This is a genomic window from Bremerella sp. TYQ1 (assembly GCF_020150455.1).
GTDB classification, from domain to species: domain Bacteria; phylum Planctomycetota; class Planctomycetia; order Pirellulales; family Pirellulaceae; genus Bremerella; species Bremerella volcania_A.
This window is the reverse complement of record NZ_CP083740.1, coordinates 2,306,864-2,364,534: the sequence shown is the minus strand read 5'-3', so window position 1 is coordinate 2,364,534 and position 57,671 is coordinate 2,306,864. Positions and strand designations below refer to the sequence as shown.

The following is a 57,671-nucleotide window of genomic DNA, read 5'->3' as shown; positions in this document are numbered from 1 at the left end:
CGCGTAATGGGGTTCGTTTGGGCGGTAAGCGACGCTCGAGGAAGATTAGAAGCATCACGAATCTTCCGGTAACCCCAAGCTTCATGGTGCGTTACCGCGATTCGAGATGCGCCGTCAGATTCTTTCAGAATTCATGCGGTTTTCGCGATAAATGCCATGTCTCGCCCCCCTGCTCTTCTCTTTAGGCAGGTTCGGGAGTCGGTTCTGGGGCAAGTCGTTGGCGGAGACTAGCTTCAATTTCTCTAATGATCCAGGGACTGACGAATGCCAGGTTTCCGATCAACATTGCCAAGCCGAATGTGATCATCCCCATACAAATGGCAATACCGAGATGAAGTGGGATCGCCATCAAGATAACAAGCGGTCGCGTCAGGCGAGGCCAAACCAACACGCAGTAGCTCATTTCCCAGGCCAGAGAAACTTGAGTCATCAGGGCAATTAGCAAGGGATAGCTGGCCAGCCAGGTCATGTCCATCGATTGGTACTCACTGTTGGCGACCGCTCCCCAAATTGCCGTTCCCTCCCACCAGGTTTCGCCGAGCAACTTGCCGGTCCCCGCAAACAGATAGATCACACACATATGAAGTTGAATCAAGCGAATCGAAACATTGGCGGCGGTGCTTATTTCGGGAAGTACTCGTTTCGGGTAACGCCACTTCGTCAGCAGGCGATCAAGACTGAAGGCCTCCCCTGCTCCACCGAGCATCAAGTACATCGCCAGCATGACATTGATTTGATCGAGCCCAAACAATGCTCCCGGCGCTCGATGGGCATAGCTTACGGCGATAATGAACGTCAGGATGCTTGTGATCCGGGTATAAAAACCGAGCGTGAACATCAGCAAAACGAACAACGCCGCGATGTGCACGAACCAAAGCATGGCTGGGTTGCCGTCGAATAGCCAGAGATAACTGAACGCAAACGTACTACCCTGGTGCATCCGCTGGACAAGATCGGTCGAAAACCTCCCCTGCTCTCCCATGAACCCTGTCAGGTCAATCGACCAAACCAAGTGAGTATAGAACAGCATGCTGCCGGCAAAGATACGCACCAAGCCCAGCGTTGCGGGATCTGTCGGCGTAAACCAGAACCGATTCCAACCGTCGCGGATGCCGGAGTACAGTTCGTGAAGGTATGTTTTGATCACGATCGGTCCTCCGGTTGAACGGTGTACACACCGAGGACGACTTCTTCGTACAGACTCGGATCATTTAATGGCCGTCCATTGGCGACGTCTTGCGGCATCGGGATCGCATGCTGCACCATGACGATGCGAATCTTATCTGCCTCTGGATTTTGTCGGGCCAAGTATCGTGAAATTGAATCGAGGTAAGCATCTCGTAAGCTGGTAGCCGCTTCAAACTCGGCACGCGCACTCGCGGGCGCTTCCGGTGGCGGAGGTTCGCTAGGAACGTTTGCCGTATTGAACATGGATTCGCTAATCATGAAGTGACGGTGGTAAAACAACCGCGGCCAATGCTCTTCGAGATTTGGGAATGTGCCCTCCCCTATTTCTTCATCCGCTTCGTTCAAAAGCTCGTAGCGCACCAAATGGCTTGGCCCAGGATTGGGAGCAAAGAAGCGATATCCATGGCCTCGCAGAAATGTTGCGTGAAGATAAGGAGCTAGAAATTGCTCGGTTCCCTGGGCCCAATAACTGGACGGCGGTGGCGAAGCACACGGCCCTACGAAAACAGCCGTCAAGTGAATTAGCAACAAGACGCTGATGAAGCCCCGGAAAGCTGGACTCCAAGCGATTTTTGCAGGCGCGACGGCCTTCTTTTCGGCGGGTGAAGTGGTTCGAGCGTTCATGGTATTGAACGTATCGACCAAAACTGCCGGCAGGCTGCTTCAAAAAGAAGAGGTAACGATCAGTCGATCTGCAAAGAAAAAACCCTCGCTCGGAGATTATCCAAGGCGAGGGCTTTTCGGTTTAGTCAAACTATTCGGGCGAAATCCGCTTTAGAGCGAAGCGACCGAGTCGGAATTGAAATCGAAGTTGATTTCGCGTTCGTCACCACCGGTCAGATCGATGGTTTTACGCTGAGTGATCGGCGTACCGTTGCGAAGGACCGTCACGACGATGTCGTAATCCTTCCAGGTTTCACCAGCGGCCAGAGCCACGGTGCTGAAGATACGCTGCGGACCAAGGGTTCGCATTTCGTTGCCGGCCAGGGTAACCGATGCGTTCGAAGGAACGTTCAGGGTGACCTTGGTTTCGACAGGAGCACCGACGACCTGGGTGTCAGGCTGAGCAGTTGGATCGAGTTGGAACTCGATTTCCTTGCTGTCGCCGCTGGTCATTTCGATCGTTTTCACTTCACGAACGAGACGGCCATCGATTCGCATTTCAGCGCGAACTTCGTACTCGAACTTGTAACCTGGTTCGAGGTCTCGCGAGACGAAACGTCGAACGGTACCAGTGCTCGAGGTGACTTTGTCGTTGACGTAGATCTTAGCACCTGCAGGAACACTGACGTTGATGACAGCGTCGTTGCCGCGGTAAGAAGCTGCTTCGGCAGGAATTGCTGGTGGGACGTCGGCAGGAGCTGCATCCGTTGCCGGAGCCGACTCCATCGGAGTGTAGTACTGATAAGTACCGCCACTGGAACCACCGCTCGATCCGCCGCTGCTACCGTAGCTGGAACTGCTGCTTCCGCCGCTCGAACCACCGCTGGATCCCCAGCTTCGCTTCACACGGTGATGACCGAACAGGCCACCGCCGCTCGAGCCACCGCTGGAACCCCAGCTGCTGCTGCTCGAACCGCCACTGCTGGCATAGCTGGAGCTGCTGCTTCCGCCGCTGCTACCGTAGACTTTGGCAGCGCGATGATTGTCCCACCATCGTTGGAACAAACCGCCACGCCAGTAGCCACTGCTGGAACCGCTCGAACCACTGGAGCCGCTGCTTCCGCTCCAGTACGAGCTGCTCGAGCCGCCGCTGGATCCACCACTGGAACCGCCGCTCGAACCACCACTTGATCCCCAAGAACCCCAGCCGGCCTCGACCTGGCTCGTGCCCACTACCATGGCGGCACATGCCAGCGCGCCGGCCATTGCGAATTTTCGGCCAATGCTGCTTTTCATACCCGGATTCACTCCAACTACCGTTTTTCCAAACACGTGATCTGCATTCATTGCGAGGCTAGCAACAACGCTGCCCTCTTTGAACTTAGCAAGTGTAGGTTTCAATTCAAGCAGAATGGGCAAAATTTGCTGAATAGATAGAATTTGGAGGGATCGCCGGAAATGGCATCTAAGTCCCTGTACAGAAAAGAGTTACGAGCCAAAAAGGAGCTTTGCAGTGCAAGATTGGCCCGTACCCCCTTTTTTAACGGGCTGCTTCGACTGCCAGATTATCGACGTACATAGTGCCGACCGCGCCAAAGGTACTGACCCGAAAAAGTGCTTCACGTGTCGCCGGCGGTACATTGACCACCTTTTCGACTTCATGCCAGTCAAGCGTTCCGATGAACGGACCGATGGCGGCTTTTCCCAGGTCTCGTCGCTGTTCGTCATAAAAAGAAATCATGATCATCGGGGCTAGCGTTCGGTCTGGCCCCAAGCCCATGCCTTCGGTTTTGACCCAGCCGGAAAGCTTGAGGCGGGGAACCTTTCGTCCGTCGAGTGCCAACCCTTGCAGCGCCAGGGCAACGCGGCCAGGTTCTTCGTTCGAGAGCTTCAAGCTTTTGGTACCGCCGGGGGAACTGCTGTCTTCTACTAGTTCCAGCTGACGCTGGTAGTACCATCCTGGAACGCTGCCGTTCTTTTCCAGTTCAAGCTCGAAGTCGCCATTTTCCAAGCGAGGATTGGCTGGATCTGGTTTCACTTGGCGGCGAGACTCCGCCTCACCGGTCATAGGAACAAAGAGGGTTGGCCGTAGTGGCTCTGCTTCCAGCTTGCCATCTTTCTTCGTGAAAAGAACCAGTGTTTGCTGATAACGTTCACCGACAGGAATGACCATCCGGCCCCCTTCCTTCAACTGATCGACGAGCGGTTTGGGAACGTTCTCTGGCGAACAGGTCACAATGATCTTGTCGAACGGCGCGTATTGAGGCCAGCCGAGGTAGCCATCGCCTACTTTGGTATAAACATTGTCGTAGTTGAGACGCTGCAGTGTGCGAGCCGCTTTTCGTCCCAGTGGTTCTTTGATTTCGATGCTGAAGACTTGCTTGACCAAAGGGCTTAAAACAGCAGCTTGATAGCCACTCCCTGTACCAATTTCCAGCACTTTATCAGACGGCTTAGGCTCGAGTGATTCGGTCATATAAGCCACGATAAACGGCGAAGAAATGGTCTGATCTTCCCCAATGGGCAGAGCCATGTCGTAGTAAGCCTGATTCCGTTGATTGGAAGCAACAAACTCGTGGCGTGGTGTATTACGAATCGCCGCAATGACACGCGGATCTTTCACGCCGTTAGCGATCACGGCAGTTTCTACCAAGTGATTGCGCGCAGCCTCGTACGGATCACGGGCATCAGCGGAGGAGGCATTTACGCCCCCCAGAATAGAAGCGAGAACCAGCCAAGCGGTGAAGTGGGATCGTCCGATCATGGAATATCCAGCACGGAAGAGATGACAGAAATCGAGCAAACTAACAATCTGCCATTATAGGTTCTTCCGCCTGAAAAGCCCTCATTTTCCCGATTTTTCATCTCGCGCAAGAAGCGATAGATCGAACGGAACGCGTCGTTTAACCGACATTATCGTTGTGACGGGACTTGGGGCTATAAGAAGAAGACGTGCAGTTCGTCAATCCGCGTTACGTAGCCGGTTCTGTCGAAACCTGTTGACCCATGCCTTTGGTTAATGCCATGAACGCCGACTCGAGGTTGATCTCTTCTTCCCGGAAAAGTGTTATCTTGTGCCCTGCTTGGACGAGCATCGTGGGAAGATCACTATAGTCTTCAGCCTCTTTCTTGAGGGTTACCAGTAAGTGATCGACGCGGGACTCTATGTTCTCGACAATGTCTGACTGCTCGAGGACTTTGCCGGCCGCGTCATTGTCACCCTGAACGGCAACGAGCAACGTCGTCTTTTGCTTCACTTGCTTCATTACTTCAGCAACGGAAGCATTCACTTCCAAAACACCACGATCGATGATCCCGATCTTATTACAAACGTCGGCTAGTTCTGGAAGAATGTGACTTGAAACGATAATGGTTTTGCCCATGTCGCGAAGTCGCTTGAGCAAGTTACGCATTTGAATACGTGCGCGAGGGTCTAGACCACTAGCAGGTTCGTCCAGCAGCAGAACCTGAGGGTTGTGCAGCATCACACGAGCCAAGCCGAGTCGTTGTGTTTGACCACGGGAAAGTGTATTCGCGAATGCATTACGCTTGAATTCGAGGTCCACCAGTTCAAGCATTTCGTTGCACACTTTTGTGCGTTCCTTGCCGTTGATGCGGTACGCCGCTGCAAAGAACTCGAGGTACTCGATGACCTTCATGTCGTCGTAGACGCCAAAGAAGTCTGGCATGTAGCCGACCAGTCGGCGAATCTCTTTCGGCTTGGTATAGATCGAGTTGCCACAAACGTAGGCTTCGCCCCAGGAAGGATTCAGGAGCGTTGCAATGATTCGCATCGTGGTCGTTTTGCCGGCACCATTAGGGCCGATAAAACCAAACACGTCGCCTTGATCCAGGTCGAGTTCGATTCCCTTGATTGCGAAGAAATCGCCATACTTTTTCGTCAGGTCAACGGTCTTGATCATCGTTGGGCTATCTCATTCTGGCTGCGTTTCTGGACCGGATAGACGATTCGCACGTACGACCATGTCTGGGCCTCAGACGGATCGATCGGCTGGCCATCGACTTGCACACTGGTGAGAGGGTTCTCAACTTTTCCAACCAAGACGGCTCGATCCCCTTCGATATGAGACGAAAGGTCGACATAGCCTTGGAATCGATTGGAAAGATTGGTGTAGCTGCGACCACCCGCAGCACTATGGAACATCGTGACTTCCATGATGCGTTGGATATCACTGCTTTGGCGATCCCAGAGTTCACCTCCATCGGTTGACTCTTGAACACGTCGGCGTTTGAGAACTTTCTCTGTGTTCTGAGCGGACTGCCCTGGAACGATACGAGCCGTTCCACCGGCTGGCAGTTTCGCGACAAAGTATGCCCAGCGGCCATGGAAGATATAACAGTCGGTCAGTTCAACATTGGTCGGATTGGTCAGTAGACCTTCGATCAGCTGACTGTCTCGTTCGACCAATGGCTCGTATTCGGTCTCGTCGAGCTGTCCCCACCCGCGAGACATGAGTGTCTTGGATGACCAAATCTGGATTGGGAGTTCTTCAAGAGAAACTTGCGTCGTTTCGTCCGCTAGTTGGAAATCGATGTCATACGGAGTAGGAACCGTCGAAATCGATTGGCGGGCACTCATACCTCCAAGCCCAGACCCGGCAAGGCCCTGCCAGCTGAGAAGCTGATTCCACGCACCTGAAGGAATCGTGCTTGGTTTCATTTTCACATCGTATCGCTTCGAGTCAGGACTGAAGAGATGAAACCAACTCGTGGAGCGGACCAGTTGGTTCGATAGATCAATGTCGACCACTTCGACATGATTCATCTTCAACTGCGTTCCCTTCCACCACGTAGCAAGCGACCAGATGCCGGCACTCGCCAGCAAAATGATTGCTGGAAAAGTGAGCCAGGTCCATTCCATGCGTAGCCCTAGCTTGCGGAGGAAGAAGTAATCGCCAGGGCCTATCAGGGCCAGGTATATAACGATGATCGCACCGATCAGAAAGAACGAAACGTTTCGGACACCTGGAAACTGATCGAGTGCCCGTCGTAGTTGGCCGGCAATATCCGTATATCCATAGTGCGCCACGCTGCTGCCGGACTGCATGGATACTTGGGACTCATCAAGTCGATCGCTAATGTCGTCGAGAAGTAGCTTCAGGAGAGGCTCTCTGCCGGGCCACTTGGCAATCGGATCCACAGAAAGATCGAACGCAAAGAACTCAATCGTACCAAAGCCTACCGCGCTGCGAATCCAAAGCGGGGTCATTGCCTGACGTGATCCTTCCTGGACTCTTACAACACCACTAGGGCTTTGGATAACCGCAATGGGAAGTGGCTTTTCAACGGGACGATCAACCCGCGCGACCGAGTTGACCATCGCTTCCAACTCGGTCGTACTCCGGAGGTTCTGGACGTCTCGGAAAGTTCCCGGCACGAAGCGAGCGACCGGTTTATTCTCGCCAATAATTTCGGCAACTTCACCACCTACCGATAATGTCATCTGGCCGCCAAGTTTGAGCCACTCCAACAAAGCGGCCATCTGCTTATCGCTAATCGAGTTTACCGAAGCGACGTCGTTGGCCATCCACACGATGTGGTCGACCCCTTCGAGAAGATACCAATCAAACGGTAGTTGCGTTACGTCATCTAGCGTCGCGACTGTGGTGGAATTACTAAGATCGGAGTCGTATCGCTGTAAAGCATCGTTGAGACCGATACTGGGGCCTAGCTGCAGGAAAAGCCGATTGGTGGCCAGGATCGGTTGTGCAAGTTGCGAGACAGGAAACTCACGTATCGACGTTTTCTCAAGACCACCTTCGGTTGTCAGGAATTGAACTTTCAGATTAGAAGAACGCCGTCCAATTTTTAAAGGGATTCGGAAAACGAGATTGCCGTTCCGACTTTGCGGCTCTGGGGCAAGGATCTCGGTTGGTACCCCATCGCTGTCGAGGGCAATGATCGAAAGTTGAGGATCAGATGGGAACGCGGAAGAGGCAACTTCGACTCTGGCTTCCGTCCAACTACCGAGCTTGAAGTAACCACCAACCCCAAGGGCGATATCGAGATTCGCTATTTCGTGTTCGTTGGCTACCCAGTAGCCGGCCATGTTGGCCGTGATCGTTTCGCGCTCATCTGGTGCTGCGCACGCAGTTCGGGAATCGAATGCTATGGCCGATAGGCTGAAAGCTGCCATCAGCCAGGTAAGAATGAAATTTGGAGTGAAACTCCGCATGGTGGTACCAAACAAGCTCAGGGCTGTTTCTTAACGCGTTGCGAATTGAATGAAAGGAGGCTTGCCAGGCCCAAAGTCGTCAGGTTGCCAACTAATCGATTAACTTCATTAGGGCAAACCTTTTAGGATAGTCACCGAAGGCTTCCAGAGCGAGTCACTTGGGAAATCGGATCACCGAAATTTGCTGGAAGTTAACACCCTAAATTACGGTTTTTCCGCATCGTCACACGTGCAGACAAACTTTCCACAGCCAGGACAGCCGCTGCCATATTTTTCGTTAAGAGCCTCAGCCAGATCGATTCCCGCGACATTGGCAATGGTTGACAGCCAGGCAATCACGTCGGCAAACTCCTCCTTGCGTTCCTGGTGAGTACCCCCTCGAAGTGCGGAAGAAAGTTCGCCCACTTCTTCCATTAACCACATAAACGTTCCTTCGATCCCTCGAGCTTCATCTTTCTCGTAGTACATCTCGTGGATCAGCTTTTGCATCTGCCGGAAACCGACGTCGCCATCTAGTGGCTGGGCTCGCTGAGGGGTATCTTCCGACGAGGTCATAGGGGCTCTCGATTTACTGATTAAGGATTGCTTTCGCGGCCGCGTTATCAGGGTTTAGTTCCAAGATACGATTGGCAATGGCTTGGGCCTTTGCGTGGTCGCCAGCTTTATCGTAAAGCTGGGCGGCTTCGACCGACCACGATACCGTTTTTGGCTTCAGCTGACCAGCAACCTCGTACTCTCGGGCAGCCAGTTTCCATTTCTGCTGACCGCGATAGGCTTGGGCAAGTAACGCATGGGCGTCGGCATCGGTAACGCGAATTCCGATCGCTTCGTACGCCCACCGGGCAGCTTCTTCCCATGCCTCTTCTTGAAGAAGGATTTCGGCCATCTTCTTACGAAGTAAAACATCGTGGTGCTTCTGCACGGCGATTTTGGGAATCAGCTCTTGGAGGGCCGTATTGTCTTTCTGAAGAAGGTGAATTCGTAAAATCGACTCTTGCCAATCTAACTCGCCTGGCTCTTCCGCAGCGCCACGCTGATAGAGTGCGAGAGCGTCGTCGAAGCGTTGTTGCTTAACCCGCAAACCGGCCAACAGGGCGACCGCATTGCGTTCGAAGCGAGGGCTATTCGCTGCCGTTTCAAATTCAGAAATCGCTTCTTTCGTATCCCCAATCGTCAGATAGAGTCGCCCCTGAATGTAATGGGCCAATGGATTGTCTTTATCTGCGTGCAAAGCATTTTTGGCATACTTGCGTGCATCAGGAAGAGCTTTTCGCTTCAGGTAAATGTGTCCGAGCTCTGCTTGAACGTCAGCATCGTTGGGGTTGTCTTGAGCGGCCTGATAAAGTTCCGAGAACGATTGTCGATTGGATACCGAAAGTTGGACGTCTTTGACTTCCTCGCGAAGAAAGTCGAGATACTCTGATTCGAAGTTAGTTTTGTCGACGTTGAACTCGGATGCCAAAATTTCATCGGTCGTTTGGTAGTTGCGATACGCGGATAGCATCCGTGCGAGGGCATCCTCGCCGAACTTTTTCTTAATGAACTGTGAGTAGTAAAAAGATTGGCAGTAGGCCATCGTCCAGTCATCTTGATCGCTGGGGCGAATAAAGCCGTAGTTGATCGTGTCGAGGTTGAAGACACGATCTTCCGCCAAGCGTCTTGCCAATAGCGTTTTCCATTCCGGAGGACGCTGCTCGCTTTCGTAACTGACGGCTAATGCTTCGGTAAACCAGTGCGGAATGTTGAAGTCCGTTTGTTGTAAGTTCACGACGTGGACGAACTCATGGCGGATGACATGAGCCCAGTTGTAAGGTTCGGGAATCGAATCGGGCGACGCCATCGCAATCATTTTCCCAGCACACGCTCCCACGGTACCAATGTACGGCAGTCCAACCATTCGGGCACTGAACCAGCCATGCCCAGAGGTATTCTTGGCTTGGTTAAAGATCTCGATGAGCGATTTATCTTTGGGCGTATAACCTAAGCCTTCGCACACCAGCGGATAGACGTTCTCTTCGAGAAACCGCGACATGTAAACCGCTAGAAGCCGATCCTTGGCAGGGTCGAAACGAATCACGAAGTGTTCTGTCTCTAATGTTTCGTAAGTCGCAAGAACGTCGAGCACTTCCAGCGAGTTTTTAACGCGAACATTAAACGGATCGGCTTCAAATGCGTCATCCAGTACTTCTTTGGCGGTGGCTTCTTCACCCATTCGCATTAACACCATGCCTAGGTCGCCATGAACGCCAATTAGCTGAGGCATCTGATCTCGTGCCTCTTGCAGGTATTTCACCGCGTCTGGATATTTGCGTACGATGTCGCAGCCGTCCCCCAATGCAGCGTAAAATTCGCCGGGGTTGTTGTGGTCGGTTTCCGCCTCTTGAAGTAGTCTGCCGAACCGCGTGGGTTCACCTGTTTTCTCCGAGAGCAGTTGTTTGCCATCGGCAGCCAACATCGCAGAGGCCAAGTAGCCTTTCGATGTCTGACTTGTCGGATTTAATTCCACAGCCTCCGTCAGAATTTCAATTGCCTGTTCTGGGCGGAAGTCGGTTAGTTTTGCTTTGCCACGCAACTGTACTGCTTGGATATTTTGCGGATTGATTTTGAGTGCGAGTTCCACGGTCTTTAACGCGGCGTCGACCTGATACCCACGCAACTCAATTTCAGCTTTCTGAGCATAGACGTCAGCGCTATTGGAATTAATCGCCAGTGCTTTGTTGAGGTGGTTCGCCGCTTCCGCCATGTTGTATTTCTCGGCGAAAAGCTGGGCCATAGCGAGTTCGGCTTGCCAATAGTTTGGATCGACCCGCAAGACATTCGGATAAAGATCGTTGACGAGAAACTGGAACTGACCACTGTTATGTGTCCAGCGAGCATATTGAGCAGCCGCTTTGCCAACGTAATAGAGGTCTTCAGCGGAATCGAACTTGTCGTTCTGGTTGTAGAAATCGATGAACCACTCGTATCCTTTCTCCGCTTTGGAGAGATCGCCCCGCATGCGTGCAAGTTCCGCGTGAAGCCATCTGGCAAGTGTTTGATTTTTATTCAGAGCAAGAGAACGCTCAACATTCTCAGCCGCCTTATCAAGTGCTCCACGAGCGAGCTGAAGACGAGCAATTTCTGCTAGAAGTAGTGCATTGGGTTTTGCATCCTTGACATAGGTCTGCAGCGATTCAACAGCTTCATCCCGCTTTCCCACCGACTCGTAGGTGCGCGCAAGAATAATGGCCGTCTCCGAATCGTTTGGTTTTTCGCCGATACGTTCGAGGACTTCAGCGTAGCGGCCCCGCTGGAAGTCGATGCGGAGCTTATCGAGGTCGGCCGCACGAATATTGCCGATTGAAATCCACGAAATGCTCAACAGCAACAGAGGCAACGGAATAGCAAAACGAATCGTCAAACTAGCGGACTCCTCCCCTGCTCTGCCCTGTCCGGTTGAGCGGGAAAAATTTAGAATGCAATGCAGTCTTTTATTTTAGCCATACGTGGCTTCGATAGCGAAAGTTTTCGACCGACCTGCGAGATTGATCGAATGTCCGATTTTCATACTGTCGCCAAAGTGGGAGATATTCCCGAGGGGCAAGGCCAAGCCTTCAATGTCGGAGGGCGAACGGTTGCTGTATTCAATACCCAAGAAGGCTATCAGGCGATCGACGATTTTTGCCCACACATGGGGGCATCGTTGGCTTCCGGCCCTCTCGAGGATGGCGTCGTGGTATGTCCCTGGCATGCATGGGGATTTCAGCTTTGCGACGGTGCCTGGCTGGATAATCCGAAGATCAAAGTCGATTGTTTCGAAGTCCGTGTCGTAGACGACGAGATCCAAGTTCGAATCGATGAAAAGACGAACTAACTAGTCTTCAATTTCGGCCATGACTTCTTCCGAGATATTGAAGTTTGCCGAGACACCTTGAACGTCTTCGTGATCATCAAGGGCAGCCATAAGTTTCATGAGACGTTTAGCATCGTCTCCATCGACGTCGACGTGATCCTTCGGAATTCTAGTCACGCTCGAACTGTCGACTTCGATTTCAGCTTTCTCCAGAGCCTCTTGGACGTCGGAGTAAACTTCGGGCTCACATAACACCGAGAAAGTTTCCTCGTCTCGCTGGATATCGTCGGCACCAGCATCCAGTGCTATTTCCATGAGTCGATCCTCGGAAACATTGACCATCGGAATGCTGAACACTCCTTTGCGATCAAAGTTCCAAGCCACACATCCTGAAGCTCCCAGGTTGCCGCCATGGGTGTCAAAAAGCTTACGAAGTTCAGGGGCAGTACGATTACGGTTGTCTGTCAACGCATCGACCATCACCGCGACACCATTGGGGCCGTAGCCTTCGTACAAGATTTCCTCGAAGGCATCGCCCTTCGATTCTCCGGTGCCTTTTTTGATGGCGCGATCGATGGTGTCGTTAGGCATTCGGGCGCTTTTGGCATCAGAAATCGCTAAACGCAGTCGCGGGTTCGCAGCAGGATCTCCGCCACCTAATTGTGCGGCAACCGAAATGGCCTTAGAGCATTTCGTCCAGATTTTGCCTCGCTTATTGTCGACCGCTTCTTTCTTGCGTTTGATATTCGCCCAATGGGAATGCCCTGCCATCTGATGATCTTTCGTCTATCGTCGTTTGCCTGTCCGAGGTTTCTGAATTGAATAACTACGCGGAACGAATCCGTTGCAGCTTTCTGCTTACGAGTTTGTTTTAAGCTTGGCTTGAACCTCTGAAAGAATCGCTGCATCTTCCTCTTCGCTAAGGATGTCGCTTGCTTTCTTCCAGCTTGCGATCGCCTTTTCCTTTTGGCCGGCTGCTAGATAAGCATCGCCCAGGTGGTCGAGAACCGTTCCGTCTTCGTTTTCGGCCAGCTTCGCCGCTTTCTCTAGCGTTGTGATGGCTTCGTCGTTTCGCCCGAGACGGTGGTATGCCCAACCTAAACTATCCAGAAATGCGTAGTTGTCTGGTTCCGCATGGACCGCTTTCTGAATCATGTCGAAGCCGCGACCGATATTCATTTGATTGTCGACCCACAAGTAGCCGAGATCGTTCATGGCTCCAACATCATCAGGAAACTCATCGAGCACTTGTTCCAGCCATTCCGTTGCCGTGGGATAGTCCTTCTTCTCGCTGGCGATTGCAGAAAGCAGTCGCTTGGCATCTCGGATGACTTGTCGCGTTTGCGAGTTGTCGTAGTCGTCAGAGAATTTCTCCAGAAGGGTGCGGTATTCCTTGACGGCATCGTCGGTTTGTCCGGCATGGTAAAGCGTCCACGGTATTCGACTACGAAGAAGTGCCGATTCTTCGTCCAAAAGCGCGGCCCGTTTGGCTGTTCTTAGTGCATCACGCGTCTTGTCTTGCATCTCGAGGGTTGTGGCGAGATAGAAGTAGAACAACGATGTTTGAGACTTTGGCAATCCGAGCCGAATGGCCGCGCGGAATGCTTTCTCTGCGACCGCTTCTTGATCATCGCGAAAGGCCTGCAATCCGAATTGCATCAGCAGCCGTGCTTTCTCTTGACTGTCGAGATCAGGAAGAGCTGCTTCGGTCCATTGCCACGCAGTTTCGCCTTGTAAAGCCAACTGGTAGAGCCGCGCAATTCCGATTCGCTGATTCAAAGAAAGCTCGGCAGGTTGAAGCTCTTTCAGATGCTTGTTGAGTTCCTCCCATTGCTTTTCATTATCGATGACTGTCTTAAGCGGCTTTTCAATCGAATCAAGCTCGTATCGACCGTCAAGAGATTCCGCAAGAAGCTTGACGAGACCTGGCCAATCATTCCGGTTTACGTACGACGTAGCAAGATTCTCAAGAGCTTGTGCGTCAGGTTCATCTTGAATGAGCGGCGAAGCAACTTCGATGGCTTTACCCCAATTTTTGTCGTTGACGTAGAGTTGGGTCAGGTAAAAAGCTAACGGAGCGAAATCAGGGGCTTGCTCGTGCTTCTCTTGTAGTCGCTCAATGACGCTCGTTTGTGCTGCTTCATCGGTGTCAGCACTCTTTTGGGCGACCTCCAACAGAAGAGCGTACGGACGTTGGCCAGCTTTTTGATGATTGGCTTCAAGATACTCGTCGAGTTTGGCTTTCGCCGTGTCCCAGTCTTCGCGGACAATGGCAACCGCAGCCTGGTTCACCAAGTGCTGGGCCGGATTGGATTCGGTCTCCTCCGCTTTGGCAAACATCTTTTCCGCTTTGTCAGGTTGCCCTGCCGAAAGGTAGGTGTCGCCAAGTTTCTCGTAGGTTGAGCGGAGACCACCATTGGTAAACTGCTTCACAACAGCATCCAACTCAAACTTGTCTGGGGCGCCAATCATCTTGGCGACTTCGTTCGCGTGGCGCGCCGCCATCTTGGGTTCGTCGTGCGATTCATAGATACTCATCAACCGGAAATGAATTCCGAGGGCCTGAGCATGGGCGTTTTCTTTTTTAAGTAACGCCAAAGCACGTTCATACAAATCGATCGCACGTTCGGTTTGATCATCTTCCAGGCAATACTGAGCCACACGCTGCAAGGCATCCGCGGTCATGGTCGTCTGATTTTCTGCCAGCAGAATTGCATACCGCGAGGCTACTTCATTCCGCTGAAGTAGAAAACCTAGACGCACTATTTCTTGGAGGATCGTTGCTGAGCCAGGGCTTAGCCGATATGCACGTTGATAGGTTTGTAGTGCCCCCGCTACGTCTCCACGATGGTCTTGGAGTCGTGCCTTGGTTAGCAGAGTTGTCAGGCGTAGACGATTCTCGGCCGATTCATTGCGAGGGGTTTGTTCGACGAAAGCCTCAGGCAATTGCGAGAACGGAAATTCATCCTTCCCTGGCTTTTCTTCCGAAGTGTTTTTTGCGGAAGTTGTTTCCGCTGTGACTACGGACGAAGCTAAGCAGACCGCAGAGAACGCTATGAGTAACGCGGTTCCAAGGTGTTGCCGAAATATCATAGAATCCCCAGCTGAAAGCAGAGTGGTAGGCTTAGCGAAAGAGCAGGAAAACCTGCTTTGATTCCGAATGCCTTCAATTCTATCCAGGACAGAACGATCGGTCCAAGACGAATAGACATCACCACGCGGGGAAAGAGCGACTCGGTTTACTTAGGCTTCTTTTTCGTAATCCGAGTCGACGTCTTTTTGGGGGCAGCTTTTTTGGTGGTCGACTTCGTCGTTTTCTTTTTGGCAGGTGCGGCCTTAGCGGTTTTCTTTTTAGGAGCTGTCGTTTTGGTTGCTTTGGCAGGCTCTTCCTTTTTGGAAGTCGACTTTTTAGGAGCCGATTTCTTCTTCGACTCGTCCGTCGCCTCTTGCTTTACAGACTCTTCCGAAACGCGTTTCGGGAAGCGTGTTTTCGCATCCGGCGCGATCTCGAGCAATAAGTCACGCATCTTTTTGGAGAACGGAGCCATCTGGAAATCGACGGCCAACTCGTGGATCATGTCGGCAAATTCGACCCCTTTGGTCTTCGGGATGGCACGTTCCATTCCGGGAATGGTTTCTTTTTCCAGTTCCTTGTCGGTGATTGCGCCAAGCACGAACATCAATTTCAACAAGGAACGATCAATCGGAATGGAGTGACCACCGAGTCCGTGTTGCGTGACATATCCCAACACGAAAGGGGTGGCGCCATACTTTTCGATCGTAGCGACAGCTTTACCTTGGTTGCCCTTTTTGAGGCCTTCCAAATCGTAGCTGTAGATCGATTCGAAGACATTTTGAAGGAGTGTCTTCACACGCGATGCAGCTGAATCGGCCATTGGGTGCTTGGCGAACTGCTCGGCAAGTTCGGGAACGCTGGTAACACGAACTTCGTTCCAGTCGAAGTACTCGTTTTGCAGAGTCGCGTAGCAGTCGTCCGCAATCTTGCGTGGAGCATTTTCCAAAACGGCCGCAAACACCATTTGTTCCAGAATCGACCGTTTGTCGGGCCCTGCCGAAGCGTAGTGCTTCTTGACAATCTTTTGGCAGGCAGTGAAGACATTTGCTCGGTTAGCGGCGGCCATGGTGTTGTATGCGTTCTCTTGTTGATAATTGGCAGAATGAATGGCAAGGGAAATCAGGGATCAACTAAGAAGACTCGTCTGCGTCGTTGTCTTCTGGTTCCCAACTTTCGTCTGCCAATTCCTCTTCCGTGTCGTCCTCGTCTTGCGACGGCGGCAGAACTTCTTTCAGAATGCGACTGACTTCCAGCGACTGCTTCACGCCCTTGTCGATTTCAAATTCGAGCTTGGGAATGTACCGAGTATCGATTCGGTCTTTGATGCAGGACTGCAGGAAACCAGCCGATCGTCGCAGCCCATTCAGACAGAGCTGCTGCTTTTTTTCATCTCCCATGATCGAAACATAGACTTTGGCATTGCGCATATCGCCTGCCACTTCTACGTTTGTCACGGTCACGTCTTGGACGCGTGGATCGCGCAGCTGCGTCAGGATTGCCATACTGACAACTTCCCGAATCGCAGATGCGGCTTTTAAAGTTCGACGAGACGCCATAAGGTCCTTTCCCCGAATGCCTGGGGTAAACTCCAGTTGGGGTAATTAGCTATCCAAGGTTCGAGCGAATTCCTCGACCTTGAATGCTTCGAGGATGTCCCCGTCCTTGATGTCGTTGAAGCCCGAGAGCTTGATACCGCACTCGTAACCTTCGCGAACTTCCTTGGCGTCGTCCTTTTCTCGCTTGAGCGAGTCGAGCGGGTAATCACCGATACCACGTCCATCGCGATTCACGCGAATTCGGCAGCCACGTTCGATGATCCCACCTAGCACGCGACAACCGGCGATCGTGCCGAGTCGGCTGATGCTGAAGGTTCGCTGGACCAGGGCGCGACCCAATTCGGTAACACGCGATTCTGGGCGAAGCTGACCTTCGAGCAGCAGTTTGATGTCCTCGGTGACCTTATAGATGATGTCGTAGCGACGAATTTCGACACCGCGATCATCTGCCAGGCTTCGTGCCGCTTCGTCTGGAATGACATTGAACGCCACGATGACGGCATCGGAAGCCGATGCCAATGTGACGTCGGCAACAGTCACACCACCGACGGTGGCCTGCATGACGCGAACTTTGACTTCAGGGTGATCAAGCTTGTCCAGCTCTTTCTGGAGGGCTTCGATCGAACCACGCGTGTCCGCTCGCAAAATAATGTTGAGGTAGGCAATGCCGGCTTCATCTCCAGCAAGGTTCCCCGACTGCAAACGTTCTTGGAAGTCCTCGAAGGAAACCTTGACAGTGTGACCGCCGAGATGTTGCTCGCGGTTGCGATCGGCCCGCATTTCGGCAATTTCACGTGCATCGGCGATATCGTCTAGCACGTAGAACTTCTCGCCGGCGCCAGGAGCCTGATCGAAGCCGGTGACATTGACAGGCGTGGATGGCGCTGCCTCGTCCAAGCGTTTGCGCGGATCGAGCGTATCGTACATCGCTTTGACACGACCGAATGTGTCACCACAAACAACGACGTCACCCACTTTCAACGTGCCGTTGTTGACGATCAGTTTCGCCAAAACACCTCGGTCCGATTCCTGTTCGGCTTCCAAGCAAACACCGACTGCGTCTCGGCTGGGGTTAGCACGATATTCGTGAATTTCCGAGGTCAAAAGGATCGTTTCCAAAAGCGTGTCGACCCCTTCGCCCGTGATGGCGCTGGTCTTCACCACTTCCACGTCACCACCCCATTCGGCTGGCAAAATGCCATGCTGGGAAAGCTGCTGAAGAGCCTTGTCGGGGTTGGCACCAGGAACGTCCATCTTGTTGAGTGCCACGATGATTGGCACTTCGGCCGCTTTGGCGTGGCTGATCGCTTCTTCCGTTTGCGGCATCACGCCGTCGTCGGCAGCAACAATCAGCACGGCAATGTCAGTGACATTGGCACCACGGGCTCGCATTTCGGTGAACGCTTCGTGACCGGGTGTATCGACGAAGGAGATCTTCTTGTCGTCCTTGTCGACAATGTAAGCTCGGATGTGCTGCGTAATACCGCCAGCTTCACCGCTCACCACGTCGAGACCGATAATCTTATCGAGCAGCGACGTCTTACCATGGTCGACGTGACCCAGGAACGTAACGACGGGTGGACGTTCCGTGAGGTCTTTCTCGTCGTCGACTTGATCTTCGATCTGCGAGATGAGGGTATCTTCGATCGATTCCGGTTCTTTGATCTTAAGATCGACCCCATGCTCAGCCGCAATCAACTCTGCGGTTTCGGCATCGAGGCTGGCGTTAATGGTGACCATCTGGCCAAACGACATCAGCGTGCGTTGGACCAACTGGACCGGTAGCCCGGAAGCTTCGGAGAATTCTCGCAACGTACATGGCAGTTCGAGTGCGACGTCTGTCTTTCGAGGCGCGGCGGTCGAAACCTTGGAGCTCGATCGATCACGGCGTGGTCGACTACGGCGTCCGCGGAAATCATCCGAATCGCCCATGTCTTGGGAAATCGATTTGGAACGCTTTCGACCCTGAGTTCGAGCGTCACGGCTTCCGGCCATGCCAGCCATGCCGGTCGACTTGCCTTTTTTCTTCCCCTTGCTGGAGAAATCGCCGTCTTCTCGAATGTCTGTCGTGTCATCCATATCGGAGACCGACTTGCGATCCTTCGACTTGCGTTTCTTTTCGTGCAGCTTGGTGAACTCTTCAAGAGGAGCTTTCTGCCCCTTCTTGGCGCCCTTGATCGCTTCCTTAGGAAGCTGCATGATCGGTTTTTGGGCGGCTGGTTCTTTCGATTCCGTTTGCGGCTTCGGAGCCGGAGCGGTCGGCATTTTCGCGATCTTCACGACCGGACCAACCTTCTTCGGCTTTGGTTTAGCCTTGTTGCGGTCTTCGTCTGCCTTCTTGGCGCCACCGCCGCTGCCGAGGGTTCGCACTTTACGTTGCGAACCGATGGCAATGTAATCGCCACGACGAATGCTACGAACAGGAGCATCGGGATCGGCCTTTTCAGGCTCAGCCGAGTCCTCGGGCTTTTCTGCCTCCGCTTCGACGGTTTCAGGCTTTTCAGCCGAGTCGTCTGGAGCATCCTTGGTTTCGGGTTCTTCCGATTTCGCTTCGACTTCGACCGGTTGCTGTTTTTCTTCGGTCGGAGCGGCACTTTCCTCGACTGGCGCCGCTTGCTCTTCGGCTGCGATCACGCCTTCGTCTGGAGTGGCATCTTCTTGATCTGGAGAATCCTCGTCCTTGGAACGCATTTTGTTGCCCAGAGGACCGCCAAGGGTTCGAATCTTGTTCGGTTTAGCGGGCTGGACGGGGCGTTCCGGACGAATAGGTTCGTCGGCAGTAGGTCGACTGGGCGAGCTTTGGCTGCTGCTTTTGCCGCCGGAGTCCTTGTTGAGAAATGCCTTGACTTTGACGAGTTCGTCATCGTCCAGGCTGGCAAGTGCGGACCCCTTCCCGGTAACACCTGCACGGTTACAGATGTCGACAAGTTGCTTGCTATCTACCTGAAGTTCTTTAGCTAACGCGTAAATTCGTATGGGCACTTTGGCCTTCCTGCTGAGTTTTCTTGGGGTGGTCGGAGGTAATTCACCTCACGAGACACCTGTTACCGGGACCTATTATCCTACGTCCCGCCAATTATTTTGCCAACCACGAGCCAATTCGCTGATCGTTACAATCGCGCCTTGGCGAATCCGGCAGTCGCACACGAGTGCGGCCATTTGCCCGATTCGTTTCGTTAGTTGGAACTCATCGGGAAAGGCCTCGCTGCCGAGGAAATACGATATTGGGGCTCCGCTCGATCATTGGGCGGAGCCGTCTTTTAGTTTCTCATCGCGAATTCGCCGGCGTTCTGCTTCCATGGCTTTTTCAGCCTCTTCCGCTTTTTGCTCTGCGACGTCACGAATCTGCTCGACTTGTTCTTCCGTGAAAGTTCCCATCTCCATCATGGCGTCCGTTTCAATAACCGAGAGGTCGTCGTAGGAAAGGAAACCTTCCCCGACAAGCTGTTCGGCTACATCGTCGGTGATGCCTTCGATTGAGCTGAAGCCAGTCACGGCGCGGTCAATCTGCTCCTCGAGTTCTTCGCGGAGCATAATTTCGATGTCCCATCCGCACAGCTTGCTGGCGAGTCGGACGTTTTGCCCACGACGGCCAATGGCGAGGGAAAGTTGATCTTCGCGAACCAGGACGATGGCACGACCCATCATCTGGCACAAAATCACTTCCTCGACCTCTGCCGGCTGCAGGGCATTGGTGATCAGTTCTTGCGGATTTTCGCTCCAGCGAACGATGTCGATACGTTCGCCGGCGAGTTCATCCACGATATTTTTAATTCGATTACCACGCACACCAACACACGCACCAACGCAGTCAACGCGCTGGTCGGAGCTATCGACGGCAACCTTGCTGCGGTAGCCAGGCTCACGACTAATGTTGCGGATTTCGATCACGTTCTCGGTGATTTCCGGGATTTCCTGTTCGAACAGGCGTTCCACGAACTTCTTATTGGTGCGGCTGAGAACCACTTTGACGCGGCTTCCCTGTTTGCGCACTTCGAACACGACAGCGCGAACGCGGTCGTTGGCATGGAACGATTCGCCTGGAATTTGTTCGCTACGAGGCAGGATCGATTCGACGTTGTCCAGGGTGACGATCGTCGCGCCCCCTTCACTACGATGAACGACACCGTTGACCATTTGTCCGATGAGTTCGTCGTATTCTTCGTGCAGCGCATCTCGTTCGGCTTCACGGATTTTCTGAATGATGACCTGCTTGGCGGTTTGCGCACCGATGCGCCCCACGGTCTCTTCAGGATCCATGGGAACGCCGTCGATGTGACCGCTGATGGACCCGTCCTTTCGATCGATATTGATCACCACCTCGGCGTCTTCGGAGTGGTATTTCCGCGTTGCGGATACCAATGCCGATTCGATCGCCTGGAAGACGATTTCCTTGTCGATCTTTTTGTCCCGATGAATCGCATCTACGATTCGCAAGACTTCAGACGGATTCATGATTCCTTCACTTTCAACGATGGGTGCTGCCGCGAACCAGTCAAAGGCGGTCCCTTTAACAAAGTCCTCTAGGGCAGGCTTACTGGCGACTCAAAGCCGCGGTTTACCAAATTGTAGTTCGATCTTAGCTGTGTCCATCTGACGCAAGCCGAAGACCTGTTGTTCCGTCAAACCAATGCAGTGCTTTCTCGCGAAACGCTACGGAAACCGGTTGACCTTGCAGATTGCCGTTTAAAGCTTCTCCGCTGGCCTTGGCGGTGATCTGAGGTGATGGATCACGACCGGAATCTGCGTTGGGAAGACGGATATGGACGTAGCCCATGTCTCCCAGCGATTCGACCAGTTCGACGCTTCCCTGGCCCGCATAGGACAAACCAGCAGAAGACTCTTCGGCGACGAAGATATCTTCCGGTCGAACGCCAAGGGTAATCTCCCTTGAACTGCTTGATTTCAACTCGGGGTGAAGATCGCCGTTCAGGGCCAGTTTGATTCCGTTACTTCGGAATTGAAACTGACCGCTTTCTTCGATCAATTCTCCCTCGAGCAAATTCATGCCAGGTGTTCCCAGGAAGCCGGCAACAAACCGATTGGCGGGTTTATGATAAACCTCGCTCGGTGGACCGACCTGCTGAAGAATTCCCTGGTCCATCACTGCGATCCGATCGCCGAGCGTCATCGCTTCGACCTGATCGTGAGTGACATATATCATCGTCGCACCTAGGCGACGGTGAAGTTCTTTTAATTCGCGTCGCATCTCGACACGAAGTTTCGCGTCAAGATTCGACAAAGGTTCGTCAAACAAAAAAGCGGATGGTTCACGCACAATCGCGCGTCCCAAAGCAACTCGTTGACGTTCCCCACCCGAGAGTTCTCGCGGGTAACGATCGAGCAGTTTCCGAATTCCCAATGTGTTGGCGACTTGATCGACCTTCTCAGGAATCTGGCGAAACTGTGCGTCTCGTTCCGCTGCCATCTCGGCATTCTTCCAGCGACGCCACAAGCGGGAAACGAAGTTTCCTCCGTAGCGAAGCTGTAGACCGAAAGCCATGTTCCGCCGCACCGTCATGTGGGGATACAACGCATAGTTTTGAAAAACCATGGCGATGTCCCGATCTTTCGGCGAGACGTGCGTGACTTTCCGGTCACCAATTGTGATTTCACCGCTGGAGACTTCCTCAAGTCCAGCGACCATCCGCAATGTGGTCGTTTTTCCACAACCACTGGGACCGACGAGGACCAGAAACTCTTGATCAGCGACCTCTAAATTCACTTCGCTAACAGCAGCGACCGTGTCCGAAAATCGTTTGCTAACTTGATTTAGAACGACTCTCGCCATGATTGCCTGCTGCCGCTACTCACTTCGCTTGTCTACCAAACGGAAAACGGCTCTCAAAAATGAAAGCCGTCCTACATGCTGAACTTAGTGGCAGTCACAATCCCGTTAGGATATAGCTTCCCCCGGACAATGTCAACCAACTCCGACGCTAGCGAAATGCTCAAATCGTCGGTATCGACACGTTAAACGCCTCGGATTGCAATCGCGGAAGCCTGACCCTGGGGGCTGAAATTCAGGCTCACAAAAACCCCGTCCGAGCTGATTTCTCGAGGTTCTGCAGAGATATTCAGGCCGCATTTTGGGTCAGGAGTCGAATACCCGAGGGTGCCAGGCAAGCGATTCTTCTTCTGAGATAGCAGGCTGCCAATTACTTCTATGACGCCAGAACCAGCCCCGAGGTTACCAAAATAACTTTTTAGGGCGGTTACGGGGATCTTTTCGGTGGACGTGCCCAGGAATTCGGCCAAGCCGGCTGCTTCGTCCCAGTCGGACTGCTGGCTGCCGAGGCCGTGGGCGTTAATGTGCTGAATTTCGTCTGCCTGAATGCCAGCATCGCGGCACACAGTGGCCATGGCATTGGTAACCGCTTGAGCGCGATCAGGAGATCGGTCGGCATTCCAGCCGGTGCAGATCGCCTGGCCAATGACTTCGCCGAGAATCGTGGCGCCACGCGCTTCGGCATGTTCCTTTGATTCGAGGATCAATGCCCCTGCCCCTTCACCGATGATCATGCCCTTGCGGTTGAGATCGAACGGGAGGCACTTCCCGCAAGATTCGTCATTTCCCTGGGCGATGGGATCTTGCAGGTAGGAATGGCAAGTTCGTGTCTCGTGAACTCGAGTTCCTGTCGAGCCTGCCACGATGATATCGGCGTGACCACGGGCAATGGTCATCATTGCCTCGCCGAGGGCTGCTCCTGCGGAAGCTTCGCGCAAAGTGATTGAGTTGTTAGGGCCTCGCATGTCGTTAAAAATGGCGACATGGCTAGCTGGCATATTGGGAAGATATTTCAGAAGCCAAAGCGGCGTGACTTCAGGGAGCCCTTTTTGTGCCCATTGTTCGAATTCGAACTCCCCTGCCCCGTCGACGCACGCGGCGGTTGCTTTGTCGAACTCTTCTGGCAGCGTCATCATGTAGTCCGAGCCGAAGATGACACCGGAACGCTCTGGATCGTAGGAGCCGAGCGAAAGTCCGCTGTGTTGCAGGGCTCGTTGAGCCGCGGCGACACCCATTTGGATTTCGCGGCACATGACTTTGAGGTTCTTACGGATCGACCGCGTTTGAACTTTGTCGACTTCGCCGAAGTCGGCAATGTTGCCTGTGAATTCGGTCGCTTCTCCGGCATAGGGAGATGGTAACGCGTCGGCAGGAAGGCTCTCGATCCTGCGGATTCCAGAGGTGCCCGATTCAAACGCTTTAGTGAGGGAATCCAGATCCATGCCCAGGGGGCTGATCTGACCCATGCCGGTAATGACTACTCGTCTCGATTGCATTCGTACGCCTATCAACACCAAGCAGCAGTGGTACGCCTAAGGTGTGGTGAATTCGTAAGGGTGACCCAAAATTTTAGGCCACCAGGGCGGCACTGTCGATGGGAGCCAGTACGAGAAGGAGGAACTGTGATGGCATGTCGAATGCCGTAAACTCGCTTCGACTGTGTGGATCTGTACCACAAACAGGGAGGGCATATTTGCCGATGCTGCTACCCCTGGTTGAAGGCTTAATAGCGTCCTCGGCTGTCTACCGCATTGGGTTGAGCTGTGGGAACGGGAGTTCCGGCACCGGTTTTGGCATCCCCTTTGAATTCCACAAACATCAGGCCGTCGGCACGAGGTGGTCCGGTGGGCAGGAAGCTCGGCAGGCTCGGGACTTGGGCTGCGGAGGCAATGCCTGATTGAGGCCGGGCTACCACGCCGCAGCTGATCAGCAGCACTTGCTCTGAAGGCCAGCGGAATCGTTCGTGTAATCGCCAACTCACCATTTGGGGGATTTGAATGTCCACGGCTTGACGCTGTGCCCCCGCGGTCGGGACATCGACGTCGACCGTCACGAATTTTTCGACTTGATCGACGCTACATTTCAGCACGGCATCAATCATTCGATCGTCAGGCGTCAGCAGCGGGCTGACTTCCATCGCGAAACCTTCTTCGATTTGATCCGTTTGCAATTCATATCCAGGGAACGTGGACGTGGCTCGAACACCACGTACGAAAGAACGTGGCTGAAGCATCGAAATGGTGCTCGACTGTCCGTTGTGAATCAGCAAATCGGCTGCATGGTGCTCTCGGAAGTCGCTTCTCTGGCGAAGCTCATTAAGCAGGACAGCCGCGTTTTCCTTGCTCATCAGCCAGGCTTCGATACCTGGCGTCTTGACGGAAACAGGCTGCATCATGCGATACGCCAGTCGACGCCAGTTAGGGCTCTTCACGGTGACCAAGCGAACGCCTAGTTTTTTGACTTCGGCTTGGCTGTCGACAAACTTCGTGACGACGTCAGTCACCACTTCCTGCATTTCTGGGGTGTGGTAAACGCGGAGGGTGCCTTTGTTGGCCGAGAGCATGCCAAGTGGATCACCGAACCAGACGTCGGTGCCTGTCTCGCGCAGGATCCAGTCGATGATTGCTTGTTCCGGTTTCGCGGTCGTGGTGACTCGGCTGGTATACGGAGTGATGTCGTAGTCACGCCAGACCTGCCCTGCTCCGTTGGGAAGCTCTTGCAGCCCTGAAGTTACTTTAAGCAGCGTCCCAGATTTCGAGACGTTTTCCGCCTGTTTGGCTGGAGGATCGGTAGCGTACGCGGCTGGCTGAACGGCGGCGTTGTTTCTTGTGGGAACGCTTGCGCCAGGATTTCGCCATTGCAGCGACGAATCGGAGGATGGAGTCGCAGTGCCGCTAATCGGCATCGGTCGCGGTTCTGACTGGGCAGAGACCACATGGGCAGACAATGCGATAAAAAGAATGCTGAAAAGGCACGAGCGTACCATGAATCGATCCTCCGTGATCCGACGTAAATTTCGCCTCGCCGATTCCCTTCGTGGCTGAGGCTTCTCGTCGATAGTCGCCGGAGTATAGGTATCGCCTCCGCTTGCGGCAAGGCGAATCGTCGCACCTTGGCGACTTCATCGCGTCAAAGCAGGTCGTTCAGCCAATCGTCGTCTTTTGCGGCTCGGCTGCTCGATTGACTCCCAGGTGAACTGCTAGCTGGCTTGGCCTTCTTTGGATTCGATTCGTCGGCAAACAGATCGATATCGTCCACGTCATATTCTTCATCAGAAAGGCTAATGCGTTCCGGTGCTGTGGAGGACGCTGGGCTCGATTCAGGGATCGGTTTGGCGAATGTCTCGGAGGGCGATCGGCTTTTTTCAGAGTTGCGCGGTACTTTGGCTCGATCATTCATCCGTTCGCGCTGCAGCCTTGTTTCCCGTTGAGGGTCTTTCAAGATTCCAAGTCTTTGCATGAGGACGTACCAGCCGTAGCCGATTCCCCCAGCGGCAATTAGCCCGAGTATCGTGCCCAGGGCTGGGCCGAAGAAGATTCGTCCTGCGACGACAGCAACGAAGCCGACGAAGGCGGCGCATAGTCCCGAGGCGATCAGGACATCACGAGGTGTTGCCAGTTCGTGGAGTTGCTCGTCTAGCCATTTCTCCATCTTGGTTTTTGGTTCTGAACCGCGGGCGAGTGCCTCTTCCGTCAGATCCTCGAAGTAGGCTTCCAGCTTGGTGTGGTAACCACAGCTTTTGCAGAGATATTCTCCAGGAGGCAGGCCTGCACTGCACTTGGGGCAATGGGTAGCTTGCGGCTTGTCGTCGTCCTGAGGCTGAGGGGCGTAACTCGGCTCGACGACTTGGGCTAAGTCGTCTGAGTTAGGGCGAACGACTTTCGTGATGCCCAAGCATTTCGGGCAACGAACGGTTTGGCCGACCAGCCGCTCTTCGGCGTTGATGCCAACTCCACAGCAAGGGCAGGTTATGCGAATCATGGTCGCGAGTTTCTCGGTAAAGATAGAGATCGAGCCTCGCGGTTGGCCAACGGCGAGGCTCTTTGCTATACCGATCTTTTCTCAAAGCCGTGAAAAACTCAAGTGTTTCTCCGCTTTGATGTCCCTGCGTTAATGCAGCGAGGGAAGCTTACTCGGTGTATTCTTTGGCGATAACGCAGGCGTTGTGCCCACCAAAGCCGAAGCTATTGCTCATCGCGTAGCAGACTTTTCGGTTTTTCGCTTCGTTGGGCGTATAGTCGAGATCGCACGCAGGATCTGGCTTTTCCAGGTTAATCGTCGGAGGAACGATTCCCTCTTGGATTGCCTTAATGCTGGCGATCAATTCGATACCGCCACTAGCCCCGAGTGAGTGCCCCAGCGAGCTTTTGGTGCTGGAAACGGCCAGCTTGTAAGCGTGATCGCCGTAGACCGTTTTGATGGCCGTCGTTTCAGCTTTATCGCCTGGCGGAGTACTCGTGCCGTGGGCGTTGATGTAGTCGATCTTTTCGGGGGCCAGCTTGGCGTCGTTCAATGCGTTCTGCATGGCTCGAGCGGCACCGCGGCCTTCAGGATCAGGCGACGTGATATGACCACCATCGCCACTGCAGCCGAAGCCGACGAGTTCGGCGAAGATAGTCGCACCGCGAGCTTTCGCATGTTCGAGTTCTTCCAGGACAACCACGCCGGCTCCTTCCGCCATCACGAAACCGTCTCGATCAAGATCGAACGGGCGGCTGGCAGCTTTGGGGTCGTCGTTGCGGAACGAGAGAGCTTTCATGTTCGAGAAAGCGCTGATACCCATCGGGGTGATTCCCGCTTCGGTACCGCCAGAAATCATGACGTCTGCTTCGTCGTATTGGATTGACTTCAAAGCATCGCCCAGAGCGTTCGTCGCACTCGCACATGCGGTGGCAACGGTGTAGTTGGGTCCGCGAAGTCCATAGCGAATCGAGATGTTTCCGCCGGCCGCATTGAGCATCAGGCGCGGGATCGTCATCGGAGATACCCGATCCGCACCTTTGGTGAGTAGCTTCTCGGTCTGTTCTTCAATGGTGGCGATGCCGCCCACACCGGAACCGAGAATCACGCCGCAGCGGTAAGAATCTTCCTGCGAGAAATCGAGGCCAGACTGTGTGATGGCATCGATTCCCGCGACCATTCCAAATTGCGAGAAACGGTCGAGTCGTTTCTGCTCTTTCGAGTCGATGTACTCGTCCGGTGCCCAATCGTGAACGTCCGCTGCGAACTTCACCTTGAATCGGGAGGTATCCAGGATTTTGATTTCGTGGATACCGCTCTCGCCGGCAATCAACTTCGACCAAAACTGATCTAGTTGGCTGCTAAGCGAGGAAACAATCCCCATTCCGGTAACGACAACACGACGCTTCATGATTCGATGGACGCTAGGAGTACAAAGCGGGAAGGAAAGATCAGTCGCTAACGACTAAGAGTTCTTGGCTTCTTCCAGGTAGTCAATTGCTTGACCGACCGTCTCAATCTTATCCGCGGAATCTTCCGGGATGTCGATATCAAATTCTTCTTCCAGTTCCATGACCAATTCGACCATGTCCAAGGAATCGGCTCCGAGGTCGTTCACGAAGGAACTATCACGAGAAACCTTTTCTTTATCCACACCCAGCTGGCTGGCGACGATTTCGATTACACGCTCTTCAACCGACACGACGTGTCCTCCGTTTTGGGGCAAGAGGCCGAAAGCTCGGCCTGCTATAGGTGACCTAAGTTGGTTTTTTATGAAGTTTCAAGCTCAACAAGATAGATGACCCAAGTAAAACGGGTCAAGGTGGACACCACCCTATCCATCTTAAATTTCTGGAAACACGCTCTTAGATAATTTGCGTTGTGTAAGTCAATGCCACTAAGGCGTTTCCAAATTGTGCTAGCCCGTCATGCCGCCGTCGACAGTGAGGACTTGCCCGGTAACGTATGCCGCGTTGTCGCTGGCAAGGAACAGGACCGCGTCAGCGATCTCGGTTGGCTTGCCCATGCGTTTCGCAGGAATGCGTTTTTTGACTTCGTCTTCGACGGCTGGACCAAGGGCTTTGGTCATGTCCGATTCGATAAAGCCAGGGCAAATGGCGTTTATGGTGACCTTGCGGCCGGCCAGTTCGCGGCTCAGGCTGCGAGTGAAGCCAATCATGCCAGCCTTGGAGGCTGAGTAGTTCGTCTGGCCAGGGTTGCCCATGATGCCTGACACGCTGCTGATGTTGATGATTCGGCCAAAACGGGCACGCATCATGTACTTCGAGGCGGCACGGCTGAACAGGAACATCCCGCGCAGGTTTGTATTGATAACGGTATCCCATTCTTCGTCGGTCATGCGAGGAAGCAAGTTGTCTCGCGTGACGCCGGCGTTGTTGACCAGGATATCGATCTTTTCCCACTCGTCGGCGACTTTGTCGATCAGGCCTTCAACGCTCTCTCGCGACGTGACATCGCAGGGAAACGCTTCTGCGTCGCCGCCGGCATCTTTGATGGCGGTAACCGTTTCGGCCAGCTTGTCGGCACTTCGGGCGACACAGGCCACTTTGGCGCCGCGTTTACCGAGTCCAATGGCGATCTGCTGGCCAATACCTTGCGAGGCGCCAGTGACGATGGCAATTTTGCCAGTCAAATCAACGGGAAGTGCGTTCCAGTCAGCGTCGCTCATGAGAAAAATGCCTAACGTTATAAGATCAATAGGTTTAGTGGGATGGGCGTAGCGTCTAAGCCTCGACGCCGGTGAATGCAACTTTGCGATTAATGCGCTTCATTAGTCCGCGAAGGACTTTGCCGGCTCCGATTTCGTAGAACTCGTCAAATCCTTCGTCGAGCAGGTGTCGCATCGACTGTTCCCAGCGGACCTGCGAGCAAACTTGTTGCTGAAGTAACGAGCGGATTTCCTCGGGGTTGTCGTGCGGCTGGGCATCGACGTTGGAAATCACAGGGATTTTCGGGCTTTTAAGCGTTACATTCGCTAGGGCTTCGGTCAGCTTCTCGACCGCTGGCCGCATGATCTCAGTGTGAAATGCCCCAGCAACCGCAAGTGGGATGACTTTCATCGCACCGCTTTTCTCGGCAACTTCAGCGGCTCGTTCGCATGCATCGTTCGTTCCCGAGACGACGATATTGCCTGGGCACAGCAGATTGGCGATTTGCAGGATGCCATCTTCGCGTGCTTCGTCGCAGATCTTTTCGACGGCATCTTGGTCGAGCCCGAGAATGCTAACCATGCCGCTAGGCACAGCTTCCGAGGCGGCCTGCATTGCTTCGCCGCGGACTTGAACGACCTTGAGGGCGTCTTCAAATTCCATGACGCCAGCGAAGACCATGGCTGTGTATTCGCCAAGGCTCAATCCGGCCGTTGCTTCTGCAGAGAGCAAGATGTCGGGCGTTTGGTCCCGCAATTGGGCGAGTGCCGCAATGCTGGTGACAAACAATGCCGGTTGGCTGTGATTGGTCGAGTCGAGCTTTTCGCTTGGACCTTCAAAGCAAATCTGAGCGAGATCGTATCCGAGAACCTCGTTGGCTCGATCGAAATACTCTTTCGCTGCGGGCAGTGTGTCGTAGAGGGCTTTGCCCATTCCGACTGATTGCGCGCCTTGTCCTGGGAATAGGAATGCGATCTTGCTCATCGCAGGTGCCCTTCTCTTGCTGGTCCTTCGAAGGCGATAGACCGCTGTCAGATTGCACAGCCTTGTATGCTTTCAAGGTGCGCATTTTCCCAGCGGTCTACTTCACTTTGGAAGGCAACGTTGCTTATTCGGCGGCTTCGTTCGTTGGCATCACGATACGACCTTGGTAGTAGCCACATTCTGGGCAGACTACGTGGGTCGGGACGGCAACGCGAACGCGGCGTTCGTGCAAGCAGTGAGGGCACAAAGTCAATTCACGAGCCTTCAGGCCATCGTGAGCGCGACGCATGCCGGTGCGGGAATTCGACTGTTTTCTTTTAGGTACTGCCATGACCGTGGTTCCAGTGAGGTCTTGGTGAAAGCGTAAGTCGCTTCCCAGACTCAGTTTAACGCCCCTTTGGGTCTCGCTGGATAACGTCCATCCAAGAGTCGTAGGGGCTATCGTCCGATGAAAGCCTCACCAAGTGAGGCACAATATGCCGGGGGAAACGCGAAATGATACTGCGATTCGCGATAACCGTCAATAAGCCAAGCGATTTGGATCAATCGGTACTTTTTCTTATTGACGTGAGAGCAGGACATTCGCAAAATAGAAGCGAACTGAGACTTGATATCAATTTTGCTCAAGCAGATAGCACTCTCACCGCACATGCCCTACCCTACTGAACAAGTGGTCGAAACGATTTCGACCGGAGACCGCGATCGAACGCTCGTCGTAAACTGTTCCGACCGCGAGGGTTACGCCTTCGTTGAAATTCGCCAGCAAAGCTATGGTGGCGAACGGGTCGGTTGGTTTACTCAGTCCAGTGTTCAAGTTCCGCCAGAATCACTCGCTGCTTTGCGAACGGCTCTTGGTATCGCAAGTGCTTTGCCTGAAATGGTTTCGGCAAAGCGTGAGCGTGTCACACTGAAGGCCAGTCGCCAGGAAGATGACGCGATTGTTACGGGACGCATTCCTGCCCCCGCGGCACCTTCGCTTCGTATTTGGCACGCCGAGTCCGCTTAGCCGTCGCGCGAAAAACAAGCATTGTTGGGCAATTGCCTTGGTATTACCTGGGTCATTGCCTCAACAACACCTGTAGATTGCCTGTAACCTTCGCGCAAACTTTGCGAGACTTCTTAGCCCGCCTTCGACGCGCTGCCACCCTTGGCTTGGGCAGCGACCGACGGATCCTTCAGGATCATCGTGAACTCGTCGACGCCTTCTTGTTCTTCCAGAAGGATTTCTTCCAGCAGGACAACCAGCGGGCGATTCTTGCCATCCACCATTGACAGCACTTCTTGGTAAAGCTGAACCGCTTTCGATTCAAACTCTAGCCCGTTGGTCAGCATTTCGTAGAGGTCGTCGGTCTGTTTGACCTGGTTGCGTTCGATGGTCGGAACGCCACCCAGCGCGGAAATCTTCTGGCCGATGATCTTCGCGTGGCCGAACGATTCCTTGGCGGCGTCCAGGAACATTTCGCTGTAGACTTCTCGCCACAGCCCGCTCACGACAAATCCGGCCTGCGAGTACTGAGCGACTCCGGTCCACTCGTGCTTCAAAATTTCGTTCAACTTGTCAATTACGGCCTGATCCATTTTGGTGTCCTTTCATTCTGGCTGAAGAGCGATCATCGTCGCTCGTGTTTGGTGCGTTATCACCGCGAGGCGAAGCGTTTAGGTCGCCGAAACTACGGTGCAAATCGCGAGCCTGAACGATACTTGGCGGTAGCTACATCATCGTGTGCAGTCTCAACTACTTCCGAATGGTATCACTCGTATCGGCAAAATCCATAGGTCATTAACCCGTTACGTGGTTAAGACTTGCATTTTGTGCCAAAAGATAGCCGCTCTCAATAAGCGATCTTGTTGAGACGGCTCTTGTGGCGAGTCTGTCTCAATAGTGAGGCCGTTTGGTGCATCTGAGGCCGTGAAGTTACGTCCGCCATGGGGCGAGAGATAACGACCGAGGCAGCAATATTGCGCTCCCGCTAATCGTCCAGCTGCTGCGGTTTGGGTCAACGTAATCTGGCTTTTCAAGTTTTCTCAGTTTCGTAATGGGATCGGTGGTCCGATCGGGCTATGCTCATTGTTTCGTAAGAGGGGTGTGTTCCTGGAACCGGCGCTCGCTGGGCACCAGATATTTGAATGGAGAATGATCGTGATCGGGCAACACGACAAACTGAAGCATCGGTATTGATCGAGCGTTGAAGTCGGTGTTCCCGGCAAAGGGGGATTCAATGGGTACGAAATCGGTAATCAATGTCGATCTGGCCAACGTCTATTCATCTCCTAACCGCAAGGGCTTTCTGCATACGATGGCGTGGGGCGACTACGTCAATGTCGAGGAGGTGACAGACAAGCACATCAAAATCAAAACGGCGAAGTTCGAGACACAGCAGGATGGCAGCATCTTGCCGATCACGACCGAAGCTTTCATCTGCCCGACGAAGTCATCGAAGTTAAAGCCGGCTGATCTCGTCATTCCTCAAAAGCAAAGCCGAGTGCTCAAGGTAAATTTCGTCGACGTTCAGCAAGGCGACGGCACCGTCATAGAGACGCCCGACGGAAAGATCATCTTAGTAGATGGTGGAGATAATCAGCTGTTTGCCCGCTATCTGGCGGCGCGGTTTCGAGGGAGTACCGAGGCGCGACCGAAGAAGATCGACTGTATGTTGGTGACCCACGGCGATGCTGATCACTTTAAAGGACTTGTCGAAATACACCGCTCGGAAACGAATAGCGAATCGAAAAAGCGGTTATTCATCGCGCCGCAAAGGGTCTTTCACAACGGGCTCGTCAAGCGTCCTCGGACAGTAAACAGTAAACGTACCGCCGATAAGGATATGCTCGGCTCGACGAAGAAAGTTGGCAAAGAAACCATCATTACGGGACTGGTCGACGACTTGCTGGCCGTGCCCGATGACGAGATGAATACGCCCTTTCGAGCTTGGAAAAAAGCTCTCACGGCGTGGAACGAGCGATCGCCGATTGAGTTCCGGAAGCTTTCCTTTGGTGACGACGACGCGTTCGACTTTCTGGAAACCGAAGGGCTCGAGATGCAAGTGCTGGGGCCTTTGCTGACCACAGTCGGTTCGACGACCGGGTTGAAGTTTCTCGGCAAGCCGCCCAAAGGGCCACGTATCGGTCACGAGTCGATGAGCCTGGACGAAAGCGAGTTCAAGGGGCTCGACGCGGGGCACACGATCAACGGTCATTCGATTGTTTTTCGCCTTAAGTATGGTGGGTTTAGCTTTCTTTTCTCAGGGGACTTAAACGAGGAAGCAGGACGTATTCTGGCCCAGCGGCATCAGCATGGCGAGATCAACCTGCGGTCCGAGGTATTCAAGGTGCCGCATCATGGTTCGGCCGATTTCTCGGGAGCCTTTTTTCAAATGGTTTCCCCGATAATCAGTGTGGTATCAAGTGGCGACGAATCGGCTCGCAAGGAATACATCCACCCCAGGGCCACGCTGATGGGAAGTCTCGGCAAGTTTTCCCGCGTCCCGGAACCGCTCATTTTTGTCACCGAGCTCGTAGCGTTCTTCAGCATGGAAGGTTGGTCGCGTCGGCTCGACGACGACGATCACGCCAAGCGAGGTCCCTTCTTCGGCTTCAGCCGAGCGGCCTATGGCATTGTAAAAGTCCGAACCGACGGCGATCGGCTCCTGATTTACACCGACAGTGGCAAGGCCGATATGAAAGAAGCGTACGCGTACACGCTCGATCCCAACGGTATGCCAGTCCCTGCCAAGGTGATCAAAGCCTAACGCAGCAGAGACCAAAGGGGTGGATGAGATTGAATGCCGTTTTTGTCTTTGTTGGCGACGGTACCATGCCGATCATGGCGACGGCGAGGTTCTTCTTTGGGGCATCGAAGTGGAAGTGAATACACTGGAGTGAGCATGTTGTTGTTTCCCGGCAAGTTCGTGTCCATGACGCTCTAATCGGAACCAATGAATCAACTATTCGTGACTCTGGAAGCTTGTTGGTGATACCCATTTCGAAATGTGATTACAGGCGTTTCTGCTCAGAGTTCATTCATCGCATAATGGCACGCCCTGCGATGTATGTTCGAAACTTCAGGGAGATCGAAACACTTATGTATGGGCACCAGGAGGGGTTCGAGCAGCTTTCAGCTATCCAGCACAGGGACGGATTTAATCTCGCATTTAGTGCTTGGCTTACCGAAAAGAAAGATACGCCAACAGGGGCAGGATGGGCCAATGCGATTGAAGAGCTCGCAAAATCTGAGGGCAAGGATCCTTTTGAAACGCTCAGCGAGAATGTTGTCTTATTTTTCGACGACTGGGGTGATTGATTCCCGCCGCTGCGTAGCGAATGCAAAGTGCCATACCGGCAATCGTGACGGCATGGCTTGTTGATGCTTTCGCGGGATTAGGTGCCAGGGGTTACGCGGCGACTCGTTTGTTACGGCGTGTGAAGCGTGTCACGATGAAGTCGAGTAGCAGAATTACGAGTACCGAGAGGCCGAACGTTGGTAGGACGAAGCAAAGGGCCACGATCGTGCCCCAGACCCACATCGATACCCCCCCAGGCGTTGGCGTAGCGGGGAAGCCGGTTTTGCCTTTTGGGCGACGCTTCCACCACATCCAGATGCCGGTGAATGGCATGGCGACTAAAATCAGGCAGGCGACTAACCAGAAAATTTTTGAGGTCATGCCGAGGACGCTTCCAACATGCAGTGGGTAGGCCCACGTGTGCCACCAGTAGCGATCGTTATTCCACAGATCGCTTTCTTCAACAACGGCGCCGGTGTCGCGATGCAGTTTGAAGCCAGTCGAGTCCATGGCTCCGTATGTACCGCGTGCATAGTCGTTGATGGCGGAGACGTCGTAATGATCTTCCGCTTTGCTCGGCAATGTAATCGTCACGTCGCGGTCGGGGTATAGCTCGCGGGCCTTAGTCATGGCCGTTTGCAATTCGTATTGGGGGGCGACGTATTCATTTTCTTCTTTATCGTCGGCTTGTTTTTCATCTTTCGCCGACTCGGCTTCGACGACTTCGCTGCCAATTAGCGGATTGGTTACGCGATAAAACGACTCGCCCCAGACGACGGTGTAGAACAAGCCTGTCACGATGATGATCATGCAAATAGGTGCCAGGTAGATTCCTGGGACCGTGTGCCAGTCGCGGAGGACGGTATAGAACTTGCCGGTCAAACGTGGAATCCAGACACCTTTGATTTTCTCTTTCTTGCGTGGCCACCACATGTAGACGCCGCTGATGAACAAGATGATGGTCCACGTAGTCGTGAGTTCCACAACAATTCGGCCGGTAGTGCCGGCCAGTAGGCGGCGATGAATGTTGAGGACCGTGCGAAAGAACCCGTTGACTGGGTCAGGCTCGCCATTGTCGACTTGCTGAATCTCTGCGGTGTAGGGATTCACGTAGACGGACGTGCCACGGTTGCGGCCTCGACGTTTTGGCTTTTCTTCTCCCTCTTTCTTCGGCGGGGCAACGCTGACGACGGACGTTCGCCATGGATCAGCGTGGGCCGTTAAACGCGTAGCCGTTCCGCCTGGTACGGCGGCTTCTGCAGCGGCCATCAGTTGCGGATAGGAAACGGGCTCGCCAATCGATTTAACGAACAGGCGATCCTGGTGCACCATGTCGCTGGTTTCTGCCGCGAACAAATAGATGGCCCCGGTGATCGCGACCACCATAAGAATGGGCGACACCAGCATCCCGGCATAGAAATGCCAACGCCACATCACGCGATAAAGGGATGTCGGCTTCGGCTGTTTCTGCGGCCGTGCCGGTTTGGCGGTGGCGTTGTCCGCAGCATCGGTGGCAGGGACAGCTTCGGCAATGTCGAGGGACATGCGGTGACACTCCAGGGTGTCAGGACTCCTACGGCGAGTCCTGATGAGAAAGCAAATCTAAGAAAGGACGAACGCCAACGATTGCCGGTTGATGGGCAATCGTTTCGGCTTAGCCAGGGTCGTCGAATGGCGAAGGCTTCCGAGACTTGCGAGGAGCGGTCTTGGTTACCTTGGCGCCGGTAACGTCCAGCGGCGGAAGTTCCGTTGTGTCGTCTGCGACAGTGAACGTCCACTGCGAGTTGGCCGGGTTGTTGTAGGCGCCTCGCAGTTGGTCAGGCGAACCCATCACCGATGGGTTGTCTTGCCAAACGAAGGTGACCTTATACGTTCCGGTCGGAGCACCGTCGCCTTTGTCGTACGTCCGCAACTGATACGTTCCGGTCTCGTCGACGACGCCCCATGGCTTCGACTTGCGAATGTCGATCGCTTCCCCTTGAGGGTGAAGCGTTACGATGGCACCTTGGGCGGGTTCACCGTTGATCGACAGCGTTCCTTGGATGGGCTGGGTATCTGATTGCCAGGCTGGCTGGCTCGAGCATCCCAGCGACCATCCGCAAAGCAGAACGACCGCGGCAAAAAAGCGGGAAGTTAATGCGTTTGGCATTAGTATTCTCCCAGGATTTCGCCACCATTGATCGACGTGAATGCCACGATGTTTTCGTAGGTGACTGTTTCGGGAACGAATCGAACCGAAGCGTCGGCCATACCCATTTGAACGCCGCCAGGGTGGAACGAATAAGGAGCTCCAAACCAGTTGCTGACGTTGAAGACGCGATTGCCTGTTGACCAGTAGACGGCAGTCATGTCATTGCCGGCGGCATTCATGTCGACTTCGCAGGTAAACATCCAGCCGGCGTTAGTGCGGGATGTCCAACCATCGCGAGTGGTGCCGTAGGAATGTGTGTAGCCACTTTGGCCAGGGTTACGTTTTCCTTCCACCCACCAGTCCGCACGTCCTGCCGACTCGTAGGTCATACAGGTGTTGCTGGTGCCGTCGGTAATATCACGCATCTTGTAAGGGCCAGACGATTGAAACAGCGAGTTGGTGAACTCCCAGTTCGACGCATTTCGCAGGACCGAATAGTCGGTCGTTTCAAAACCGTTGCCACTAAGCACGTTGCCAGCCGATGGATTGGAAGGGCAGACGAATGCTTCTGGCATTTCTGCGGCTAGATCCAAATTGGTTCCTTCGTCCCAGTCGAGATCGTAGTCGTAGCGTTCCTGTAGGTTGCCATGTTCCATCATCGCCAAGATCGCAACGGTCCAGTTCGCCGAGTCGTTTTGATAGGTAATCGGAAAGCTGAGGAACGTGTCGTGGTAGTTGTGCATCGCCAAGCCAACTTGCTTGATATTGTTGGTGCACTGGATTCGGCGAGCAGCTTCACGGGCCTGTTGCACAGCCGGCAACAATAAAGCGATCAAGACACCGATAATCGCGATCACAACAAGCAGTTCGACCAGAGTAAATGCACGCCGCAACAGCGTTGCTTTGGGATGCAATCGCATTTCTTTCCCCTAATTGGATCAGTACAAAATCGTGGTGGTAGATTCCCCGACTCTTCACGACCAACGTCGTGCGAGCCGCACTCAAACGGTGAATTTCGTTTCGGGATAATGCCGATGGCTACGGGTTTTGGCAGGCGAAGAGAGGCTTGCTATATCTCCCTAAGAACCCATCACGACATTGCGACACCTACATTTAGAAATCAACGTCAATGAATACCGAGTCAATACAAAGTTGATTGAGAGACTCGGTCTCAATAGCTGGTTAGTCTATTTGCCGCGTACTAGGTCGTAAAGGGGGAGAACTCTCATTAAATGTCAGAAACTGCGAAATAATGGTTGGTGGTGCTGCATTGGCTATGACGAGGGAGGAAGCCTAGCGCGCTACGCAAATGTCCCTAATGAGTAGTGGGTGATCGCCAAATTGTTCCTCCACACGCACTTGCGAAAGTCTGTCTTAGGCATTACGTCTGACTAGGCGGACCTACAAAACGGAACGTGGGGACATGAAAAAGTCCGCGGGCGAATGGCTTCGCTGCGGACTTGTTTGGCTTGGTGGGTGTTGCTGCGTGTGGGTTACTTCGATTGCAACTCGAAGTTGACGTTGCGGTTAGTGCCGGGGGTGACTTCGACGGTCAGTTCGGACTGTTCGTTGTACTTGGTGGGAATTGAGGAGCGGCGTTGTGGTTGCCCTTCCCCTTGGCTGGCAGCGGAGGAAATTCTGACGGTGTAGCTGCCAGGTGCGGTGCCCATTTGATTGGCCGTGTATTGCAACTGGTACTGGCCGTCGGCGTCGGTTGTGCCGATCGCGGGGCGATTGCCACTGCCGGGATCGAACGCAACGATCGCATCGGCAAGTGGCTTGCCATCCATCGTGACTTGGCCAGAGACGCTGGAGAAGTCTTGACCGGATTGGCAGCCGGCCGTCAGCAACAACACCGACAACAAAAGACACGAATAAAGAGGGAGCTGGCGCAACATGTTGAGTGCTCTCCGGGGTGATGATCAAGAATGAAAAAGGTCTCGAGGCTAAGTCGCTTGCCTCGAGACCTGATAGGTTTCGTCAGGCGACGGTTTAGTATTCGCCGAGAACTTCGCCGCCATCGATGGTGCCGAGTGCGGCTTGCGTGCGAAGGTTGATCGTCTCTGGCAGGAAGACAACACTTGCATCGCCACGCAGGAACTGAGCGCCGCCGGGGTGGTAGCTGCTGGGGTTGTAGTTGGTCGTTCCGTTGATGACGTAGTCGGTATCGTTGGAAGCACGTTCCATGCGAAGCCGAATCTGGAACTGAGCGATCGTGCTGTTGATCGCGGCGCTGGAGTCTTGGGTGTAGCCAACCCAAAGCGAACCGGCCGGGCCAGATCGTGGAGACGTTTGACGTTCGGCAACGATGATGGTGTTGCTCATGCCGTCGACGATGTCACGGAACTTGACTTTCGAGTTGTCGAAGAATGTGGCCTGACGATCGGTGCCGCCGTTGTCGTTGGTCGCGGTCGGGTTCGTGGGATTGTAATAAGCCGAGAAAACGCCGACGTAGTTCGACTTGGCGTAGCCAGCGGCGCGTTCGTTCAGACCGCCACCGACGTCCGAGGGGCAAACGTATGCTTGGACTTCGGTCTTGGCCAGCGGAGGGTTGCCGAGCGTGGTCATCTCGTCGATATTTTCCCAGTTCTCGTTCATTGCTCCCACTGTTTGAATCGCATCCAGCAATGCGGATTGTTCCAGGAACGGGAGAATCTGAACTTGCCAGCTGAGGTGGTTATTGGTCACCAACCCAGGCGGAAGTTTGCCGTAGGTATCGTGATAGTTATGCAGCGCAAGTCCAAGTTGCTTAATCTGATTACTGCACGACATCCGACGAGCTGCTTCGCGTGCTTGCTGCACGGCAGGAAGAAGAAGAGCGATCAATACGCCAATGATGGCGATGACCACTAAAAGCTCAACAAGCGTGAATGCTCGACTGCGGCGACGGGAAACTAGACCCATTAAGGCACTCCGGAAAGAAAAAGAGGTAACGTGAGAATAGATGACAGTAGATCCACAATAGTGGGTGAATCCGTGCTCCGTAGTTTATGAATAGTGACAAAGAAAGGAAAGAATGCTTAGAATGATTTCGCGCTATAAATGCGGGAATCCCTATGTATGCGGGGGTAATTCTAGTACTTTCGTGGTGAATGTATTGGAGTGTTTCTGGTTAATTTGGCTGGTGTAAGGATGTAAAAATGGGTTTACCAAAATCATTTAATCTATTCTCCGGGGAAGGCCATCATGCTGGATTCATGTTGCTTTCGCCTCGTTCGGCCAGCGAGGGAGACTGCGTCTTTATGCTGAGCCCCTTCTCTGCCGATGGAATCGACAGCCGCCTAGGTTTGGTCGTTTCCGAACTGAAAGTCGGTGGAGAGCACCGCTTTGAATTTGCCGAAGTCGAAGGAGGCTTTCAGATGACGTTGCAGCCGGACGGGTTTCCGGCGGTGAGATTTCAGTTCGACGAAGAGTATTCCGGAGAGATTTTCACGGAGTTCGATGGAAAAGAAGTCGGCATCGGCACCGCATCGCCGGCCAAGAAAAGCGATGCCTAGTCAGACTTTGCGGGGACATTGATTGTTGGCGTGTGCCGGATGGATACCAAACGCCAACGACGAGCTTCGAGCGTGCATGGACTGCTCGAAGCAGAAAGAGATCGTGGCGTGGTCTTGGGATGGCGAACGTCTGTCGAAGCAGCCGTTCTGGGAAACGCCGCTTTGACTAGGCCAGCGAACGTTTCAATGTCTCCATCGTTTCGCGTTGGCGTTTCTCTACAAACGCTTTGGCCTGATTGGCTTTCGCTTTTGCTTGCTCAGGGTTTTGAGCGAGGCTTAATACGGTCGGGGCAATTCGGCTTTGGTCTTTCGGAGAGTCGTGATCGAAGAGCCACTCGCCGAGGCCGATGTCTTCCCACATGAAGCCCTTGGTGGTCTGTTCTTCGAAGCGGCAGACGATTGCCGGCACGCCATGGCCGATGCACATAATGGGCGAATGCATTTCGTTGCCAAACAGTCCAGCGCTGCGAACATATACGCTCACCGCTTCGCCGGTCAGCCAATAGTCCGGCCGCCAAACAACGCGGTCTAGCACGTCGGCAGGAAGCTTGTCGTAGATCATCTCTTTGCCGACCGCCATTTGCGTGCGATCTTCCGGGCAAACGAGCACTTTCATGTCGGTGTTTTTGATCACTTCGACAATCGCGTCACGTAGCGGTGCGTGGTCATGCTCTTTCATTTCTTCGTTGCGAGCATGTTTCTTTTCGTCGAACTTGCGACCTTCTTTGATCGTCCAATATGGCGTATAGCGAAGTCGGGGAATGCAGCAAAGGAATTTGCCTTCTTCCAGGCCATGCTTAGCCAGGAACGCTTCGGCTAGTTCAGCGTCGCGTAGATCGCAGGCAAACGCACCATCGGGACCGAACTCCATGACAGGAGCTTTCGCGCCGAGGCTCTTGGCAAGTTCCAACGACTTGCCGTCGCGGAAGTAGACGAAGCTCGCGTTGTTCAGCACCTCAACCGATCGCTTCAACGCCGCTTCGCTTTGGGGGGAAGTGGAGGACGACTTCTTCATCGGGAAGGTGATCCCGTAGATGCCGTAAGGCTTGCCGGTTTCTTTTTGCCAGCGAATCAAGTCGTTCTGGGCGACGATCGACGCCCCGGAACCGTGCAGCAGGAAGTCGCATCCTTCGAAGGCTTGCTGCAGTTCAGGGCTTCCTTTTTTCGCGATCTTGAGACCAGGGAATTCGGCGAGAAGCAACTTGTCGACACCATTGTCGATGCTGGAAGGCCACAGCGTGACTTCCGCTTCCGGTAGATGCTGCTTAAGGATTCGCAGCACGCCAGGCGTGTGGGCAATGTCGCCGATGTTGACAGTTTGCCACGAAGAACGCAGCAAAATCTTCGGGGCCTGCTTGCCTTCTGCGGCCAAAGTCGACTTTAAAGTAAGGCCCACCGTGGCCAACGCAGACATGCTGAGAAAGGTTCGTCGCTTCATAAGATCTCGTCAACTCGCGCATAAATAGGCAGGGGATCATCGTTCGGCCAGCGGCCGTGGGGCCCTTGATTATAACTGCTCGTCGAGACCGTTTCACGATGCCCTGTTTCGGCTGCGCGTGACGATACATTTCGTCAAAGCAAGAATGAGTTAATCGGCAATTGATGTGGCGCGAAGCTCTTCGACATCACGCATCGGCGGCTTGCCAAAGTGCCGCTTGTATTCGCGACTGAAGTGAGACGCATCTTCGTAGCCCACTTGGAATCCGGCCTGGGCGGCGTCGAGGCCATTGTCGAGCATCAATCGACGAGCCTCTTGCAAACGAAGTTGCTTTTGGAATTGGATCGGCGTCATCGCGGTGACGGTTTTGAAGTGAACGTGAAAGCCCGAGACGCTCATGTTCAGGTCTCTGGCCAGGTCTTCAATCCGGATCGGTTGATCGAAGTTGGTGCGGATCGATTCGATCGCGCGAACCATCCGATGAGCATGTCCACCGAAGCGTGTCAGGTGCCGCATCCGTTCGCCTTGGGCGCCGGTCAGCAAGCGGTAAACAATCTCACGAGTCACCAGGGGCGAAAGGACTTCGAAGTCGTTTGGCTTGTCGATCAAGCGAACCAATCGCAGCACGGCGTCAAGCAGTTCGGCATCGAGTTGACTGACGTCGACCGCTTTGACGTTCCCCTCCCCTTTGGCAGGAACGTGACCCGATTCGACCACCACCGAAGTGATTACCGAAGGATCGAGTTGTAGTCGCAAGCTGAGGTAAGGTTCTTCCGGCGATGCTTCCACGATCTGAGCAACCAGCGGAACCCCCATCGTTGTGATCAGGTAGTTGGCCGGGTCGTAACGAAAACAGGCATCTCCCATCGTGACCGTTTTGCTGCCTTGGGCGATCAAGCAAAGCGATGGCTCGCAGACTGCGTGGTGCGGTTTGGAAGGGGCCGCCGCACGATAGAAGAACAAGCCAGGCTGAATCTGCTGGTTGCCATCTTGCTGCTGGTTCTCGGCAATGCGTGCAGAGAGTTCTTCCTGATCAGCCAACATGCGCGAGGAGGGTCGGTTTTCCGATGAAATGCTCATACCTCAAATTTAACGTCGATTGACCGATCGTTGACCAAAAAAATGGCGCGTCTGGAGAATTAGACAATGACCCTGAAGGATCGGCATACCGTACTGGGCGTTTGCAGCCTTAGTATTTTCTTCATCAGGCATTCAGCACCTCGAAAGACTTCAGTTCGCCTGGAATTTGATCCTATTGCTAGTCCATGGTGGGACGTGGGATGGGATCGCTTCCGTTTCCCATACGAACGCTCGACAGGAACCCTATCTTATGTATCAAACCAAAGCTTATGCGGCAGAAAGTGCGACATCCGTGCTAGATTCGGCTTCGATTCCGCGACGCGATCCGACCGATCGAGACGTGCAGATCGAGATTTTGTTCTGTGGTGTTTGCCATTCCGACTTGCACCAGGTCCGCGACGAATGGAACAGCGTGATGCCGACCGTCTATCCGGTGGTGCCGGGGCATGAAATCGTTGGCCGGGTAACGAAAGTTGGTTCGGCCGTCACCCACTTAAAGCCTGGCGACTTGGCCGCCGTCGGATGTATGGTCGATTCCGATGGGACTTGCCGCGAGTGCAATTCGGATCGCGAGAATCTTTGTCCGCATGGCGTGTTCACTTACAACTCGCCTGACAAGCATGGAACCGCCCCGGTCACCTATGGAGGTTACTCGGACAGTATTGTCGTCGACGAGCACTTCGCACTGCGCGTGCCAGATAATTTGGATCTTGCAGGGACCACTCCCCTGCTCTGTGCTGGGATTACGACCTATTCGCCGATCAAACGTTACGGCGTCGGTCCGGGGATGAAAGTTGGAATCGTGGGCCTGGGCGGCCTGGGGCACATGGGCGTGAAGTTTGCCCATGCATTTGGGGCTCATACGGTGGTCTTTTCCCGCTCGGAAAGCAAGAAGGAAGATGCCCTGCGACTAGGTGCCGACGAGGTGATTATCTCTCGTAACGAAGATGAAATGCAAAAGCATGCCGGCACGTTTGACTTTATTCTCGATACGGTCTCGGCCCCGCATGATATCAACGCGTACCTGGCGATGTTGGCAACCGACGGCAACTTGACGCTGGTCGGTGCGAGCGAGCAACCGATGGAGGTTTCTGCGTTTTCGCTGCTGTTTGGACGGCGTAGCCTGTCCGGGTCGATCATCGGTGGCATTGCCGAAACGCAGGAAATGCTTGACTTCTGCGGCGAAAAGAACATTACCGCCGATGTCGAAGTGATTCCGATCCAGAAGATCAACGAAGCTTACGAGCGTTTGCTGAAATCGGACGTGAAATATCGCTTCTGCATCGATATGGCATCGCTCAAGAATGAATAAATTGACCGAGTCAGCAAAACTTTGCCGGCTCGTGTGTGTTTCATTGGGTGGGGGAAGCTTTGCGCCGACTCGGCGCAAGGCAACCTCCTTTGGCACCAAAAATATCGTGAACGACAGAGAGATCACCCATGCATCGTTTTATTGTGACGTGCTTGACCGCTGGAGCGGCTTGTTTATTTCTCGCCGACAAATCGCAGGCCGCCGATTGGCCGCAATGGCAAGGATTGAAGCGTGACGCCGTTTCGCAAGAGACAGGGCTGATGAAGCAGTGGCCCAGCGGTGGTCCTAAATTGGCCTGGCGCGTCACCGAACTGGGTGGCGGGGACAGCACGCCATCGATTGCTGACGGTCGGATCTTCGGCATGAGCAATCGGGGCGAAGACGAAGTCGTTTGGGCATTATCCGAAAAGGATGGCAAAGAACTGTGGGTGGCCAAACTGGGACCAGCCTACGAGCAAGACATGCCGCAATCGAAAGAAGGACCTGGCTGCACGCCGACGATCGACGGCGACTTGCTGTTCGTCATGGGCATGGCAGGAAATGTCGCATGCTTGAAAGTCGACGATGGTTCGATCGTATGGCAACGCGATCTGAAGAGCGAGTTTGAAGGAACCATTCCACGCTGGAGTTATCGTGAGTCGCCGCTGATCGATGGTGACAAGATGATCGTTACCCCTGGCGGCAAGGAAGCAACGATCGTCGCGTTGGACAAGCGAACCGGGAAAACTTTGTGGCAAACCAAGACGAAAGAAGACGAGCCTGTTGCGGAACCGATGGCGGAAGAGGCCCGGGAAGAACGTCCTCGCGACGAAGGCCGCGGCCGAGGTCGTGGACGTCGTGGTTTCGGACGTGGCGGTCCTCGCCCTGACGCAGCATACGCTTCGGCGATCGCCATCGACTTTGGTGGACAGCGGCAATACGTTCAGTTGACGGCGAATGCCTTGGTCGGTGTTTCGGCGGAAGATGGCAAGCTGCTTTGGAAGTACGACCGACCAGCGAATCCAATGGGCATTAACTGCTCGACACCGATCTACCAAGATGGTTTGATCTTCGCCGCATCGGCCTACGGCAACGGAGGTGGGGCCGTGAAATTGAAGGAAACCGGCGACGGCAACATCGAAGCGGAAGAAGTTTATTTCACGTCGAACATGCAAAACCACCATGGCGGCATGATCGTTGTCGATGGCTGTTTGTATGGTGCCAACGGCGGCAACGGCGGCGGTTTCCTGGCATGCTTGGATTTCCAGACCGGCGATGTTCTTTGGCGAGAACGTAGCGCCCAAAAAGGTGGCCTGGCCATGGCCGACGGTTTGCTTTATCTGCGAACCGAAGATGGCACCGTTCTGTTGATCGAACCGAACAAGGAAGAATACGTTGAACGTGGCCGCTTCGATCAGCCAGATCGAACCGACAGCCCTGCTTGGGCTCACCCCGTGATCGCCAACGGCAAGCTGTACATTCGCGATCATGACTTGCTGTTGTGTTACGACGTTGCAGCTGAATAGCTGATGCATGGTGCCTGACTGAATGCTTCAGGCACCATTGTTGCGAGAAATGCGCATCTGGTATTCATTGGCAGAAAATTTGAAACCTTGATCCCCTGGCGGTGGTTTGACGAGATAAGTCTGACTACCTACGAAATCCGCTGCTGGGGGTTGCTGTGATTACTACTTTTCGATCGGCATATCGCGATGTCGCCATGGGACTGCTTGTTGCGTTGGTTTTGGGTGTCGGTTCGCTCAGCGCGGAGGAATACGATCCGCTTGCAACATCGCCACAATTTGTCACCAAAACATTCGCGCTGGAAGACTCGAAACGAAAGCGCGAGATTCCAGTTCGGTTCTATATTCCAAAGCAAGAAGACCCCTGCCCTGTGGTCCTCTTTAGCCATGGCTTGGGAGGCTCGCGAGACAACTGTGCTTATATTGGTAAGCACCTAGCCGGGCGAGGCTACGTTTCTGTTTTCGTTCAACATCCGGGAAGTGATATTTCCATCTGGCGCGGCTGGAGCGAAGCAGATCAGAAGGCGAGTATGCAGGCCGCCTCGAATCCCCAGAATTGGGTTCTGCGAATTGATGATATTCAAGCTGTTGTTGATGCGATTCCAAATTGGAACCGCCAGCCGGGCCATCCACTGGAGGGACGAATCGACTCGAAAAGAATTGGCATGTCAGGGCATTCCTTCGGAGCGCTGACCACGCTCGGCACTGTCGGGCAACAGTTTCCCGTAGTGCAGCGTTCCTTTGAAGTGCCGGAGGTGAAAGCTGGTATTTGTTACAGTCCTTCGGTCATGCGACAAGGAAACGAGCAACAGGCCTTTCGTAAAATTGATCGCCCGATGCTTTTGATGACTGGCACCAAGGACGATACGCCTCGCGGCAACACGGCCGAGTCTCGCCGGAAGGTTTATCCCGCGATGCCAACGACTATCGATCGGTACGAAGTTGTTCTCGATGGTGGAACGCACATGGCATATATCGAAAGCAACGTCCGGCTGGCTGGTATTCAAGATGGAGATCGGAATGCGAATCACCATCGTGTCATTCTGGGCCTAACGACCGCTTTCTGGGACACATATCTGCGCGAAGATGTTGACGCCAAAGCCTGGCTGCAAGGAACTGGTCCGCGAGAGATCATGGAAAAAGGAGATGCGTGGCAGTTCGCGTTAAGCAAATAACGCAACGAGACACCGACTTGGCAAAATCCTGGTAAGCGGAATCGGTATCGGTTCTAATCAATCGTGCCCGCTTATCCAGGAGGATGCACCATGCATTGCTGCTTGCCGATTCTCATCGCGCTGACACTGTCTGCCGAGCCTGTTCCCGATGCCGAGACTTGGCCTGGTACTCCGACTCCACTCAGTGTGCAAGACCAGGATCGAGCCGATTACATCATTAACACCATGATGGCAACGCTCGGTGAAATTCACTCAGGCAGCGTGCAAATGGAACAGGACGTTACGCCGCGAACCGAAAGCTATGCCCAGAAGAATTGGCTGATGTTCGACTACGATCATCAGCTTGAACGTTTCGATCAGCGGTCGGGACGAATGGCTCAGCGGATTCGTAACGAGCAAGAAGTGATCGTCCATTTGCCACGCGTCGTTTCGCCTCTCCTGGGGCCACCTCGTGTTTGCCCAGGCTATGTATCAAAAGATGCTCGGGAAAACGAATCCGATATTCCTGGTACCATGCCGCTCGATATCCGCACGGTGGGGATTGGTAATCTGGCTCATTTTCGAAACGATTGGACGTGGCCGAAATTTCAAGAGCAAATCGCCAATGATGGAAGCCTTTTCCCAGGCACGCTCAGCTTTCTCGATGAATCGGATCCGATGTTCACCGATCTAGTTTGGGTCGGGTCGATAAGCCGCAAACGTCCTACGAAAATTCTCTTGCGTTTGGATCGATCGCGAGATTACGTGCCGGTGCTCAATGTGATGTATGTCCAGCAAAAGGGACGCACGTTCCAGCCGGTTGGCATCAATTCGGCCGAGTGGGAACCGCGAAAGAAGATTTGGGTCCCTACCCGTTGGAGACTTACGTTAGAACCCGCCGGAATTGTGCACACGTTGAAGTTTCGATGGGATTCGGTCAACGAACCGATCGACCAACGTCACTTCACGCTCGACGATCTGGATTTGCCGGCGGGCACATCGGTGATTAACGCACGCATCAAGGACCGTGTTGTCGTGGAACGTGTCGTCGGCCGCTAAGTCTTGGTATGCCCCGTTTCCCAGAGCAGGCGATCGAAAGTGAGTGCTGCGACACTTTGCCGAGATTACGGGGTTAGATAGAGCGAATGGCTGCAATTTTGCAGTGCCATACTTTTCGCTTGTCTGTTCGACGGGGTGCCAACAGCGATGAAACTTTCGATTGGTATAATGCTGCTGTTGATGGCTCCCGCAGTCTTGTGGGCGGAGGAGGAATCGCCGCAGTTCTCCGCCGAAGAGATCGCATTCTTTAAAGAAAAAGTCGAGCCAATCTTAAGGCAAAAGTGTTATCGGTGTCATTCGACCGAGAAACAGCAAAAGGGAGATCTCTCGCTGAACCGACGTAAGGAGATTCTCGTGGGCGGTTACGTCGGCCCTGCCGCCGTGCCAGGCAAACCTGAGAAAAGTTATTTGCTGAAAACGGTCGTCGCGACGACCTACTCGAACGTTCCGCAAATGCCTCCTCGCGGTGGACGACTAGGAGAACGCGAAGTGGAAGTGCTTCGTGAGTGAATCGAGATAGGACTTCCGCATCGCGAGTAATCTGACTTCCTGCGATGCTCGCCATTGACTGCCGAGCGGCTCCCATTACGGTCGAAGGGAGTGTTTGTGCCGATTGGTCCGATGTTACCGGCGCTTGGTGCGCAAGCCCTCAAGTTTTTGTTGAGCGTGCTCGATTCTGGGCGGTACAATCGGGGAGTTGGGCACATTTCTATTGGGGAGGAAACATCATGACGGAAAAGAAGAAGCCAAGCGTAACATGGCTTTATGTAATGGGAATTTTGACGGCGCTGTTGGGATTGGTGGCAATCGGCTCGCCGGCCGTAGCGGGAACAGCCGTGGTTTACATTGTCGGCGGAATTATGCTGATCGTGGGTATCACGCAAGTCGTTGCAGGGCTGCAAGCCGAAGGACTTTCGCATAAGCTATTGCCCCTGATTCTGGGCACCGTGACCGCATTGGGCGGCATCGCAACTCTGGCTCATCCAGTGCTGGGGATGGAAATCTTGACGATGATTCTCGCGGCCTACTTTGTCGCAGAAGGCATCTGGAAAGTGGTCGCTTCGTTCAGCTTTCGACCTGCCCAAGGTTGGATCGCCGTGCTTTTTAGCGGCATCATTACCTGGGTATTGGGGGCGATGATCTGGGTTCAATGGCCCGCGTCCGGCATGTGGGCCATCGGTATCCTGGTGGGGGTCAACTTGCTGATGACGGGGATCGCGCTGATTTCCGTGGCAATGACCATCGGTCAGATCGTTGATAAAATCGAATCGGCAACCGCCAAGCCAGGCTCGAGCCCCGAAGACGCAGCCCCTGCTTCTTAGGTTGTCGCTGTTAATCCGAAAAACAAAACAGCCGCAGTCATCGAGGCATGACCGCGGCTGTTTGCATGTCGAGACATCGACATCGTTCAATCTGGCTGCGTTACCCTAGTTTGGTCATGGACTGGTCACGTTCGTCTACTTCCACATTGTCGGCGAAAGCAAACAACGCGTATTGATTCAGCTGAGCAAATTGCGCGGCATGGATCCAATCGAGCAACTTCGCGCCGATGGCCTCGGTGGTGACGATTTCCATACGGAGAAGTCCGGTCCCGTTATAGGGATCGCCGGTGACCGCATGCAGCCCTTGGCCGTTGACTTCCATGTAATGAAAGCAGCAAGCGCCGAGGCTTTGTACTTGCTCGAATACCAATTCTTTTAGCGAAGCGTCGAGCACAATCGTAACGCGCCGCGCGACTTTCGTGGTAATCATCTGAGGTTCCCTTGAGTTGTTGAGCGTGAACAAAGTTGGATGAACTGCGTTGGGCGTTACGCAATCGGCATCCACTCGATGATGACCTTGGCGATTTCGATATAGATCGGAATGCCAAGAGTCACGTTCCACGTAAATGTCAGTCCTAAGGATGCTGCAAGTGGCAAAGTTGGGCTCGCTTCGGGAATGGCAATTCGCTGCACGGCCGGCACCGCGATATAGGAAGCTGCTCCGCATAGCACAGCAAACAACGCATAAGTCCCTGTTTCAAACGCATGCCCTAAAGCCATGCTGTACGCATGCAATGCGACCATGCCCAGCGTTGCGAACAGCACCGGACCAAGGACTCCAAACAAGATGAATCCAAAGCCGGCTGTCTTCAAATCGCCTAGTCGCTGGCAAGCTGTGATCCCCATTTCCAGCAGGAATAAGCAAAGAGCCCCTTTGAACATCATCAGGAACAAGTTGTTGGGGCCTTCAACGACATGGGGATCGACTAGCGCCTGGCGACCACTGATAAAGCCGACAATGATTCCGCCAAAAAGCATGTAGAGACCTGGGTTGAAGAAGACTTCATGGAGGATCTTCAAGTTCAGTGCCCCGCCCTTCTGGCCAGCCGCGACTGCCGCGCCGACGCTCTTGGCCACCGGCTGTGGTCTTTCTGTATCGCGCGAGACAGCGGCAGGCTCTTCATAGGGATCGGCCGGAGCGAGCGCATCCCCGAGATACCCTTGTTCGCCTGGCATATTGCCAAGCTTGTCCATGCCGCTTCGACGCAGATTCGAGATGAGGAACAGACCCACAAGACAGCCAGGGATTTCCATGACGGCCAGCATGACCGGCATGTAGCTGTCGTGCAGAAGTCCCAGTGTCGCAAGAATACCCAAGCAGGTCACAAACGTCCCTGCCGAGTCTGATCCATAATAGGAACCGACGGTCACCGCATCGATCCGACGCATCGGAGTGAATGTCCGCAACAACCACGTCGCGGTCAATCCGATAACACCGTTCACGATGAACCCCACTGCGGCCAACCCGCCGGCAACCGCCAGTTCCGATGATGGCAATTCAGCCATCAACTCGCCACCATGCCAGCCGATCGCGACTAGCAGGTATATCGTGAGGCTCTGATAAAGAGCCTTGGGAAATTCAAAAGGGACTTTCAACAACGGGATGGCAAATCCCATGAAGAAAAACAGCAGCAGTGGCTGAAACAAGTTCGCCACGAAGTTGTGCGCAATCGAGCCGAAGATGCTCGAGGGTGCGGTGTCGTGATGAATCGACAAACGCAACTGACCGTGGGCCTCGGCCAAACGGATTTTCTCTAGCTGCCCGCCGTTGACGACCAGGCTTACCACACGCGTTGGAAAGACTTCGGGGTGCTCGTGTCCATGTTCGATAACGACAGGAGCATCCTCTGCTTCCTCCGGAGGTGGCGACTCCGTTTCCGTTCCTGGCACTTTATCAACGGAATGAATCAGCACTTTTTTCAGGATCGTTTCCGTGTGAGATCCATTTGCGGTCAGAGTCACCAAGGAGACGTCGACTGCTTCGCCGGGCTTGAATTCGTCGGGATGGGCCACCTCGACGATTGCTTTGAAAATACGACTGCCGATGGGACGCGTCTTAAGCTCTTCCCCCTTGGCCGGTTTAGTGCGATTGGTTTTATCTAGCGAGACGGCGTCAGCTTTGTTTTCTTTGGTCTGAAGCGACTGACCTACGATGATCGGCAGCGATGTGCTGCTGTCTTGTTGGCCCCACGCGATGGTTGTCATTGGTGGAGCGAACAGGCAGACTCCTGCGATAACTGTCGCAAGGAACCAGAATCTGAAAGGTGATGTCCTGAATCGTTCAGGCAAAAACGTTCGGCGCATAATTGACCTGTGTCGCGAAACTCGGGTTGGAGACAGCCATCGTGTCTAAGTCAAGCGACCAATAGACGTTGGCTGTTACTGCAGTGGGTAGGAGTCACGCGGACGATTAGAGTTCTCGTGGACGTCTAGCGCGAAATATAGGCGCATCGATCGCTGGAAGAGATTTCCAATCGTTACCGCGAAGCTAAGGACAACGGGGCATGCATGAAGGTGCAAGAAACCAGGCGCGCTTAGGCGACTGGGGGCCCGCGTCGGAGAGAGACCGTATGAAACTGAATGCAAACGGCTGGCTGTCGGTCGCTAATGACCGGAGTCGCCGAGACTTTGTAGCACGGGGTACTCCATGTCGGAGTCAGCGTGCAAAGTTCGACGTCGATTTTGCTTTCGGCTTCGGTTTCCGAAACCTCGGCAAGACCGCTATCGTGAGAGTGCGGGCTGGTCAGCTTACCACTGCGAGAAAAGTCGGTTTGCAGCAGCCCTCCGACGACCCAAAGTGCGTAAAAGATGACCAGAAACGCATGAAGCGGCGTGATATTGTCCGCGAGATTCGAGCGAAGTCCTGTGCGGCAACGACCAAACGTCCCGTAAACTTCCGAGGAAGTCGGTTTCGAGATGGTCGTCAATTTACGCGGGAAGGACATTCGCCAAGCGTTCCATTGGAACAAATTCTTAAGCAAGATGAAGCAAATCGTACATCGACAACTTAGGAAATGCAAGCTCTTACTCTCTTCAGATCGGTCATCCGCGATCTGTCGCTTGCGTGGAAAAGGACCGTTTTCGGCTACGTATTCCTTCGGTTCGATCAGAGGAAAACTCGACGCCCGTGGTGTCGTCCGAGGGAGTGAGGCGTGCCGTAGTGGGCAGATAGCAACCGACCGATCTGCCAATTGCGGGCTCTCGCGAATTTACCGTTTGCCTTTTAGAATACATGATTCGTCGATTCTTTCGTCCGCCAATTGGGGTTTGTTATGCAGTATGTCATCTTGGTCGAACAAAAGCGGGGAGCCCCTGCCATGTACACGGCACCGGTGGATCAAGACGACGCCGAATACCTTCGCAAAGCGGCTGAAACACTGCAGCCACTTTCGCCGGAAGCGTATATGAACGGACCTGCGGCGATCCTGCATATGCTTTCACGATACAGCTACGTGCTGGACGGCAACGATGTTTACTGGTGCGTGGAATGGCTGCCAGGCATGATCATGATCCGGTTCTCTCGCGGCGGGCAAATGGCATGGACCGCACTGAGGAGTCCGGTGCCTGATTTCGGCGGACGAACCCCAACGAAGGCCGACAAAGAAGCATACGATGCGGATGCTCCCAATCACCAAGTGAATATCGTCTTCGAGCCTTGGACGGCTCAGTTTGATGAGGATGACCGGAGCGCGAAGGGTTTCCGCCGAGCCGACGCCAAGATCGAGGCAACATTCGAAGCGGCTTTATCTCGCGTCAATGAAATTGGCGAACAGATCGAAACGGAACATGGTGACGATCTCGAAGCTTGGGTTTATCGCGGCGAGGAAGAAGTTGCCAAGATGGTTGGCGACGGGATTCGTATCGACTAACGCGAAGCTTCTCTTAAGTGAGCGTATCGAAAGCGTTCGCAAACCTGCCAAATGCTGGATAGAATGGGGGCACCTCTTCCCTCCCCTTCCAACCAGTTAGGCCTACCTATGATCCGATGTCTCGCTAGTCTGACGCTGCTGCTTTTGGCTGGAACGTTTCTTCATGCGGAGCAACCCAAGCGGCCGAATATCGTTGTCATCATGGCAGATGATATTGGCTACGAATGCTTGGGATGTTATGGAAGCGAGGCCTATCCCACGCCGAATATTGATCGCTTGGCAGCGGAGGGAATGCGGTTTGAAAATGCCCATTCGCAGCCGATCTGTACACCGTCTCGCGTACAGATCATGACAGGGATTTACAACAATCGAAACTATATACGATTCGGGCTGCTCGATCCGAAGGCGACGACGTTTGCCAACGTTCTGCGCGATGCTGGCTATCAAACGTGTATCGCAGGCAAGTGGCAGCTCGAAGGTGGGTTTGAGGGACCGGGGAAGTTTGGTTTCGACCGTTACTGTCTTTGGCAATTGACTCGTCGGCCTAGTCGTTACCCGAACCCTGGCTTGGAAATCGATGGCAAAGAGGTCGATTTCAAAAATGGAGAATTCGGCCCGGACGTCGTCAGCGATTATGTCTGTGATTTCATGGAAGAGAATCGTGACAAGCCGTTTCTGGTTTACTATCCAATGATTGCCCCGCACTGGCCATTTCTACCGACGCCGGATCATCCCGATTGGGACCCGGAAATGTGGCGAGATGCTAAGACCGAGCCTGGTGGATTCAAAGGACCAAAGTATTGGGACGCGATGGTTCGTTACACCGACAAGATGGTTGGGAAAGTAGTCGACAAACTTGACGAGTTAAAACTGCGCGACAACACGCTGGTTATTTGGACCGGAGACAACGGCACGTACGAGAGCGTTACAACGCCGTTTCATGGTCGTCAGTATCGAGGTGGTAAGGGAAGCACCAAGGATAACGGAACGCACGTCGGATTTGTGGCAAGCTGGCCAGGAACGATCGAGCCCGGGAGTGTCGTAGATGATCTGGTCGACTTTAGCGACGTATTTCCAACGGTGCTGGAAACGGCAAGCATCGAGGTACCGAAGTCGCTTGAAGTTGACGGCATTAGCTTAGTGCCTACCTTCGCAGGCAAGCCACGCGAAAAGCCTTACATCTTCTGTTGGTACGAACGAAACGGCATGCGTGGCAAGGCTTCGCAGCACGTGCGTGACGCAAGGTACAAAGTGTACGCGACGGGCGCCATTTTCGATGTCTTGTCAGATCCGCTCGAGAAGAATGATCTTGCCCAAGCAAAGCAGCCAGTCTTTGATGCTGCTCGCGTTTCGATGCTTCGCGATGCATTAGCGAAGCATTTGGCTGTTACGAAGAAGGCCGATCCGAAGCAAAAGCAGCGGCGGCAAGACTTCAAGAATTAGCTGGAGCTCTTTTTCATTCCTTGGGCGACTTGTTCGACCTGCTTCATGACGCGAATCAGGTTACCGCCCAGGATGCCGCGGATTTGCTCGTGCGTGTAACCGCGGTCGAGCAATCCCTGCGTGATGTAGGGGTACTTGCTGACATCTTCCATGCCCTTGGGAAGCGTATCGACTCCATCAAAGTCTCCGCCAAGCCCTACGTGCTGCCAGCCTGCCACATCGGCCAGATGATCGATATGATCCAGCAGATGGTGAACGGTCCCCTGCTCTACAGGATTTTCTCGATCCCACTTGGCAAGATGCACTTTTACTTGAGCTGGATCAAGTCGCTCACTCAACTCGCGCTGCAAGTCTTTACGCTTGGTGTAGCGAATCGCTGAACTGGGAACGACGAAGGAGGAATAAAAGTTGACCATGATGATCCCTTCGGAGTCATGAACCCGCTTCAAGATTTCGTCCGGGACGTTGCGAGGAGTATTCGCGACCGCTCTAGCAGATGAATGCGAAAAAATGACAGGTGCTTTGCTCACGTCCATGGCTGCGTTCATTGTGTCGACAGAAACGTGTGAGATGTCGACCATCATGCCAAGCTGATTCATCCGTTGGATCACTTGATGACCGAATGGGCTCAGGCCCCCACTACGAGGCGCATCGGTACTTGAATCGGCCCAGCTTAAACTATCGGAGTGAGTCAGCGTCATGTAGCGTGCACCACGCTCGTAGAAGTGATTCAAGTTGCTAAGCGATTCTTGGATGCAGTGCCCTCCTTCAACGCCAATCAGCGAAGCGATCTTGCCATCTTGGCTGATTCGCTCGATATCAGCTGCGGTCGTCGCAAGCTCGAAGGTATCGGGATAGGTCTCGACCATTTTATGAACGAGTTCAATTTGTTCGAGCGTCGTTAAAAAAGAGGTGTCTCCCTTTTCAACGGGAACCCAAACGGACCAGAACTGAGCACCAAGATTGCCTTCGCGAAGCCGGGGAATATCGGTATGAATCTGTGGCTGCCGTTTCGCGATGTCCAGCTTCTGAAAGTCACCGCTGGATTGCTTGCGAACCTCCCACATGAGATCGTTATGGCCGTCAATGACCAGGCAGCTATTGTGAAGCTGCTTGGCTTCTTCCGTAAGAACGATAGGTTTCGACAACGGTTGCTGACCTTGGGTGGTGAGCGAAATAGCCAGTGAGAAAACAACAGCAAGAAAGATACGCAATTCACCACTCCCAGAAAGACATGTCAATGATTTCCGATTTCATCGTAGGTCGTGTGGCCGTTTGCAACAACGATTCCTTGCGCAATTGAATATCCCTTCTGCGCAAAGAAAAAGCCTGCCGCTGAGCGACAGGCTTTTCTGGGATTCGTTTCTCTGCCGGATTACGCGAAGACAACGTCGATACTGGCAGCATCTTCGGTGGCGGCCAAGGAAGTGAAGCTGATCTCCCCTGCTTGGGCTTTGCCGATATGGACGCTATAGGTACCTTCCGCAAAAACAGGCGGGCGGAACGACGTACCGGAGACTCGCTGCGTGTACAGGATCTCGCCTGTCTCTTCATTGACGACTTGAACCACTGGGTTAGCTTCTCCGTCGAACTTCAGTTCAGGAAGAAAGCCAACCGGCTTGCGTCCGTCGTAGTCGGCAACTGCCACGGTGATCGGCCAACCAGGGAACTGTTCGCCATCGCCCTTTTGGGCGTCTGAGAAACGTGGCCAGCATTCGAGGGTGACTTCCTGCGTCTTCTTATTGAATCGCACGACGCCATAGCCATCGGCTCGCTGCTTTTCGTCCTTGATGTTCGGCGGATTGGCGTAGGCCATCATCGAGATCTTATTGGACAAGCCATCTTTGAAGTCGCCTGTCCAAGGGAGCGGACTGTTGGGAACAGGGTTTGGACCGGGCTTTTCATCTTCTGGGTGCCACCAGCGGCCATAGATAGTGTTGACCAATGCTGGGCTAGTGAATCCGTAAGGGCCATCACCATAGTCGTCGATCCCATGTTTCACAACGACGGCTAAGTGCTGATCACCGCACAAGTGAATCGCTTTGGCACGACGAATCTCTTCGAGCGCTTTCTTGCGACCAGTTTGCGGCCAGCCGTTGCAGTCGAGATCGGCCAACAGGCGGCTCGTTTCGCTTCCGTGCATATGAACAGCACCGCAGAACGCGGTTTGCGAAAGAACACACTTCATTTGAACATCGCTCCAATCTTGCCCCCATTCTTTGAGGAACTTGAGCTGACGTTCTCCCAACAGGACGAGGCCAGGCAGATCGATCGTCGCAGGATCATAGTTCGGATCGTTGATATGATCAGGACGTGGACCCATCTGTGGAATCTTGCCGGCAGGACCGCTCTTGAACTTGCGATCTTCGAGAATTGCGAAGTCGACACCACCCACTTTCATGCTGGTGAAATAGACGGTGATGCCCCGTTCGATTGTTTCTGCATCAGGCGGATCTGGCAGGTGCCAGGACTGTTGCCGTTGAACCATATTGACATATTCGGCAGGGAACATGAATCCGCCGTCGGCATTCCCTCGCAGCGTCGAAAGCCGGCCATTTTCACCCCAAAGATTCGGCTGGCCAACATCGTGGTCGTCTGGGGTGCAGATGGTAGGACGGTCTTTGATGACGTCACGGAATTGCAATCCGAATTCAATCCAACCAGCGGTATGCTCGGTATGGCGATAGGTTTGATCGCCGGCAAAGAATAAAAGATCAGGATCTTGGTGAAGCAAGTTTTCAACGATCTCGTGACGCTCGCCAGTTGTCCGGCTCGAGTTGCACGACATGTTGGCGACAACAATCGTGTCTTTATCGATTGGGTCTTTCCGGATGGTTCCCTCGAACATCGCTTCTTTACCATGTCGAACACGGTAAGGAATCGTTTTTGAGCCATCCCAATTTTCAACACGGAAGTGGGCGCTCCAGCCAGGAAACAACACTTCTTCCTTGGCGATCTCGACCCACTCGTCATCCTTTTTGATTTCCAGGCGAGCTTCGCGCGGCTCGTCAGGCTTTAAAGGGTACAACTGAGCGGTCATTTTCATGACGCCATTGTCTTGCGTGTAAACCGCAAATGCGACCACTTCGTTGCGTGGAACAATCATGGAAGGAGGAGCATTATTCCCCTTTGCTTTTTTGTCCCACCAGTTACCGACGGCCAGCGAATCGAGTCGTTTGTGTTCACTACCGAACGGCATGGCTGGATCTACAGTTTCAGACGCCGTCGTTTCGTCGGCAGATGCCATCGCGGCAGGGCCACCCCATGCGAAAGCAGAGGAAATTTTCATCCAAATACGTCGAGAGAGCTTCATGATGTTGTGCGGGGAAAAGGAAAGTGGCAGGAATGGGTACGCTTCTATTGTGGTTCATCACGTGGTGATCACAACCATATTACGGCGCATGATGGGGGAATCTGTCGCGGAAATAGCCGGCTAGCACAAAAAAACGCCTGAGCTGGGCAGCCGAGGCGTTCAGGGATTGAAATTTGTTTATTCCGCCAAATTAATGGCTTCAACTTGCTGGACAAAGCGATCGGCGTCGTTTTCCAGGAATGCTGCAATTACCTGGAAGACGGCATCGCTGAATCCACCCACATTCAGGATATCGGCTCGCTCGGGAGCTTGGGTGGTGGTGTATGGCTGAAGATCGATGCAAATCAACTTCGGCGATGCGATATCGTAACCGCGCAGCTTCATCTGATTCGAAACAAACTTCTGCCATTGATCCATCA

The 57,671-nt window shown here is 53.7% G+C and carries 50 protein-coding genes (1 of these 50 cut by a window edge); 13 read left to right on the top strand and 37 right to left on the bottom strand.

Features of this window, described 5'->3' with window-relative positions; genetic code table 11:
* Window positions 1–181: 181 nt before the first annotated feature.
* From LA756_RS09065 to LA756_RS09030, 8 genes are all read right to left on the bottom strand, one after another.
* Window positions 182–1,147: an HTTM domain-containing protein gene (locus LA756_RS09065; RefSeq protein WP_224439551.1), complete on the bottom strand. Its 966-nt coding sequence runs from the start codon at window positions 1,145–1,147 to the stop codon at window positions 182–184.
* Window positions 1,144–1,812, bottom strand: a complete 669-nt coding sequence (locus LA756_RS09060) for a hypothetical protein (RefSeq protein WP_224439550.1) — start codon at window positions 1,810–1,812, stop codon at window positions 1,144–1,146. Before LA756_RS09060 ends, LA756_RS09065 begins: the two co-directional genes overlap by 4 nt.
* Window positions 1,813–1,962: 150 nt before the next feature.
* Complete coding sequence (locus LA756_RS09055) at window positions 1,963–3,087, bottom strand: TIGR03000 domain-containing protein (RefSeq protein WP_224439549.1); 1,125 nt, start codon at window positions 3,085–3,087, stop codon at window positions 1,963–1,965.
* Window positions 3,088–3,331: 244 nt separating this feature from the next.
* Window positions 3,332–4,555 (bottom strand): protein-L-isoaspartate(D-aspartate) O-methyltransferase, encoded by a 1,224-nt coding sequence (locus LA756_RS09050; protein WP_224439548.1) that lies wholly within the window; start codon window positions 4,553–4,555, stop codon window positions 3,332–3,334.
* Window positions 4,556–4,763: 208 nt separating this feature from the next.
* Window positions 4,764–5,714 carry an ABC transporter ATP-binding protein gene (locus LA756_RS09045; RefSeq protein ID WP_224439547.1) on the bottom strand — a complete coding sequence of 317 codons (951 nt, stop codon included), beginning with the start codon at window positions 5,712–5,714 and terminating at the stop codon, window positions 4,764–4,766.
* Entirely contained in the window at window positions 5,711–7,861 is a 2,151-nt protein-coding gene (locus LA756_RS09040; RefSeq protein ID WP_224439546.1) for a hypothetical protein, read from the bottom strand. Before LA756_RS09040 ends, LA756_RS09045 begins: the two co-directional genes overlap by 4 nt.
* A gap of 330 nt (window positions 7,862–8,191) precedes the next feature.
* Window positions 8,192–8,476 carry a MazG nucleotide pyrophosphohydrolase domain-containing protein gene (locus LA756_RS09035; RefSeq protein WP_224440370.1) on the bottom strand — a complete coding sequence of 95 codons (285 nt, stop codon included), beginning with the start codon at window positions 8,474–8,476 and terminating at the stop codon, window positions 8,192–8,194.
* Window positions 8,477–8,555: 79 nt separating this feature from the next.
* On the bottom strand, window positions 8,556–11,387 hold the full coding sequence (locus tag LA756_RS09030) for a tetratricopeptide repeat protein (RefSeq protein WP_224439545.1): 2,832 nt from the start codon (window positions 11,385–11,387) through the stop codon (window positions 8,556–8,558).
* Between the two features lie 132 nt (window positions 11,388–11,519).
* On the opposite strand from LA756_RS09030, the gene LA756_RS09025 reads away from it, so the two are divergent.
* Window positions 11,520–11,840, top strand: a complete 321-nt coding sequence (locus LA756_RS09025; RefSeq protein WP_224439544.1) for a Rieske (2Fe-2S) protein — start codon at window positions 11,520–11,522, stop codon at window positions 11,838–11,840.
* Here the strand turns inward: LA756_RS09025 and LA756_RS09020 are convergent, their stop codons facing one another.
* The 15 genes from LA756_RS09020 to rpmF all read right to left on the bottom strand — a co-directional run bounded on the left by LA756_RS09020 (window position 11,841) and on the right by rpmF (window position 30,183).
* Window positions 11,841–12,590, bottom strand: a complete 750-nt coding sequence (locus LA756_RS09020; RefSeq protein ID WP_224439543.1) for a YebC/PmpR family DNA-binding transcriptional regulator — start codon at window positions 12,588–12,590, stop codon at window positions 11,841–11,843.
* Between the two features lie 87 nt (window positions 12,591–12,677).
* Complete coding sequence (locus LA756_RS09015) at window positions 12,678–14,504, bottom strand: tetratricopeptide repeat protein (protein ID WP_224439542.1); 1,827 nt, start codon at window positions 14,502–14,504, stop codon at window positions 12,678–12,680.
* A 554-nt stretch (window positions 14,505–15,058) separates the two neighbouring features.
* Window positions 15,059–15,961 carry a hypothetical protein gene (locus LA756_RS09010; RefSeq protein WP_224439541.1) on the bottom strand — a complete coding sequence of 301 codons (903 nt, stop codon included), beginning with the start codon at window positions 15,959–15,961 and terminating at the stop codon, window positions 15,059–15,061.
* A 64-nt stretch (window positions 15,962–16,025) separates the two neighbouring features.
* Window positions 16,026–16,451, bottom strand: a complete 426-nt coding sequence (gene rbfA / locus LA756_RS09005; protein WP_224439540.1) for a 30S ribosome-binding factor RbfA — start codon at window positions 16,449–16,451, stop codon at window positions 16,026–16,028.
* Window positions 16,452–16,496: 45 nt separating this feature from the next.
* Entirely contained in the window at window positions 16,497–19,433 is a 2,937-nt protein-coding gene (gene infB, locus LA756_RS09000) for a translation initiation factor IF-2 (RefSeq protein ID WP_224439539.1), read from the bottom strand.
* Between the two features lie 258 nt (window positions 19,434–19,691).
* Entirely contained in the window at window positions 19,692–20,906 is a 1,215-nt protein-coding gene (gene nusA / locus LA756_RS08995) for a transcription termination factor NusA (protein ID WP_224439538.1), read from the bottom strand.
* A 124-nt stretch (window positions 20,907–21,030) separates the two neighbouring features.
* Window positions 21,031–22,242, bottom strand: coding sequence for an ABC transporter ATP-binding protein (locus tag LA756_RS08990; protein WP_224439537.1), 1,212 nt, complete (start codon window positions 22,240–22,242; stop codon window positions 21,031–21,033).
* Window positions 22,243–22,424: 182 nt separating this feature from the next.
* On the bottom strand, window positions 22,425–23,735 hold the full coding sequence (locus LA756_RS08985; RefSeq protein WP_224439536.1) for a beta-ketoacyl synthase: 1,311 nt from the start codon (window positions 23,733–23,735) through the stop codon (window positions 22,425–22,427).
* 227 nt (window positions 23,736–23,962) lie between these two features.
* On the bottom strand, window positions 23,963–25,225 hold the full coding sequence (locus tag LA756_RS08980) for a hypothetical protein (RefSeq protein ID WP_224439535.1): 1,263 nt from the start codon (window positions 25,223–25,225) through the stop codon (window positions 23,963–23,965).
* A 143-nt stretch (window positions 25,226–25,368) separates the two neighbouring features.
* The gene (locus LA756_RS08975) at window positions 25,369–26,220 is read right to left on the bottom strand and encodes a hypothetical protein (protein WP_224439534.1); all 852 of its coding nucleotides are present in this window, start codon (window positions 26,218–26,220) and stop codon (window positions 25,369–25,371) included.
* Between the two features lie 148 nt (window positions 26,221–26,368).
* Complete coding sequence (gene fabF / locus LA756_RS08970; RefSeq protein WP_224439533.1) at window positions 26,369–27,610, bottom strand: beta-ketoacyl-ACP synthase II; 1,242 nt, start codon at window positions 27,608–27,610, stop codon at window positions 26,369–26,371.
* Between the two features lie 54 nt (window positions 27,611–27,664).
* On the bottom strand, window positions 27,665–27,925 hold the full coding sequence (acpP, locus tag LA756_RS08965; RefSeq protein WP_199188718.1) for an acyl carrier protein: 261 nt from the start codon (window positions 27,923–27,925) through the stop codon (window positions 27,665–27,667).
* A gap of 192 nt (window positions 27,926–28,117) precedes the next feature.
* A complete protein-coding gene (gene fabG, locus LA756_RS08960) occupies window positions 28,118–28,888 on the bottom strand; it encodes a 3-oxoacyl-[acyl-carrier-protein] reductase (protein WP_224439532.1) in 771 nt (256 codons plus the stop codon).
* A 55-nt stretch (window positions 28,889–28,943) separates the two neighbouring features.
* Entirely contained in the window at window positions 28,944–29,852 is a 909-nt protein-coding gene (gene fabD, locus LA756_RS08955; RefSeq protein WP_224439531.1) for an ACP S-malonyltransferase, read from the bottom strand.
* 124 nt (window positions 29,853–29,976) lie between these two features.
* A complete protein-coding gene (rpmF, locus tag LA756_RS08950; RefSeq protein ID WP_224439530.1) occupies window positions 29,977–30,183 on the bottom strand; it encodes a 50S ribosomal protein L32 in 207 nt (68 codons plus the stop codon).
* Between the two features lie 318 nt (window positions 30,184–30,501).
* Here rpmF and LA756_RS08945 point away from each other — a divergent pair, with 318 nt between their 5' ends.
* Window positions 30,502–30,858 (top strand): hypothetical protein, encoded by a 357-nt coding sequence (locus LA756_RS08945; RefSeq protein WP_224439529.1) that lies wholly within the window; start codon window positions 30,502–30,504, stop codon window positions 30,856–30,858.
* A 113-nt stretch (window positions 30,859–30,971) separates the two neighbouring features.
* Here LA756_RS08945 and LA756_RS08940 read toward each other — a convergent pair whose 3' ends face one another.
* Window positions 30,972–31,430 (bottom strand): bacterioferritin, encoded by a 459-nt coding sequence (locus LA756_RS08940; RefSeq protein WP_224439528.1) that lies wholly within the window; start codon window positions 31,428–31,430, stop codon window positions 30,972–30,974.
* Between the two features lie 641 nt (window positions 31,431–32,071).
* On the opposite strand from LA756_RS08940, the gene LA756_RS08935 reads away from it, so the two are divergent.
* A complete protein-coding gene (locus LA756_RS08935; protein WP_224439527.1) occupies window positions 32,072–33,601 on the top strand; it encodes a ComEC/Rec2 family competence protein in 1,530 nt (509 codons plus the stop codon).
* Window positions 33,602–33,897: 296 nt separating this feature from the next.
* Window positions 33,898–34,152 carry a hypothetical protein gene (locus tag LA756_RS08930; RefSeq protein ID WP_224439526.1) on the top strand — a complete coding sequence of 85 codons (255 nt, stop codon included), beginning with the start codon at window positions 33,898–33,900 and terminating at the stop codon, window positions 34,150–34,152.
* A gap of 91 nt (window positions 34,153–34,243) precedes the next feature.
* Here the strand turns inward: LA756_RS08930 and LA756_RS08925 are convergent, their stop codons facing one another.
* From LA756_RS08925 to LA756_RS08905, 5 genes are all read right to left on the bottom strand, one after another.
* Window positions 34,244–35,677 (bottom strand): PepSY domain-containing protein, encoded by a 1,434-nt coding sequence (locus tag LA756_RS08925; RefSeq protein ID WP_224439525.1) that lies wholly within the window; start codon window positions 35,675–35,677, stop codon window positions 34,244–34,246.
* Between the two features lie 109 nt (window positions 35,678–35,786).
* A complete protein-coding gene (locus LA756_RS08920; RefSeq protein ID WP_224439524.1) occupies window positions 35,787–36,281 on the bottom strand; it encodes a hypothetical protein in 495 nt (164 codons plus the stop codon).
* Window positions 36,281–37,183 (bottom strand): DUF1559 domain-containing protein, encoded by a 903-nt coding sequence (locus LA756_RS08915; RefSeq protein WP_224439523.1) that lies wholly within the window; start codon window positions 37,181–37,183, stop codon window positions 36,281–36,283. The genes LA756_RS08920 and LA756_RS08915 overlap by 1 nt, the downstream gene beginning before the upstream one ends.
* Before the next feature lie 573 nt (window positions 37,184–37,756).
* Entirely contained in the window at window positions 37,757–38,161 is a 405-nt protein-coding gene (locus tag LA756_RS08910; RefSeq protein WP_224439522.1) for a carboxypeptidase-like regulatory domain-containing protein, read from the bottom strand.
* Between the two features lie 94 nt (window positions 38,162–38,255).
* Window positions 38,256–39,167, bottom strand: coding sequence for a DUF1559 domain-containing protein (locus LA756_RS08905; RefSeq protein WP_224439521.1), 912 nt, complete (start codon window positions 39,165–39,167; stop codon window positions 38,256–38,258).
* 236 nt (window positions 39,168–39,403) lie between these two features.
* On the opposite strand from LA756_RS08905, the gene LA756_RS08900 reads away from it, so the two are divergent.
* Window positions 39,404–39,760 (top strand): hypothetical protein, encoded by a 357-nt coding sequence (locus LA756_RS08900; RefSeq protein WP_224439520.1) that lies wholly within the window; start codon window positions 39,404–39,406, stop codon window positions 39,758–39,760.
* A 166-nt stretch (window positions 39,761–39,926) separates the two neighbouring features.
* On the opposite strand, the gene LA756_RS08895 is transcribed toward LA756_RS08900, so the two are convergent.
* Window positions 39,927–41,174, bottom strand: coding sequence for a polysaccharide pyruvyl transferase family protein (locus tag LA756_RS08895; protein ID WP_315858362.1), 1,248 nt, complete (start codon window positions 41,172–41,174; stop codon window positions 39,927–39,929).
* A gap of 174 nt (window positions 41,175–41,348) precedes the next feature.
* On the bottom strand, window positions 41,349–42,278 hold the full coding sequence (locus LA756_RS08890; RefSeq protein WP_224439518.1) for an AraC family transcriptional regulator: 930 nt from the start codon (window positions 42,276–42,278) through the stop codon (window positions 41,349–41,351).
* Between the two features lie 250 nt (window positions 42,279–42,528).
* On the opposite strand from LA756_RS08890, the gene LA756_RS08885 reads away from it, so the two are divergent.
* The 6 genes from LA756_RS08885 to LA756_RS08860 all read left to right on the top strand — a co-directional run bounded on the left by LA756_RS08885 (window position 42,529) and on the right by LA756_RS08860 (window position 48,627).
* The gene (locus tag LA756_RS08885; protein WP_224439517.1) at window positions 42,529–43,590 is read left to right on the top strand and encodes an NAD(P)-dependent alcohol dehydrogenase; all 1,062 of its coding nucleotides are present in this window, start codon (window positions 42,529–42,531) and stop codon (window positions 43,588–43,590) included.
* A gap of 128 nt (window positions 43,591–43,718) precedes the next feature.
* The gene (locus tag LA756_RS08880) at window positions 43,719–45,095 is read left to right on the top strand and encodes a PQQ-binding-like beta-propeller repeat protein (protein WP_224439516.1); all 1,377 of its coding nucleotides are present in this window, start codon (window positions 43,719–43,721) and stop codon (window positions 45,093–45,095) included.
* A 155-nt stretch (window positions 45,096–45,250) separates the two neighbouring features.
* On the top strand, window positions 45,251–46,267 hold the full coding sequence (locus LA756_RS08875; RefSeq protein ID WP_224439515.1) for a CocE/NonD family hydrolase: 1,017 nt from the start codon (window positions 45,251–45,253) through the stop codon (window positions 46,265–46,267).
* A gap of 90 nt (window positions 46,268–46,357) precedes the next feature.
* Complete coding sequence (locus LA756_RS08870; RefSeq protein WP_224439514.1) at window positions 46,358–47,305, top strand: hypothetical protein; 948 nt, start codon at window positions 46,358–46,360, stop codon at window positions 47,303–47,305.
* Between the two features lie 147 nt (window positions 47,306–47,452).
* Window positions 47,453–47,815, top strand: coding sequence for a c-type cytochrome domain-containing protein (locus LA756_RS08865; protein WP_224439513.1), 363 nt, complete (start codon window positions 47,453–47,455; stop codon window positions 47,813–47,815).
* Window positions 47,816–48,033: 218 nt separating this feature from the next.
* Window positions 48,034–48,627 carry an HdeD family acid-resistance protein gene (locus LA756_RS08860; RefSeq protein ID WP_224439512.1) on the top strand — a complete coding sequence of 198 codons (594 nt, stop codon included), beginning with the start codon at window positions 48,034–48,036 and terminating at the stop codon, window positions 48,625–48,627.
* Window positions 48,628–48,727: 100 nt separating this feature from the next.
* Here LA756_RS08860 and LA756_RS08855 read toward each other — a convergent pair whose 3' ends face one another.
* From LA756_RS08855 to LA756_RS08845, 3 genes are all read right to left on the bottom strand, one after another.
* The gene (locus LA756_RS08855; protein WP_224439511.1) at window positions 48,728–49,057 is read right to left on the bottom strand and encodes a hypothetical protein; all 330 of its coding nucleotides are present in this window, start codon (window positions 49,055–49,057) and stop codon (window positions 48,728–48,730) included.
* A 56-nt stretch (window positions 49,058–49,113) separates the two neighbouring features.
* A complete protein-coding gene (locus LA756_RS08850; protein ID WP_224439510.1) occupies window positions 49,114–50,832 on the bottom strand; it encodes a sodium-dependent bicarbonate transport family permease in 1,719 nt (572 codons plus the stop codon).
* Window positions 50,833–51,161: 329 nt separating this feature from the next.
* Window positions 51,162–51,572 (bottom strand): hypothetical protein, encoded by a 411-nt coding sequence (locus LA756_RS08845; protein ID WP_224439509.1) that lies wholly within the window; start codon window positions 51,570–51,572, stop codon window positions 51,162–51,164.
* Window positions 51,573–51,899: 327 nt separating this feature from the next.
* Between LA756_RS08845 and LA756_RS08840 the strand changes: the two genes are divergently transcribed.
* Window positions 51,900–52,496, top strand: coding sequence for a hypothetical protein (locus tag LA756_RS08840; RefSeq protein ID WP_224439508.1), 597 nt, complete (start codon window positions 51,900–51,902; stop codon window positions 52,494–52,496).
* Window positions 52,497–52,604: 108 nt separating this feature from the next.
* On the top strand, window positions 52,605–53,939 hold the full coding sequence (locus tag LA756_RS08835; RefSeq protein WP_224439507.1) for a sulfatase-like hydrolase/transferase: 1,335 nt from the start codon (window positions 52,605–52,607) through the stop codon (window positions 53,937–53,939).
* Here LA756_RS08835 and LA756_RS08830 read toward each other — a convergent pair.
* The 3 genes from LA756_RS08830 to LA756_RS08820 form a co-directional block, all read right to left on the bottom strand.
* On the bottom strand, window positions 53,936–55,153 hold the full coding sequence (locus LA756_RS08830; protein ID WP_224439506.1) for a dipeptidase: 1,218 nt from the start codon (window positions 55,151–55,153) through the stop codon (window positions 53,936–53,938). The two genes, LA756_RS08835 and LA756_RS08830, sit on opposite strands and share 4 nt — an antisense overlap.
* 161 nt (window positions 55,154–55,314) lie before the next feature.
* The gene (locus tag LA756_RS08825) at window positions 55,315–57,228 is read right to left on the bottom strand and encodes a hypothetical protein (RefSeq protein ID WP_224439505.1); all 1,914 of its coding nucleotides are present in this window, start codon (window positions 57,226–57,228) and stop codon (window positions 55,315–55,317) included.
* Window positions 57,229–57,429: 201 nt separating this feature from the next.
* Window positions 57,430–57,671 carry the 3' portion of a TROVE domain-containing protein gene (locus LA756_RS08820; protein WP_224439504.1) on the bottom strand. The gene runs 1,420 nt beyond the window's last position, so only the last 242 of its 1,662 coding nucleotides appear in the window; the start codon falls outside the window, past its right edge; its stop codon occupies window positions 57,430–57,432.

Excerpts from the sequence above, each read along its gene's own strand:
- LA756_RS09060 (WP_224439550.1), bottom strand. The coding sequence starts at position 1,812 with ATGAACGCTCGAACCACTTCACCCGCCGAAAAGAAGGCCGTCGCGCCT.
- LA756_RS09055 (WP_224439549.1), bottom strand. The coding sequence starts at position 3,087 with ATGAAAAGCAGCATTGGCCGAAAATTCGCAATGGCCGGCGCGCTGGCA.
- LA756_RS09050 (WP_224439548.1), bottom strand. The coding sequence starts at position 4,555 with ATGATCGGACGATCCCACTTCACCGCTTGGCTGGTTCTCGCTTCTATT.
- LA756_RS09045 (WP_224439547.1), bottom strand. The coding sequence starts at position 5,714 with ATGATCAAGACCGTTGACCTGACGAAAAAGTATGGCGATTTCTTCGCA.
- LA756_RS09040 (WP_224439546.1), bottom strand. The coding sequence starts at position 7,861 with ATGGCCGGCTACTGGGTAGCCAACGAACACGAAATAGCGAATCTCGAT.
- LA756_RS09035 (WP_224440370.1), bottom strand. The coding sequence starts at position 8,476 with ATGCAAAAGCTGATCCACGAGATGTACTACGAGAAAGATGAAGCTCGA.
- LA756_RS09025 (WP_224439544.1), top strand. The coding sequence starts at position 11,520 with ATGTCCGATTTTCATACTGTCGCCAAAGTGGGAGATATTCCCGAGGGG.
- LA756_RS09020 (WP_224439543.1), bottom strand. The coding sequence starts at position 12,590 with ATGGCAGGGCATTCCCATTGGGCGAATATCAAACGCAAGAAAGAAGCG.
- LA756_RS09015 (WP_224439542.1), bottom strand. The coding sequence starts at position 14,504 with ATGACCGCGGATGCCTTGCAGCGTGTGGCTCAGTATTGCCTGGAAGAT.
- LA756_RS09010 (WP_224439541.1), bottom strand. The coding sequence starts at position 15,961 with ATGGCCGCCGCTAACCGAGCAAATGTCTTCACTGCCTGCCAAAAGATT.
- rbfA (WP_224439540.1), bottom strand. The coding sequence starts at position 16,451 with ATGGCGTCTCGTCGAACTTTAAAAGCCGCATCTGCGATTCGGGAAGTT.
- nusA (WP_224439538.1), bottom strand. The coding sequence starts at position 20,906 with ATGAATCCGTCTGAAGTCTTGCGAATCGTAGATGCGATTCATCGGGAC.
- LA756_RS08990 (WP_224439537.1), bottom strand. The coding sequence starts at position 22,242 with ATGGCGAGAGTCGTTCTAAATCAAGTTAGCAAACGATTTTCGGACACG.
- LA756_RS08985 (WP_224439536.1), bottom strand. The coding sequence starts at position 23,735 with ATGCAATCGAGACGAGTAGTCATTACCGGCATGGGTCAGATCAGCCCC.
- LA756_RS08980 (WP_224439535.1), bottom strand. The coding sequence starts at position 25,225 with ATGGTACGCTCGTGCCTTTTCAGCATTCTTTTTATCGCATTGTCTGCC.
- LA756_RS08975 (WP_224439534.1), bottom strand. The coding sequence starts at position 26,220 with ATGATTCGCATAACCTGCCCTTGCTGTGGAGTTGGCATCAACGCCGAA.
- fabF (WP_224439533.1), bottom strand. The coding sequence starts at position 27,610 with ATGAAGCGTCGTGTTGTCGTTACCGGAATGGGGATTGTTTCCTCGCTT.
- fabG (WP_224439532.1), bottom strand. The coding sequence starts at position 28,888 with ATGAGCGACGCTGACTGGAACGCACTTCCCGTTGATTTGACTGGCAAA.
- fabD (WP_224439531.1), bottom strand. The coding sequence starts at position 29,852 with ATGAGCAAGATCGCATTCCTATTCCCAGGACAAGGCGCGCAATCAGTC.
- rpmF (WP_224439530.1), bottom strand. The coding sequence starts at position 30,183 with ATGGCAGTACCTAAAAGAAAACAGTCGAATTCCCGCACCGGCATGCGT.
- LA756_RS08945 (WP_224439529.1), top strand. The coding sequence starts at position 30,502 with ATGCCCTACCCTACTGAACAAGTGGTCGAAACGATTTCGACCGGAGAC.
- LA756_RS08940 (WP_224439528.1), bottom strand. The coding sequence starts at position 31,430 with ATGGATCAGGCCGTAATTGACAAGTTGAACGAAATTTTGAAGCACGAG.
- LA756_RS08935 (WP_224439527.1), top strand. The coding sequence starts at position 32,072 with ATGGGTACGAAATCGGTAATCAATGTCGATCTGGCCAACGTCTATTCA.
- LA756_RS08930 (WP_224439526.1), top strand. The coding sequence starts at position 33,898 with ATGTATGTTCGAAACTTCAGGGAGATCGAAACACTTATGTATGGGCAC.
- LA756_RS08925 (WP_224439525.1), bottom strand. The coding sequence starts at position 35,677 with ATGTCCCTCGACATTGCCGAAGCTGTCCCTGCCACCGATGCTGCGGAC.
- LA756_RS08920 (WP_224439524.1), bottom strand. The coding sequence starts at position 36,281 with ATGCCAAACGCATTAACTTCCCGCTTTTTTGCCGCGGTCGTTCTGCTT.
- LA756_RS08915 (WP_224439523.1), bottom strand. The coding sequence starts at position 37,183 with ATGCGATTGCATCCCAAAGCAACGCTGTTGCGGCGTGCATTTACTCTG.
- LA756_RS08910 (WP_224439522.1), bottom strand. The coding sequence starts at position 38,161 with ATGTTGCGCCAGCTCCCTCTTTATTCGTGTCTTTTGTTGTCGGTGTTG.
- LA756_RS08905 (WP_224439521.1), bottom strand. The coding sequence starts at position 39,167 with ATGGGTCTAGTTTCCCGTCGCCGCAGTCGAGCATTCACGCTTGTTGAG.
- LA756_RS08900 (WP_224439520.1), top strand. The coding sequence starts at position 39,404 with ATGGGTTTACCAAAATCATTTAATCTATTCTCCGGGGAAGGCCATCAT.
- LA756_RS08895 (WP_315858362.1), bottom strand. The coding sequence starts at position 41,174 with ATGTCTGCGTTGGCCACGGTGGGCCTTACTTTAAAGTCGACTTTGGCC.
- LA756_RS08890 (WP_224439518.1), bottom strand. The coding sequence starts at position 42,278 with ATGAGCATTTCATCGGAAAACCGACCCTCCTCGCGCATGTTGGCTGAT.
- LA756_RS08885 (WP_224439517.1), top strand. The coding sequence starts at position 42,529 with ATGTATCAAACCAAAGCTTATGCGGCAGAAAGTGCGACATCCGTGCTA.
- LA756_RS08880 (WP_224439516.1), top strand. The coding sequence starts at position 43,719 with ATGCATCGTTTTATTGTGACGTGCTTGACCGCTGGAGCGGCTTGTTTA.
- LA756_RS08870 (WP_224439514.1), top strand. The coding sequence starts at position 46,358 with ATGCATTGCTGCTTGCCGATTCTCATCGCGCTGACACTGTCTGCCGAG.
- LA756_RS08865 (WP_224439513.1), top strand. The coding sequence starts at position 47,453 with ATGAAACTTTCGATTGGTATAATGCTGCTGTTGATGGCTCCCGCAGTC.
- LA756_RS08860 (WP_224439512.1), top strand. The coding sequence starts at position 48,034 with ATGACGGAAAAGAAGAAGCCAAGCGTAACATGGCTTTATGTAATGGGA.
- LA756_RS08855 (WP_224439511.1), bottom strand. The coding sequence starts at position 49,057 with ATGATTACCACGAAAGTCGCGCGGCGCGTTACGATTGTGCTCGACGCT.
- LA756_RS08850 (WP_224439510.1), bottom strand. The coding sequence starts at position 50,832 with ATGACAACCATCGCGTGGGGCCAACAAGACAGCAGCACATCGCTGCCG.
- LA756_RS08845 (WP_224439509.1), bottom strand. The coding sequence starts at position 51,572 with ATGTCCTTCCCGCGTAAATTGACGACCATCTCGAAACCGACTTCCTCG.
- LA756_RS08840 (WP_224439508.1), top strand. The coding sequence starts at position 51,900 with ATGCAGTATGTCATCTTGGTCGAACAAAAGCGGGGAGCCCCTGCCATG.
- LA756_RS08835 (WP_224439507.1), top strand. The coding sequence starts at position 52,605 with ATGATCCGATGTCTCGCTAGTCTGACGCTGCTGCTTTTGGCTGGAACG.
- LA756_RS08825 (WP_224439505.1), bottom strand. The coding sequence starts at position 57,228 with ATGAAAATTTCCTCTGCTTTCGCATGGGGTGGCCCTGCCGCGATGGCA.